The 46,104-nt window shown below is 73.8% G+C and carries 42 protein-coding genes; 21 read left to right on the top strand and 21 right to left on the bottom strand.

Annotation, left to right across the window (positions count from 1 at the left end):
- Positions 1-77: 77 nt before the first annotated feature.
- Both ACFW5B_RS30855 and ACFW5B_RS30850 read right to left on the bottom strand, forming a co-directional pair.
- Positions 78-839 (bottom strand): maleylpyruvate isomerase family mycothiol-dependent enzyme, encoded by a 762-nt coding sequence (locus ACFW5B_RS30855; protein ID WP_386446816.1) that lies wholly within the window; start codon positions 837-839, stop codon positions 78-80.
- A 109-nt stretch (positions 840-948) separates the two neighbouring features.
- Positions 949-2,178 (bottom strand): MFS transporter, encoded by a 1,230-nt coding sequence (locus ACFW5B_RS30850; RefSeq protein ID WP_386446814.1) that lies wholly within the window; start codon positions 2,176-2,178, stop codon positions 949-951.
- 17 nt (positions 2,179-2,195) lie between these two features.
- Here ACFW5B_RS30850 and ACFW5B_RS30845 point away from each other — a divergent pair, with 17 nt between their 5' ends.
- Complete coding sequence (locus ACFW5B_RS30845) at positions 2,196-3,416, top strand: ROK family protein (RefSeq protein WP_386446811.1); 1,221 nt, start codon at positions 2,196-2,198, stop codon at positions 3,414-3,416.
- Positions 3,417-3,770: 354 nt separating this feature from the next.
- Positions 3,771-4,154, top strand: a complete 384-nt coding sequence (locus ACFW5B_RS30840) for a PPOX class F420-dependent oxidoreductase (protein WP_386446808.1) — start codon at positions 3,771-3,773, stop codon at positions 4,152-4,154.
- A 40-nt stretch (positions 4,155-4,194) separates the two neighbouring features.
- On the opposite strand, the gene ACFW5B_RS30835 is transcribed toward ACFW5B_RS30840, so the two are convergent.
- The 3 genes from ACFW5B_RS30835 to ACFW5B_RS30825 are packed head-to-tail and all read right to left on the bottom strand — an operon-like array spanning position 4,195 to position 6,368.
- On the bottom strand, positions 4,195-5,154 hold the full coding sequence (locus ACFW5B_RS30835) for a phosphotriesterase (protein WP_386446805.1): 960 nt from the start codon (positions 5,152-5,154) through the stop codon (positions 4,195-4,197).
- Complete coding sequence (locus ACFW5B_RS30830; protein WP_386446802.1) at positions 5,151-5,735, bottom strand: DUF4865 family protein; 585 nt, start codon at positions 5,733-5,735, stop codon at positions 5,151-5,153. The genes ACFW5B_RS30835 and ACFW5B_RS30830 overlap by 4 nt, the downstream gene beginning before the upstream one ends.
- A 30-nt stretch (positions 5,736-5,765) precedes the next feature.
- Positions 5,766-6,368, bottom strand: a complete 603-nt coding sequence (locus tag ACFW5B_RS30825) for a TetR/AcrR family transcriptional regulator (RefSeq protein ID WP_386446799.1) — start codon at positions 6,366-6,368, stop codon at positions 5,766-5,768.
- A 249-nt stretch (positions 6,369-6,617) separates the two neighbouring features.
- Here ACFW5B_RS30825 and ACFW5B_RS30820 point away from each other — a divergent pair, with 249 nt between their 5' ends.
- Positions 6,618-6,923: an SHOCT domain-containing protein gene (locus tag ACFW5B_RS30820; protein WP_386446796.1), complete on the top strand. Its 306-nt coding sequence runs from the start codon at positions 6,618-6,620 to the stop codon at positions 6,921-6,923.
- Between the two features lie 48 nt (positions 6,924-6,971).
- Here ACFW5B_RS30820 and ACFW5B_RS30815 read toward each other — a convergent pair whose 3' ends face one another.
- Together ACFW5B_RS30815 and ACFW5B_RS30810 are read right to left on the bottom strand one after the other, a co-directional pair.
- Positions 6,972-7,478 (bottom strand): ATP-binding protein, encoded by a 507-nt coding sequence (locus ACFW5B_RS30815; RefSeq protein WP_386446793.1) that lies wholly within the window; start codon positions 7,476-7,478, stop codon positions 6,972-6,974.
- 175 nt (positions 7,479-7,653) lie between these two features.
- Positions 7,654-7,941, bottom strand: coding sequence for a hypothetical protein (locus ACFW5B_RS30810; protein ID WP_386446791.1), 288 nt, complete (start codon positions 7,939-7,941; stop codon positions 7,654-7,656).
- A 241-nt stretch (positions 7,942-8,182) separates the two neighbouring features.
- Between ACFW5B_RS30810 and ACFW5B_RS30805 the strand changes: the two genes are divergently transcribed.
- A complete protein-coding gene (locus tag ACFW5B_RS30805; protein WP_386446788.1) occupies positions 8,183-9,340 on the top strand; it encodes a PLP-dependent cysteine synthase family protein in 1,158 nt (385 codons plus the stop codon).
- A gap of 139 nt (positions 9,341-9,479) precedes the next feature.
- Here ACFW5B_RS30805 and ACFW5B_RS30800 read toward each other — a convergent pair whose 3' ends face one another.
- Both ACFW5B_RS30800 and ACFW5B_RS30795 read right to left on the bottom strand, forming a co-directional pair.
- Complete coding sequence (locus tag ACFW5B_RS30800) at positions 9,480-9,953, bottom strand: SRPBCC family protein (RefSeq protein ID WP_386446785.1); 474 nt, start codon at positions 9,951-9,953, stop codon at positions 9,480-9,482.
- Between the two features lie 63 nt (positions 9,954-10,016).
- Complete coding sequence (locus ACFW5B_RS30795; RefSeq protein WP_386446783.1) at positions 10,017-10,862, bottom strand: DeoR/GlpR family DNA-binding transcription regulator; 846 nt, start codon at positions 10,860-10,862, stop codon at positions 10,017-10,019.
- A gap of 515 nt (positions 10,863-11,377) precedes the next feature.
- On the opposite strand from ACFW5B_RS30795, the gene ACFW5B_RS30790 reads away from it, so the two are divergent.
- Positions 11,378-13,810, top strand: coding sequence for a hypothetical protein (locus tag ACFW5B_RS30790; RefSeq protein WP_386446780.1), 2,433 nt, complete (start codon positions 11,378-11,380; stop codon positions 13,808-13,810).
- On the opposite strand, the gene ACFW5B_RS30785 is transcribed toward ACFW5B_RS30790, so the two are convergent.
- From ACFW5B_RS30785 to ACFW5B_RS30760, 6 genes are all read right to left on the bottom strand, one after another.
- Complete coding sequence (locus ACFW5B_RS30785) at positions 13,780-16,221, bottom strand: right-handed parallel beta-helix repeat-containing protein (protein WP_386446777.1); 2,442 nt, start codon at positions 16,219-16,221, stop codon at positions 13,780-13,782. The genes ACFW5B_RS30790 and ACFW5B_RS30785 overlap by 31 nt on opposite strands.
- A 168-nt stretch (positions 16,222-16,389) precedes the next feature.
- The gene (locus ACFW5B_RS30780; RefSeq protein WP_386446774.1) at positions 16,390-16,983 is read right to left on the bottom strand and encodes a hypothetical protein; all 594 of its coding nucleotides are present in this window, start codon (positions 16,981-16,983) and stop codon (positions 16,390-16,392) included.
- 173 nt (positions 16,984-17,156) lie between these two features.
- Positions 17,157-17,588 carry an ATP-binding protein gene (locus ACFW5B_RS30775; RefSeq protein WP_386446772.1) on the bottom strand — a complete coding sequence of 144 codons (432 nt, stop codon included), beginning with the start codon at positions 17,586-17,588 and terminating at the stop codon, positions 17,157-17,159.
- A complete protein-coding gene (locus ACFW5B_RS30770) occupies positions 17,582-18,472 on the bottom strand; it encodes an MEDS domain-containing protein (RefSeq protein WP_386446770.1) in 891 nt (296 codons plus the stop codon). The genes ACFW5B_RS30775 and ACFW5B_RS30770 overlap by 7 nt, the downstream gene beginning before the upstream one ends.
- 119 nt (positions 18,473-18,591) lie before the next feature.
- Positions 18,592-19,413, bottom strand: coding sequence for an MOSC domain-containing protein (locus ACFW5B_RS30765; RefSeq protein WP_386446767.1), 822 nt, complete (start codon positions 19,411-19,413; stop codon positions 18,592-18,594).
- A gap of 48 nt (positions 19,414-19,461) precedes the next feature.
- On the bottom strand, positions 19,462-19,917 hold the full coding sequence (locus ACFW5B_RS30760; RefSeq protein ID WP_386446764.1) for a DUF6643 family protein: 456 nt from the start codon (positions 19,915-19,917) through the stop codon (positions 19,462-19,464).
- Between the two features lie 243 nt (positions 19,918-20,160).
- Here ACFW5B_RS30760 and ACFW5B_RS30755 point away from each other — a divergent pair, with 243 nt between their 5' ends.
- Complete coding sequence (locus tag ACFW5B_RS30755) at positions 20,161-21,591, top strand: TerD family protein (protein WP_386446761.1); 1,431 nt, start codon at positions 20,161-20,163, stop codon at positions 21,589-21,591.
- A gap of 18 nt (positions 21,592-21,609) precedes the next feature.
- Here ACFW5B_RS30755 and ACFW5B_RS30750 read toward each other — a convergent pair whose 3' ends face one another.
- The gene (locus ACFW5B_RS30750; protein WP_386446822.1) at positions 21,610-22,758 is read right to left on the bottom strand and encodes a glycosyltransferase; all 1,149 of its coding nucleotides are present in this window, start codon (positions 22,756-22,758) and stop codon (positions 21,610-21,612) included.
- Positions 22,759-22,938: 180 nt separating this feature from the next.
- On the opposite strand from ACFW5B_RS30750, the gene ACFW5B_RS30745 reads away from it, so the two are divergent.
- The 3 genes from ACFW5B_RS30745 to ACFW5B_RS30735 all read left to right on the top strand — a co-directional run bounded on the left by ACFW5B_RS30745 (position 22,939) and on the right by ACFW5B_RS30735 (position 25,079).
- Entirely contained in the window at positions 22,939-23,787 is an 849-nt protein-coding gene (locus ACFW5B_RS30745; RefSeq protein WP_386446758.1) for a glutamate racemase, read from the top strand.
- Positions 23,788-23,881: 94 nt separating this feature from the next.
- Positions 23,882-24,499, top strand: a complete 618-nt coding sequence (locus tag ACFW5B_RS30740; RefSeq protein ID WP_386446755.1) for a hypothetical protein — start codon at positions 23,882-23,884, stop codon at positions 24,497-24,499.
- A gap of 76 nt (positions 24,500-24,575) precedes the next feature.
- The gene (locus ACFW5B_RS30735; protein ID WP_386446752.1) at positions 24,576-25,079 is read left to right on the top strand and encodes an NUDIX domain-containing protein; all 504 of its coding nucleotides are present in this window, start codon (positions 24,576-24,578) and stop codon (positions 25,077-25,079) included.
- 27 nt (positions 25,080-25,106) lie between these two features.
- Here the strand turns inward: ACFW5B_RS30735 and ACFW5B_RS30730 are convergent, their stop codons facing one another.
- Complete coding sequence (locus ACFW5B_RS30730) at positions 25,107-25,661, bottom strand: hypothetical protein (RefSeq protein ID WP_386446749.1); 555 nt, start codon at positions 25,659-25,661, stop codon at positions 25,107-25,109.
- 286 nt (positions 25,662-25,947) lie between these two features.
- Between ACFW5B_RS30730 and ACFW5B_RS30725 the strand changes: the two genes are divergently transcribed.
- Positions 25,948-26,142 (top strand): CsbD family protein, encoded by a 195-nt coding sequence (locus ACFW5B_RS30725; RefSeq protein ID WP_386446746.1) that lies wholly within the window; start codon positions 25,948-25,950, stop codon positions 26,140-26,142.
- Positions 26,143-26,842: 700 nt separating this feature from the next.
- Here the strand turns inward: ACFW5B_RS30725 and ACFW5B_RS30720 are convergent.
- Complete coding sequence (locus ACFW5B_RS30720) at positions 26,843-27,166, bottom strand: hypothetical protein (protein WP_386446743.1); 324 nt, start codon at positions 27,164-27,166, stop codon at positions 26,843-26,845.
- Here ACFW5B_RS30720 and ACFW5B_RS30715 point away from each other — a divergent pair.
- The gene (locus ACFW5B_RS30715; protein ID WP_386446740.1) at positions 27,165-27,713 is read left to right on the top strand and encodes a GNAT family N-acetyltransferase; all 549 of its coding nucleotides are present in this window, start codon (positions 27,165-27,167) and stop codon (positions 27,711-27,713) included. The two genes, ACFW5B_RS30720 and ACFW5B_RS30715, sit on opposite strands and share 2 nt — an antisense overlap.
- Before the next feature lie 283 nt (positions 27,714-27,996).
- Positions 27,997-30,000, top strand: a complete 2,004-nt coding sequence (locus ACFW5B_RS30710) for a PE-PGRS family protein (protein WP_386446738.1) — start codon at positions 27,997-27,999, stop codon at positions 29,998-30,000.
- A gap of 181 nt (positions 30,001-30,181) precedes the next feature.
- Here the strand turns inward: ACFW5B_RS30710 and ACFW5B_RS30705 are convergent, their stop codons facing one another.
- Positions 30,182-30,946: a YqjF family protein gene (locus tag ACFW5B_RS30705; protein WP_386446736.1), complete on the bottom strand. Its 765-nt coding sequence runs from the start codon at positions 30,944-30,946 to the stop codon at positions 30,182-30,184.
- Positions 30,947-31,479: 533 nt separating this feature from the next.
- Between ACFW5B_RS30705 and ACFW5B_RS30700 the strand changes: the two genes are divergently transcribed.
- A complete protein-coding gene (locus tag ACFW5B_RS30700) occupies positions 31,480-31,650 on the top strand; it encodes a hypothetical protein (RefSeq protein WP_386446733.1) in 171 nt (56 codons plus the stop codon).
- Between the two features lie 166 nt (positions 31,651-31,816).
- Entirely contained in the window at positions 31,817-34,741 is a 2,925-nt protein-coding gene (locus ACFW5B_RS30695; RefSeq protein WP_386446731.1) for an AAA family ATPase, read from the top strand.
- 14 nt (positions 34,742-34,755) lie between these two features.
- Here ACFW5B_RS30695 and ACFW5B_RS30690 read toward each other — a convergent pair whose 3' ends face one another.
- Complete coding sequence (locus ACFW5B_RS30690) at positions 34,756-35,211, bottom strand: GNAT family N-acetyltransferase (protein ID WP_386446819.1); 456 nt, start codon at positions 35,209-35,211, stop codon at positions 34,756-34,758.
- 316 nt (positions 35,212-35,527) lie between these two features.
- Between ACFW5B_RS30690 and ACFW5B_RS30685 the strand changes: the two genes are divergently transcribed.
- Positions 35,528-36,328, top strand: a complete 801-nt coding sequence (locus ACFW5B_RS30685; protein ID WP_386446729.1) for a S1 family peptidase — start codon at positions 35,528-35,530, stop codon at positions 36,326-36,328.
- A gap of 24 nt (positions 36,329-36,352) precedes the next feature.
- A complete protein-coding gene (locus ACFW5B_RS30680) occupies positions 36,353-37,165 on the top strand; it encodes a S1 family peptidase (protein ID WP_386446726.1) in 813 nt (270 codons plus the stop codon).
- Positions 37,166-37,504: 339 nt separating this feature from the next.
- Here the strand turns inward: ACFW5B_RS30680 and ACFW5B_RS30675 are convergent, their stop codons facing one another.
- Entirely contained in the window at positions 37,505-38,221 is a 717-nt protein-coding gene (locus tag ACFW5B_RS30675) for a DUF4232 domain-containing protein (protein WP_386446724.1), read from the bottom strand.
- Positions 38,222-38,514: 293 nt separating this feature from the next.
- Here ACFW5B_RS30675 and ACFW5B_RS30670 point away from each other — a divergent pair, with 293 nt between their 5' ends.
- The 5 genes from ACFW5B_RS30670 (at position 38,515) to ACFW5B_RS30650 (ending at position 46,009) form a co-directional block, all read left to right on the top strand.
- Positions 38,515-41,709 carry an AAA family ATPase gene (locus ACFW5B_RS30670; protein ID WP_386446721.1) on the top strand — a complete coding sequence of 1,065 codons (3,195 nt, stop codon included), beginning with the start codon at positions 38,515-38,517 and terminating at the stop codon, positions 41,707-41,709.
- Positions 41,710-41,861: 152 nt separating this feature from the next.
- Entirely contained in the window at positions 41,862-42,779 is a 918-nt protein-coding gene (locus tag ACFW5B_RS30665; protein ID WP_386446718.1) for an MBL fold metallo-hydrolase, read from the top strand.
- Between the two features lie 7 nt (positions 42,780-42,786).
- Positions 42,787-44,256 (top strand): carboxylesterase/lipase family protein, encoded by a 1,470-nt coding sequence (locus ACFW5B_RS30660; protein ID WP_386446716.1) that lies wholly within the window; start codon positions 42,787-42,789, stop codon positions 44,254-44,256.
- A 215-nt stretch (positions 44,257-44,471) separates the two neighbouring features.
- Positions 44,472-45,296, top strand: coding sequence for a hypothetical protein (locus ACFW5B_RS30655; RefSeq protein ID WP_386446713.1), 825 nt, complete (start codon positions 44,472-44,474; stop codon positions 45,294-45,296).
- 20 nt (positions 45,297-45,316) lie between these two features.
- A complete protein-coding gene (locus ACFW5B_RS30650) occupies positions 45,317-46,009 on the top strand; it encodes a class F sortase (protein ID WP_386446710.1) in 693 nt (230 codons plus the stop codon).
- The last annotated feature ends 95 nt before the right edge of the window (positions 46,010-46,104 follow it).

The raw sequence follows: 46,104 nt of genomic DNA, 5'->3' as shown, positions 1-46,104 counted from the left end.
GCCGGGCGGGGGGGGGCGGGGGGGGGGGTGGGGGGCCGCCGGGGCCCCCCCCCCACCCCCGCCCACCGGAGGCATCCTCAGATGGCGGACCGCTCCTGCCACAGCCGGGCGAGCGCCTCATCTCCGGTGATGCTCATCGCGTCCCACGGCAGGCGGTTCCACAGCGCGAGGTACAGCTCCTCGGCCGGGCCCTCGACCGTGCAGTCGGCCGGCTGTCCGGCCTCCGGCCCGTCGGTGTCCGGGGCGGTGCGCACGGTCTGCGGCGGGGCGTCGGAGAGCCGTACGGTCCAGTCGGCGCCGCGCGCGTTCGTCGCCCGCAGCCGCAGCGTCCGGGGGGTGTCCGTACGGACCCGGCTGCGGTCGCGGGAGTGAAAGCCCGTCAGGAGTTCGTCGATCCCGTCGGCGGCGAACGCGGACGGGAGAGGGGTGAGGGACGCGCCGGCCGCCTGCTGTGCGTCCGCGCGGTGCACCGAGGTCTCGTGTGCCTGGCGGCGGGCCCAGAACGCGAGGGGGGACGCCGCGGGCAGGAACGTCCAGGCGGCCAGGTCCTGCGGCGCGGAGTGCAGCGCCAGGACGAGCTGGTGGTGGCCCTCGCGCAGCCAGGGCACGAGTTCGTCGTCGGCCAGCTCCGGGGCCTCCGCGGGACGGCCGGGCTGCTGGGTGCCCTGGGTCACGTACTCCGTCGCCCAGCGGTGCACCCGTCCGACGTGGGTGACCAGGTCCCGCATCTGCCAGTCGGGACAGGCCGGAATGCGGGCCTCCGGCCCCGCCTCCTCGGCGGCGTCGGCGAGCAGGCCCCCATCCAGTCGCAGTGTTTCGACGAACTCAGTGATCTCCATGCCCCCGAGTGTGCCAGCCGGTACCGACAGCGAATCTCTGCGGGTCGGACGGTGTCCGTACGGCCTGCGGTGGTGGCTGCCGGTACCGGGGCCGGGCCGTGCCGGTGTGTCAGGAGCGTCCGGAATGCGCCCCGCGGGTGGCGTAGCCGATACCCGCCGCGAGCGCGGCGAGCAGGGCGACCGTGGTGAGTGCGACGGGCAGCCCGAGCGCCTCGGCGAGGAAGCCGATGGCGGGCGGGCCGAGCAGCATGCCGCCGTAGCCGACCGTGGAGGCCACCGCGACGCCGTCCGGGCCGCCGGTCTCGCCGGCCCGTGCCAGGGCGATGGGGAAGATGTTGGCGAGCCCCAGGCCGGCGACGGCGAAGCCGGCGCAGGCCGCCCAGGCCGTGGGGGCGAGCGCGCCGAGCAGCATGCCCGCGGTCGCGGTCGTCCCGCCCGCGACCAGTGCGCGGGCCGCTCCGAAGCGCTGCACGAACGCCGTTCCGGACAGCCGTCCCACGGTCATCGCCAGCGCGAACACCGCATATCCGGCGGCGGCCGTGGCGGGTCCGGCGCCGAGGTCCTGGGAGAGGTGCAGCGCGCCCCAGTCGGCCATTGCCCCCTCGCCGTACGCGGTGCACAGGGCGATCAGCCCGAAGACCAGCACCAGCCGGCGGGCCCGGCCTGTACGGGCGCCTCCCGGGCGGCTCTTCTCCGGGGCGGACAGCCGCTCGGGGAACTCCGGCAGTGGCTCCCCGCACAGCGCGCGCCCCGCAACCCCCGTCACCATCAGCCCGATGACGGCGAGCAACAGCAGATGGACGGTGGCCGACAGGCTGCCCGCGAGCAGTCCGCCGAGTCCCGCGCCGAGCATGCCGCCCAGGCTGAAGGCGGCGTGGAAGCCCGGCATCACGGGGCGCCGCAGGGCGCCGATGAGCGCGACCGCTGCGCTGTTCATGGCGACGTTGAGCGAGCCGTACGCGGCGCCGAAGACCAGCAGGACGAGTCCCAGCGAGGTCGCGGAGTGGGTGAGGGGCGGCAGCACGATGCTCAGCGAGAGGGCGGCCCCGGCGGCGACCGTCACGGCGGGGCTGCCGAACCGCCGGCACAGCCGCCCGGCGATCATCATGAAGGCGACCGCCCCGGCCGACACGCCGAGCAGGGCCAGCCCGAGGGCGCCCGCTCCGGCGCCGGTCTGCGCCTTGATCGCAGGGATGCGGACGACCCATCCGGCGAAGAGGAAGCCGTCGATGGCGAAGAATGCGGTGAGCGCGACGCGGAGGCGGGTCAGGCGGGGACCGGCGGGGACGGCGCCCTCGTCCCGGGTCATGGCCTCCCGTATTTTGTTTAGTAGCGGCACAAAGCCAGAATAGGGGTGTGACCCAGACTCGGACAACCAGGTTGGAGCGGGGCCGGGGCGCCCTCGGTCCCGCACTGGAGCTCGTACACACCGGCCGCGCGCCCACCCGCGCCGTCCTGACCTCGGAACTCGGCGTGACCCGCGCGACCGCGGGCGCGGTGGCCGCCGAGCTCGAAGCGCTCGGACTGATCACCGTGGACTCCCGGCCGACCGCCTCGGCAGGCTCCCAAGGGCGCCCCTCCCACCGGCTGTTCGTCGCCGAGCGCGGACCGGTGGTGCTCGCCGCGCAGATCCACGCGGACGGGTTCCGGGTCGCGCTGGTCGGTCTCGGGGGCCGCATCGTGGCGACGACGTACGGCTGCGGCACCATCCCCGCCGACCCGGCCCATGTGCTCGCCGATGTCGTCGCGGCCGGTGCGGAGCTGCTGCGCGAGACCGGCCGGCGCTGCCTCGGCGCCGGCCTCGCGGTGCCCTCCGCGGTCGCCGAACCGGACGGCGAGGCCCTCAACCCGCTGCACCTCGCCTGGCCTTCGGGCGCTCCCGTACGCGCCCTCTTCCTGCGCTCGCTCGCCGAGGCGGGCATCCCGGGAGTCACCGAGCAGATCGGCTTCAGCGGCAACGACGTCAACCTCATGGCGCTCGCCGAACACCGGCACGGGGCCGGCCGGGGCGCCCGCGACCTGCTCTGTGTGGCCTCCGGTCACCGGGGCGTGGGCGGCGCGCTGGTGCTCGACGGGCGGCTGCACAGCGGCAGTTCGGGTCTGGCGCTGGAGGTCGGGCATCTGACGGTCAACCCCGAGGGGGCGCCCTGCCACTGCGGCAGCCGCGGCTGCCTGGACGTCGAGGCGGACCCGCTCGCCTTCCTCGTCGCCGCGGGCCGCGACCCCGGCCCCGAGGTCTCCCTGCTCCAGCAGGCCGCCGACCTGCTGCGGGACGAGTACGCCGATCCGGGCGTCCGTGCCGCGGCCGATCTCCTCATCGACCGCCTCGGGCTCGGCATCGCCGGACTCGTCAACATCCTCAACCCGGACCGCATCGTCCTCGGCGGGCTGCACCGCTCCCTGCTGGAGGCCGACCCGGAGCGGTTGCGCGCGGTGGTCGCCGACCGCAGCCTGTGGGGCCGCAGCGGCGGGGTGCCGATCCTGCCCTGCGGCCTCGACTACAACAGCCTGGTCGGCGCGGCCGAGCTGGCCTGGCAGCCGGTGCTGGACGATCCGTTGGTCGTGGTTGGCAGGTAAGGGGCGGGCGGATCACGAACGCTCCGCGGGTGGCCCTCACCCTCGGAGCGTTCCTGTGCGCAGTCCCAAGTGCCGTACAGGGGATACCCCGTCGGGGGGGCGCGGGCGGTTCTCCGGGGGCGAGGGCCTGCGCTCGGCGTGGGCCGCGTATCCGCCGGCCGGCGGAGGGTGGTGCACGCACCGCCGGTCCGGCCGGGCCCGGGGCGCACCGCACCACCGCGCCGACGCACTCCGCTGCCGCGGCCACCACGGCGAGCCGCAGGCGATGGCCGGCTGGGACTCTCCTCCCGCGTCGAGCCGGCCGCCGCCGACATCCGGCGGCAGGCGTAGCGGCCGGGTCCGTAGGCTGCGGGCATGATTCCCGAAGCCGTCGCGCGCAGCCCGTACGTCAGCCTGGTCACCTACCGCAGGAACGGGACGCCGGTGGCCACCCCCGTATGGGCGGTGGCCGAAGGGGCCGAACTCCTGGTGTGGACACGGGACGACAGCTGGAAGGTGAAGCGGCTGCGCCACGACACCCGGGTGACCGTCACCCCGTGCGATGTGCGCGGCCGGATCGCCGGGGACGCCCGGACCGTCGAGGGCACCGGCCGGCTCCTGGACGACGCCGCCGGGCTCGGGCGGGTGCGCAGGGCGATGGCGCGCAAATACGGGCTGCGGTTCCGGCTGATGGACGTCGTCGGCGCACTGGTCCGCGGCGGCAAGCGGCCGCATGTGGGGATCTCGGTGACCCTGTAGCCCCGCCGGGCGGGCCGCTACGGGCGCACACCCGGCCCGTTCACCGGCTTCCGTGCGGCGCCCGCGCCCAGCCGGCGGCGAAGGCGCGCGCCGGGTTCGCCGTCAGGAAGCGGGTCACCAGGTCCGCGCCCAGGGTGCGGGCCAGCCGCTCCCGGTGGCGGCGCAGCAGATACGGCATGCCGGGGCCGCCGTTGACCGACCGGGCGCCGGCCGTGGTGGTGTCGCCGCCCAGCAGAATCCGGTCACCGAAGCCCGCGGCGGCGAGCGCGGCCAGCGCCTCGGGCAGCCGCCAGTCGGTCGCGTGATGGGCCCGCGAGGGGCCGTCGAAGGCCAGATACGCCCCGGCCTCGGCGGCCGTCCGGTGCCCGACCAGGTCGGGCGAGCGGTTGAGATGGCCCAGGATCACCCGGTCCGGCGGGACCGCCAACTCCCCGCACAGCAGGTCGAGTACGTCCATCGCCCCGGTGCCCAGCTCCAGATGGACGCCGATGGCGGCCCCGGTCGCCCGCTGGGCCTCGGCGGCGGCCGCCATGGCGTGCCGGGCGTGCCGGTCCAGCCCGTGGAAGCCGCCGGCGACCTTGATCATCCCGGCCCGGGGGCCGGTGCCGCCGATCCCTTCGGTCAGCTCGGCGACGAACAGCCCGGCAAGGTCCGGGCGGACCCGCGCCAGCAGCTCAGGGGAGTAGTGCGCCGCCTGGTGCAGCCCGGTGGCCGCGACGATCCGTACGCCCGACTCCCGTGCCAGCCGCGGAAGTTCGGCGGCGCGGCGGCCCATGCCGTACGGCGTCCATTGGATCACCGCGGCACCGCCGGCCGCCCGGAAGGCGCTCAGCTCGGCGGCCGCCGCCCCGGCGTCGTCCAGCTCCTGCCCCAGGAGTTGGGGGCTGCGGAGGAAGAGATGGTCATGGGCGTCGCAGACGCCGAGACCGGCGGGCGGGATGTCGCCGAGGACGGTACGGATGGCGGGGGCGACGGGCGCGTCCGCGGGAGCCGGGCTCACCACAGGCGCCCGGTGCCCAGCCGGCCGGTGCCCGGTGCGGACAGATGCAGCACCCGGTAACGGTCGCCCGCGGAGCGCGGGGCGTCGTCCGCCCAGAGGGTGAAGTGGACCAGCTCCCAGCGCCGCGGGTCGAGGGCCAGCGCCGTGGTGTGCACCCCGTCCGTGGTGGCCAGCTCCTCGTGCCCGGCGACCGCCCGCTCGGTCAGGGCGGCGGCGTCGGCGTCCTCGGTGAGGGGCGCGGTCCGCCGGGTGAAGGCGCGGGGGAGTGCGCCGGCGGCCGGGCCGGGGCGGTGGAACAGCCCCTGCCAGTGCTGGACGGCCGGCCGCCCGAAGTCGCGGACCACACCACGGAATCCGTCCCCGAGGAGGAAACGGTTCATGGCCCCCGGATCGGCCCAGAGATAGAACGGCGCGTACTGGTTGACCGGTGCGCCGTCGACCCCGCGCTCCCGTATTCCGTACGCCTTCAGGCCGAGCCCTTCGTAGTCGTCCAGGAGGGGCCCCTTGGTCCGGACGCGGTCCCGGATGATCTCCATGTCGTAGTCGGCGGGCAGGGTGACGGCGTACTGCATGGCATGCATGACGGCTCCGTACGGGTGCGGGGGAGGGGCTCAGCCGGTGGTGCGGGCGGCGGGCGTGCGCTGGGCGGCCAGCAGGGTCAGCACGCCCTGTACGGCGGCGTCGAAGGGGGCGGCGTCATCGGCAGCGCGGGCCAGGACGTAGCCGCCCTGGACGACGGCAGCGACGGCCGCGGCGCCGGCCGCCGGGTCCAGCGCGGCGGACAGCTCCCCGCGGCGCCGCCCTTCGGCGAGCACCTCGGCGATCCGGCCCCGGAGCCAGCCGAACAGCTCGTCCAGCGGCTGCCGCAGCTCCGGGCTGTGCACCACGTCGCGGTCCTGGGTCATCCGGCCGATCGGGCAGCCGCGCAGCACCTGCCGCTCGCGTCGCAGATACGCCGCGATGCGGTCGTAGGCCGTACCCGGGCCGCCCAGGCACTCCTCCGCGGACCGCCTCAGGTCCTCCGCGGTGCGCCGGATCGCCGCCAGGGCGAGCGCGGACTTCCCGCTGAAGTGGTGGTACATGCTGCCCTGGCCGACGCCCGCGCGCTCCAGGATCGCCTTGGGGCTGGTGCCGACATAGCCCCGTTCCCACAGCAGCTCCTGGGTGCTCCGGATGAGCCGTTCCCGGGTGTCCGGTGGGTTCTGAGTGCTCATGACGGCACTGTACATACTAGTAGTTACAGTGATCAAGAGCGGGCGGGCGGCCGACGCGCACCGTGCGCCCAAGGCGGCCGGGAGCAGCCGCCGGCGCCCCGCCTGCTTCCCGTGTCGTACGGGCGGAGCCGCCGGCGGTACGACGACCGGCGGGCCCCGGAGGGCGAGTCTCGAAGGAGACCGGACGCACCCGGTCGGCCCGGCCCGCAAGGCACCGGGACACCTCTGCCCCATGAGGAGCTGATCGCGATGTTCGAGCTCGCCGACCCCTGGTCCGGCGGTGGCCCCGGCCCCTGGATCCTGTTCGTCCCCGTCCTCTGGGCGGTGGTCATCCTCGGCGTGGTGACGCTGCTGCGCCGTACGGTCCGGCGCCACGGCGGGCCCGGCCGGCTGTTCCGCGGCCCGCAGTACCCCGCCCGCGCCGACACGCCCTCACCCCTCACCGTGCTCGGCCGGCGCTTCGCCGCGGGCGAGATCGACGAGGAGGAGTACTGGCGCCGGCTCTCCGTCCTGGAGGAGCACTTCGCCAAAGACCCCAAGGAGGGTGCCGCATGACCGCCGCCGGCCCGGACCGCCACGCCGTCCGGGCCGGCCGCGGGACCGTCAGCCGACCCCGGCGCTCCGGACCCGGATGTGGGAGCCCGCCGCCGTATGGATGTCCTCCAGCGGCAGGGGCTCCCCGTACCCGCGGACCGTACGGGCCTCCTCGGGCGCCGGGGTCAGGGCCGGAAGGGTGAACCACACGACCTTGCCGCCGCCGTCCGGGCGCACCCCCCAGCTCTCGCTGAGCGCCGCGATCAGCGCCAGGCCCCGGCCGCAGGTCTCCCAGCCGTCGGCGACCCGCAGCCGGGGCAACCGGGGGTCCTCGTCATGCACCGAGACGGTCAACTGATCCAGCAGAACGCACAGTTCCACGGTGCACTGCTTGCTGGGGCGGGCGTGCCGGTGCACATTCGCGAGGAGTTCGGTCACCCCGAGCGCCGCCGGGTCTATCAGGGCGTCGAGACGCCAGTACCGCAGCTGCGCGGAGACAATTCTGCGCACATGCCCGATGCGAGCCGGAACGGCTTGGAGCTCCACCGTGCAGTGCCTGCTGGGCTGCCTGATCACGACCGCGACTCCCTGGTGAGGCCGGGCGCCCCTCGTGCCGGGCAGGGGCGAAGATCGGATCCAGCGATGCCGACTGCACCACAGCGTCACCGCTGGTGAACCCTCAGTGATACGAAACCAGGGTCGGCCAGCCGGCGTGCTCCCGCAACCGCACCCCCGCGGCCGGAGCGGGCCGTCAGGGGTGCTGCGGGCGGGCCGCCTCCAGGGCCTTGAAGAAGAGTTCCGGGGCGCCGAGGGTGAGCGAATAGCGGTGCCCGTTGAGCGTGGCGAGCGCCCGGTCCCGCGCTGCGAACAGCGGTTTGTGTGCCTGCACCGCCTGCAGCGGGGCGCTGTCGATCTCCCTGCCGTAACTGGTCAGCAGCACCAGTCTGCCGTCGCTGATCACAACCTGGCCGGCGCGGGTCAGGGACCGCAGCCACCGTTCGATCCGTACGCCGGTCGCGTTGAACTCAGGCTCCGCCATGCCGGCACCTCCTCGGTAGACGGGCAGCTGCCCTCCACCGCCCCTTGGGGGAAGTTTGCCGGTATCGGGCCCTCGCGCACCAGTGGCCCGGCGCGTGGTGCGCACAACACCCCTGCCCCACGGTCGCCTTGGGGTATCCCAAAGTGATGTTTATGCAGGTGAGAAGGGTGCGGAGGATGGCTATAGTCGGAATCGGCCCGCTGTTTTCCGCGGGCGTTCCGAACCCCGGAGGAGCGCGCCGGTGAGCACCGCACAGCAGCCGCAGAGCCGGTCCGGCCAGGAGGTCGCGGCCGAGGGCCCGATACCGACCGTCGATGTCGACCGCTCGGATCCGGACTACCGAAGCTGGCTCAAAGAAGCCGTCCGCAAGGTCCAGGCGGACGCCAACCGCACCGCCGACACCCACCTGCTGCGCTTCCCGCTGCCCGAGGCGTGGGGCATCGACCTCTACCTCAAGGACGAGTCGACGCACCCCACCGGCAGCCTCAAGCACCGGCTGGCCCGCTCGCTGTTCCTCTATGGGCTGTGCAACGGCTGGATCCGTCCCGGCAAGCCCGTCATCGAGTCCTCCAGCGGCTCCACGGCCGTCTCCGAGGCGTACTTCGCCTCCCTCATCGGGGTGCCGTTCATCGCGGTGATGCCGGCCACCACCAGCCCGGAGAAGACCCGGCTGATCGAGTTCCACGGCGGCACCTGCCATCTGGTGCAGGACCCGCGGACCGTCTACGAGGTCTCCGCCCGGCTCGCCGCCGAGTCCGGCGGGCACTACATGGACCAGTTCACCTACGCGGAACGCGCCACCGACTGGCGCGGCAACAACAACATCGCCGAGTCGATCTATCAGCAGCTGCGGCTCGAGCGCTATCCCGAGCCCGCCTGGATCGTGGCGACCGCGGGCACCGGCGGCACCTCCGCGACCATCGCCCGCTATGTCCACTACATGCAGTACGACACCCGCATCTGCGTCCCCGACCCGGAGAACTCCTGCTTCTTCGACGGCTGGCGCACCGGCGACACCGAGACCGACTGCGCCACCGCCTCGCGGATCGAGGGCATCGGGCGGCCGCGGATGGAGCCGAGCTTCGTGCCCGGCGCGATCGACCGGATGATGAAGGTCCCGGACGCGGCCAGCATCGCGGCCGTACGCGCCCTGGAGACCGCGATAGGGCGCAAGGCGGGCGGCTCGACCGGAACCGGGCTGTGGAGCGCCCTGAAGATCGTCGCCGAGATGGTCGCCGAGGGCCGTACGGGTTCCGTCGTCACCCTGCTGTGCGACCCCGGCGACCGCTACCTCGACAAGTACTACTCGGACGCCTGGCTGGCCTCCCAGGGGCTGGACATCACGCCCTACGCGCGCACCCTCGACGCGTTTCTCACCACCGGCTCCTGGCCGGCCTGAACCCTCCGGGCGCGCGCGGGGGGCGCGCTCGGAGTCAAGCGGTGAGATGGCCCAGGGCCGGACTTCGGGGTCGGGCTCAGGGCCGGGCTCAGGGCCGGGCGCCCGGGCCGGGCCCAGGGCCCGGGCGCAGGGGAGGGGCTCAGGGGCGGGTGAGCCTGCGGTCCAAGGCCCGTACGGACTGCCGGAAGGCGCGGTCCAGGCCGGGTCTCGCCGGCGTCAGCAGAAGGCGGAACGGTGCCGGACCGTCCGCCGCGAACGTCCACCGCAGCCGGGTGCCGCCGCCCGCCGGCGTCAGCCGCCAGTCCTCCAACAGGGCCCGCAGACCAGGGGCGTTGGTGGTGTCGACGCGGTAGGCGTAGTGGGCGACGGGCTCGGCCGCCATGACCGTCTCGGTGAAGTGGGTGCCGCCGGTGAGCCGCACCTCCCTGCCCGCGCCGCCCCGCGTCGCCGCCGAGCGCGCCACGCCCGTGAACCAGCGTGACCAGCCGGCCACATCGTCCGCCAGCGCCGCATACACCGCCTCCGGCGGGGCGGTGGCCTCCGCGGTGAAAACCAGCCGCACCGGGGCGGACTCGGCGAAGTCGAGCTCGACGGGGCGGAGTCGGCGTGCCATGGGACGAGCACCCCCTACGGGACGGTCGGCGGGCCTGCGCCGGCCACCATAGCTGACGTCTCGTCAGATGTCTGTGTCGTCCGGCTGCTCGCCCGCCACCACCAGCTCCGGCGGCAGCTCCGCGAACTCCGCGCGCGCCCCCGCCGGCAGCCCGGCATCCGTCACCAGCACATCCACCTGGTCCAGCGTCGCGAACGAACTCAGGCCGACCGTGCCCCACTTGGTGTGGTCGGCGACCACCACCACCCGACGGGCGGACCGTACGAAATGCCGGTTGGTCTCCGCCTCCGCCAGATTGGGCGTCGACAGCCCCGCCTCGACCGATATGCCGTGCACCCCGAGGAAGAGCACGTCGAAGTGCAGCGACCGGATCGCGGCGTCCGCCACCGGGCCCACCAGGGTGTCCGACGGCGTACGCACCCCGCCCGTCAGCACCACCGTCGCGGCGCCGGCGCGCGGTCCCGCGCCGCCGCTGGCCGCCGCCCGCTGCGCGGTGTAGAACACATCGGCCACCCGCACCGAATTCGTCACCACGGTCAGATCCGGCACCTCCAGCAGCTGCTGGGCCAGCGCGAACGCGGTCGTGCCGCCCGCCAGCGCGATCGCGCTGCCCGGCGCCGCCATCTCGGCCGCCGCCTTGGCGATGTCCTCCTTGGCGCTCAGCTCCAGCGCCGACTTCGCCTCGAAACCGGGCTCGTGCGCACTCGGTTCGCTGACCGGCACCGCGCCGCCGTGCACCTTCTCCACCATGCCCTGCCGGGCCAGCGCGTCCAGATCGCGACGGACCGTCATGTCCGACACCTTCAGCCGCCGGGTCAGCTCATTGACCCGCACCCCGCCCCGCCGTCTCACTTCGTCGAGAATCAGGGCCCGCCGCTGCTCCGCGAGGAGATTCTGGTTGTCGCTCACCCCGGCCCGTCCCTTCCGCCCGGCTCGCTGTGGTCGGGTCGTACGCACCGGCGCGCCGCCGGCGATCACTGATGCCTTCATCCTCGCACGAGGGGCTGACAGTGACGGCGTTGTCGGGTGAGGCGGTTCGGTGCGGGTGGGGTGGGGTGCTCTCGCCGCCCTGCCGGCTGCTCCCCCGCCCCTCCCCCTCCTCCCCCTTCGGGGGAGGGGGCGGGGGTGGGTTCGGGGGTGGGGGGGACGCGCGGACGCGCACGCGACACCCCCGCCCCCACGACGCACCCCCGCCCCCCCCACGACGTATCCCCGCCCCGCGAGATATCAGCCGCCCTCACCCACGCATCCCCCCCCGCCCCTCCCCCCCCGGCACCCGTCGCCCCCCGGCGCCCGCCGCCCCCCACCCCGGCCAAATCCCCCACCAGAACCCCACCCCCCAAGGTGCTGGATGCGTCAGCGAGGGGAAGAGACAATCTGGGGCGTCGCGCCGCACGGCGCCGCACGGACTACGGGGGAATTCAGTGGAGACCGCGGACCCGACACCGCACGCCCGCTCAACGGACCGTGACAGCACGGCAGATGGGCCAGCGGACGCCGCGCCACCGGACGCCGCACCCCAGCTCTCCCTGGAGCTGCTGGTGCACGGTGTCGGCGGCACCACCGCACCGGAGATGCTCGGTGACCCACGCGTCCAGCTGATCACCGGCGACGACACCGCCGCCTGTTACCGCCGCACCGACGACGCGGACGCCGAGCAACGGCCCGACGACTACCGCGGCGAACCGGTCCGCGAGGCGTACTGCTGGTCCAACCTCACCTCGGGCAACGGCGCCCGCGCCCTGTGGCTGCTGCTGGTGCCCTTCATGGTCGCCAACCTCGCCCACTGGATGCGCCCGGCCGCCCCGTCCGAGCACCCGGCCCAGCGGGTCTACGACCTGCTCGTCCGCATCCTCGCGCTCACCCTGACCGTCCTGCTCGCCGCCGCGTCCTGTGAGGTCGCCCTCGACCTCACCGCCTGGCAGTGCGCCGGTACCACCGCCTGCGCCGCCGACAAGTCCTGGATGGGCTTCCTCAGCCCGGACAACTCCGGCTGGTGGAGCGCCCCGGGCCGCCGCCTCGCCCTCGCGTCCATGGTGCCGCTGCTCGTCATCGGCTTCCTGTGGTGGCTCTCCCGTCGTACGTGGAGCGCCTACGAATCCGCCTCACCGCCGCCGCGGCTGCCCGGCACCTCCCGCGGCACCCCGGTCGCCGAACGCACCGCGCTCAGCCGTGAGGGCTTCTGGTACGGCCGCCGGCTGGTCGCCAGGCTGCGCGCCGCGCACACCACGGCCGGTGTACTGACCATCGCCGCCGTCCTCCTCGCCGCCGCCGCGAAGACCGATGAGCGCGGCGGCGGCGACAGTGTCCTCGCGGTCACCGGCCGGGCCCTGACCGCCCTGGTCATCGTGCTCGCGGCGGTCACCCTGGTGGTGGTCTGGCGCACCGCCCGCAGTGAGGACGCACCGGACCTGGCCTCGGACCGCCTGGTCGTACGGGCGCTGCCGTACGCCGCCCTGGGTGCGCTGGTGCTGACCGCGGTGCACTCCGGCTGGGCGCGCCCCGGTGCGTACAGCCGGGGTCCGCTGCCCGGCGCCGGCGCGTTCGGCGGGATCGCCGTCTTCCAGGGCGGGCTGGTGCTGGCGCTGGCGGTGACGGCCTGGGTCCTGCAGCGCGCCGCCCGCGACGACGCCCGTACCGCGCTGCGCGGTATGGGCGGGCCCGCGGTCGCGCTGCTGGCCTGCGCGGTCGGCGGGGTGCTGTCCGGGGGTGTGGCCCAGCGCTTCGCGGACTGGCTGGACGGCGGTGCCACCCCGGGCCAGGCGCACGCCCCCATCCCCGGGCCGCCGGTCCTGCTGTCCTGGCAGGCCTCGGTCATCCCGGCGCTGCTGGTCGTCGTCGCCGTGGTCGCGGTGCTCGCGGCGATCCGGATGGTGATCGTCCGCAACCGCGTGGCCAAGGACGTCCCCGGGCTCTACGACCCGCGGGAGCGTCCCGACGCGGGCCGGACGAAGCGCATCGCCGCCACCATCGCCGGTGCCGGACTCACCGATTCCGCGCCCGTCCTGATCGCGGCCACCTCCGCCGTCACCCTCGTCCTCGGGGCCGGCGCGGTGATCGGCGCCTGGCACACCGGCCTGGCGCCGGGCCGCGCCACCGAGAACGCGGCACCCGTCGTGCACGCCGCCGCCGAGACCGCGGAGTCCCTGGGGTCCTGGCTGATGGGCGCCGGCGTCATACTGCTGATCACCATGGGCCGGCGGGCCTACCGCGACCACTCCGCCCGCCGCACCATCGGCATCCTCTGGGACGTCGGCACCTTCTGGCCGCGCGCCGCCCACCCCTTCGCACCGCCCTGCTACGCCGAGCGCGCCGTCCCCGACCTCACCTGGCGGATGGCCACCTGGACCGAGCGGTTCGACGGCCGGCTGGTGCTCTCCGGGCACTCCCAGGGCAGTGTGCTGGCCGCCGCCGCGGTCTGGCAGCTGGACCTGGTCACCCGCAGCCGCGTCGCCCTGCTGACGTACGGCAGTCCGCTGGAGCGGCTCTACGGGCGCTGGTTCCCGGCCTTCTTCGGGCCTCCCGCGCTGACCGGGCTGCACCGCGAGATGGATGACTGGCGCAATCTGTGGCGCTTCACCGACCCCATCGGCGGCCCGATCCGGCTCACCTGCGAGGACGGCCGGCGGATCGACCAGGGGCCGCTGCGCGACCCGCTCGCCTTCGGCCGCACCCTCCAGAACCCGCTGCCCGCGCAGATCCTCGGCCACGGCGACTACCAGGCCGACCCGGTCTTCGACACGGTCCGCGCCGAACTCATCGCCCGGCTCGGCCCGGACCTGCCGTGCCAGCGGCCCGCCGACAGCGCCCCCAAGGGCCGTCAGGATCAGGGGAGTTCGGGGAGATCGTCCGCGTAGAGGAGGGTCAGGTCGGCGGTGCTCGGGTCGGTCAGCTGCGCCACCCGGCCCGCGTGCCGCTCGACCATCGCCTCGAACGTCTGCCGTGCGGTACGCCCGTTGCCGAAGGAGGGTCCCTTGGGCAGCGCGGTGAAGTACTTCAGCAGCGCCTCGCCGGCCCCCTCGGTGAGGTGGTACTCATGCTCCTCGCCCTGCTGCTCGACGATCCGCAGCAGCTCCTCGGGCGCGTAGTCGCCGAAGGTGATGGTCCGTGAGAAACGGGACGCCACACCGGGGTTGACCGCCAGGAAGCGTTCCATCTCCGCGGTGTAGCCCGCCACGATCACCACCACCGCCTCCCGGTGGTCCTCCATCAGCTTCACGAGGGTGTCGATGGCCTCCTTGCCGAAGTCCCGGCCGGAGTCCTCGGGGGAGAGGGCGTACGCCTCGTCGATGAACAGCACCCCGCCGCGCGCCCGGTCGAACGCCTCCTGGGTACGGATCGCGGTGGACCCGATGTGCTCGCCCACCAGGTCCACCCGGGACACCTCGACCAGATGCCCGCGCTCCAACACCCCGAGGGACGCCAGGATTTCGCCGTAGAGCCGGGCCACGGTCGTCTTGCCGGTGCCGGGGGAGCCGGTGAAGACCAGATGGCGGCGGACCGAGGCGGCCTTCAGCCCCGCCTCCTGCCGCCGGCGCCCCACCTCGATCATGTTGATCAGACTGCGCACCTCACGCTTGACGCTCTCCAGCCCCACGAGGGTGTCCAGTTCGCCCAGCACCTCGTCGGAGGGCCGGCCGCTGACCGCGGGCTCCGCGGCCGCCGGGTCCGGGGCGGCCTGCGGCGTGCCCTGCGCCGGGACGCCGCCCAGCAGCCCGGCCGTCCGGGTCATCTGCTGCACCGCGGGCGCCGGCGCCGGGCCGCCCGCCGCTTCCGGCACGGTCCGGCTCTCGTCGCTGGTGCAGTCCTCGACCGTCGGCCCGTCGCCCTGCCCGGCCCCGCCCTCGGCGAACTCGTAGCCGCCGCGCGCACACCGCTCCGTACGGCAGCGCGTCAGCGTCGTACGGCAGCCGTCGATCACATGGAAGCCGAAGCCCGCACTCCCGGTGACCCGGCAGCGCTGGAAGGTGCCACGGCCTTCCGCGGAGACATAGAACCCGGCCTCGGTCGGCGAACTGACCGTGCAGCCCTCGATGGTGGGGTCCGCGCCCTTGGTGACGATCACCCCGGTCTGCGCCCCGTCGATGGTGCAGTTGGCGAGTGTGCCGCCGCTGCCGTGGTCGCGGAACCAGGCGCCCGTCGCGGCCTCCCGGATTCGGCAGTCGTCCAGCTGCACGGTGGCCCCGTCGCTCACCGACACCGCGGTGTTGCGGACCTGCGCGATATCGCAGTCGACGACATCGGCGCGGGAGCCCCGGTCGAGGACGAACAGCGCGTCCGGGACGTCGTGCACCCGGGTCGTGTCCAGTACGGCGGTGGCGCCGTCGCTCACCCACACCGCAGGGTAGTCGCCCGTACTGTCATGGATCTCGCACTGGTTGGCGTCCACCCGGGTGCCCGGGTCCCAGACGGACAGCCCGTTGCGCCCGAAGTGCCGCACCGTGCTGCGGGTCAGCGTCAGCACCGAACGGGACCGCAGGTCGACGGCGTTCTCCGGGATGTCGTGGATGTCGCAGTCGGCGAGGGTGAGGACCGCGTCGGTGTCCAGGGTGACACCGTCGGCGGAGGTGCGGTGGACCGTGCAGTCGGTGAAGTGACCGGTGGCCCGCGACGCGACCTGGATGCCCGCGCCCTTGATCTCGTACAGCTCGCAGCCCACCGCCTCGACCGCGCTGCCCTCGCCGTGCAGCGACAGCCCGGCGCCCGAGGTGTGGTGGACCCGGCAGTTCTCCAGCCGGGGGTGGGCCCCGCCGCGCACCGCCACGCCGGCCTGCCCGGCGGCCATCACCTCGCACTCCTCGAAGACGCCGCCGGCGCCGTCCAGGACGCTGATGCCCACCCCGCCCGCGTTGTCGACCGTGCAGCGGCGCACCGTGGGGCGGGCGCCGCCGCGGACCTCGATACCGGACGCGGACCGGGTCACCACCCGCAGACCGGCCAGCTCCGGGGCGCCGTCCTCCACCAGCAGCGCGGGCGCCGCCGAATCCGTCGCCTCCAGATGCAGATCGTGGACGGTGGCCGAGGCACGTACGGTCAGCGCGACACCGTCGGTGGGGGCGATCCGCACCGAACCGCGCGACCCGTCCGCGCCGCGCAGCGTCACCGCGCGCACCAGCACCAGATTCTCGCGGTAGGTACCGGCCGGGACGGTCAGCACATCGCCGTCCCCGGCGGCCTCCAGGGCGGCGGCGAGCGAGCTGTACTCCCCTGTGCGGCGTCGCCAACGCGACGTTCCGGAGTGCGTCACCTGGACCGAGCCCTGTGCCATGGCGGTGTCGTGTCCCCACTTCGTGCGGCGGTTGTCGGCCCGGCACCCATCCGTCCGCGGATGTCCGTATTCCGGTCTGCGAGGCCCCAGCCGAGAGGCTGGCGCCACCACCGTAGCGCGCCCGGCGGGCGGGAGTTGACACGGTCAGCCGCCTTGCGGGAAGGCCGCTCAACTGCCCGCGTCGGCCCGGCCCCAGTCCTGCCCCGCGCGCTTCCACTCCTGGTCCCAGCGGCGGAAGCGACGCACCATCAGCCGCCAGACGATCATCCGCCGGGCGCCCTCGATCATCATGCCGACCCCGGCCGTGGTGCCCAGCCCGGCCAGCACCGCATGGGTGCCCGCCGTGCCGGTGTCCATCGGCCGCGGCACCACCCGGCCCCGGTCGTCCGTCCAGATCCGGAACCGCTCACCGGTCTCCACCGGACGGGGCGCGGCGAGCTGCCCCAAATGCGCGCTGCCGTCCCAGGCCGTCCAGCGGGCGAGGACCCGGCGGTGCGCATCGCGCTGCGAGGAGGTCTCCGGATCGGGGTCGAGCGGGGCCCGCGAGAGCAGCCGGTCGACCGTGACCCACACCAGATGCCGCTGCTGGTGCTGGCTGCGCACGGTCTCCAGCAGTTCGCCCTGCGCGGCCCGCCCGGTGAGCCAGCCCGCGGAGGTCGCCCCGAAGACGATCAGGAGGGCGGCGACCAGCGCCACCCAGGCCTCGATCCGATCGGTCCGGCGCCGCAGCGGATTGTGCCGCCAGCGCCATACGCCTCTCATCGCTCGCATCGTTGCCCCCTCTCCGTGTCCGTGAATACCGCATCAGGGGTGGTCCACGCGAGAGTTCTGCGAAGAGAGAGCAACATCACCGCGTACAAAGGGCAACTTACGGACGTACGGAACGGGTCCCCGGCCCGCTCGCCGAAGGCCCGCCGGACCCGGCTCCTGCCTGGTCAGCGCACCCGGACCGCCAGCGTCACCTCGGCGCCCGGCGCGCCCGTCCCCGGGTCCCCGCCGGTGACCGCGAACCGGTCCGCAACCAGGCGCGCCAGCCACAGCCCGCGCCCCTTGGTCGCGCCGTCCAGGCCGGGCAGCAGCTCGGGGATCACCTCCTCGCTGAATCCGGGGCCCGCGTCGCTGATCCGGCACTCCAGCTCATCGCCCACCCGCTGGAGCAGCAGCCGCCCCGAGCCGCCCGCATGCTCCACGGCGTTGCCCGCGATCTCGTCCACCGCCAGCACGAATTCGCCGCGCCGCGGCTCGCACAGGCCCTCCCGGGCGGCGCACTCCTCGACCAGCAGTCGCAGTTGCGGCAGCAGCCGGGCGGTGAAGCGCCGTTGCAGCAGCCGACGGCCGGACCCCTCCGCCGGACCGGAGTTCACCACGCGCGCACCACCTCCGTCAGTATCAGCCGGGGCACCGTCCCGGCGCCCAGCCGTCGTAGCGTCCGGCACTGCCCGCGGTCGCAGCGCACCTCGATCAGCTCGTGCGCCGCGGCACGGCCGGCCAGCGTGAGCAGGGTGACGGCGCAGCCGACCGACAGGAAGTGCAGCCGGGTCAGATCGACGGTGAGCCGCCGGGCCGGTGCGGTCTGCGTCAGCGCGATCTCCAGCGCTCTGCCGACCTCCGGCCGGTGCGCGGCGTCCGCCTCGCCGATGAGGCACAGCGACCCGTCCCGGCCGCGGGTCGACCGCAGACTGCCCAGCCGCTCCAGGAGCGTGCAGGGATGGGCCCGTTCCATCGCGGTGAGCATGGAGCGGTCGAAGCGGCGGCGGTCGTAGGCACAGATCTCGGTGTACGGGCGGCCGGTGAAGAGCGCCTGGGCGCCGGTCTCACGGGCGGCCACCGCCGCCACGTCCGTGCCGAGCGCCCGCACCCAGCCCATGTCGATGAAGGCCCGCAGCCCCGTATGGCCCTCGGTGACGGCCCGGTCCGTCTCGGCGTGCAGCCGGCCCATCTGGCGGGCGGCGGTGAATGCGTGGTCCGGCGCGATCACTTCGCGCATGCTGGTCACCACCAACTGGCCGCGCTCGCGGGCCTGGACGGTGCTGCGACTGGGGAAGTCGATCCTGGCCAGCACCTCGTCCGCCGGCACCCCGGGGCAGGGCAGCAGCAGGACCTTCTCGCCGCGGGCCAGCCCGAGCCGTACGAACGCCGTGACGACCTCCCAGCGCACCTCGTCGTCGCCGTAGCTCACAAAGGCGTGGTCCCCGGGCCGCAGCCGCTGGACAGGGAGGAGACGGTCGTTTCCGGTGTCCCTCGCAGCCATCGGCACGCAGCTCTCCGTCTTCCGCCGGCCCCGCCGGGCGCACCTCGGACAGGTGGTCACCGGGCCGCGGCGGCCCGCCGGCCGTCGGGAAGCCGCACGGCACGGGGCGCGCCGGCCCGTCAGGCGAGTATCTCGAACGGGTCGCCGATCCGGATCGTGCCGGCCCCACGAGGGATCAGATTCTGGCCGAAGACCAGCCGGTCACCGAAGCGGCGATGGCGGGCGAGGGTGCGCAGCGGCTCCTTGCCGCGCTCGGCGGTGCGCTGGTCGGTGGTCGTGACCACGCAGCGTGCGCTGGGCTTGACCACGTCGAAGTCCACCTTGCCGATGCGCACCCGGCGCCAGTCGTCCTCCGCCCAGGGGGCGGTGCCGTCCACGACCACATTGGGCCGGAAACGGTCCATCGGCAGCGGCCCCTCGTCGGCGTGGTCGCCCTGCGCGATGAGCGAGTTGAGGGCGTTCAGCGACGCGGTGGTGGTCAGCAGCAGCGGAAAGCCGTCGGCGAAGCTGACCGTGTCACCGGGCGCGGAGTACGCCGGGTCGACGGGCCGGCGGGTGTCCGGGGTGTCGAGATGCACCAGCCGGCACTCGACGCCCAGATACCCGCGGAACCACGCGGCCGCCTCCGGGCCGGCGGGCACCGCCTCGACCTCGTCCGCCCAGACCCCGACCGGAACCGTCTCCCCGGACCCGGGCACCGCGACCGTCAGCGGCTCCCTCCCGGGCGCGGTCAGCCCGAGGGAACCGCCCGGCAGCCACTCGGCGCGCGCCAACGCCAGCGCCGGCTGCTGCCGTTGGGTCAGCTGCCTGCCCTCGGCGTCCACGAGCAGCCAGCGTCGGTCCCCGGCGAGCCCCCACGGCTCCACGACCGCTTCGCCGGGACCGGTCCCCGCAAGGGACTTGACCGGGTAGAGATGGATCGACCGGAGCGCAGGCTTCATACCTGCCATCCTGCCAGCCGCCCCGACCGGTTGACCGATCGCCCCGGTTCAGTAGCCCCGCGGGTACTGGCGGCTGTACGGGTCGTCGTAGGGCGCGGCGGGGCGCGGCGCGACCGGAGCGGCCGGGCGCATCGCCTCGTACCCCGTGCCCATGGGCGGGCGCTGGGGCTGCTGCTGTTGCGGGGACGGATAGCCGCCGCGGGTGCCCGCCTGCTGCGGGATGTACGGCGCCGGGGTCTGCTGGAGCGGGGCGACCGGCTGCGCGGCCGCTCCCGGGTAGCCCTGCGCCGGCGACGGCTGGGAGGGCGCGGGCGGGAGTGCCGGCAGCGCCGAGGGCAGCGCCGGCAGATACGACGAGCCCGTGTCGTACGGGGAGGGGTTCACCCGGATCGGAGCGATCTGCGGCGTACCGCGCTCGGCGACGAGGCTGTCGTAGATCGGCGTGTCGGGGAAGGAGGGCGAAGCGTAGTAGCCGCCGCCGTAGGTAGAGCGGGGGGAGGTCATGCCTCATAAGTTAAGCCCACGATGTGCCGATTGGGGAGTCTGGAATGAGGGTTGTTTCAGGTGTTCGGAGTGGCCATGGCGCACCAATGTGAGCGAACGTGCGGAAATCGGTCGCGATCGCCCGTAGGAATCCTGTAAAGACCTCGCTTCTCGCAGGTGAACAAGGGGCGTTCGGGATCGCGGGGGCGAAGTAGGTTGGGGGTGCCACCGACGGCACCCGGCGGACGAGAGGAAGGCGCGGCGATGTCGATGCTCAAGGGCGGCAATGTTCCGGTCCCGGCCCCGGCGGTCCGGGTCGAGCTGGGCTGGCGGCCGGCCCCGGGGACACCGGACGTGGACGCCTCGGCCCTGCTGCTGGTGTCCGGAAAGGTCCGCGACGACGGGGACTTCGTCTTCTACAACCAGCCCGCGCACGCCTCCGGCGCCGTACGCCACGAAGGCAAGCACCCGGCCGGCACCGCGCTGACCGACCACCTCGCCGTCGATCTGGCCGCCGTCGAACCCGCCGTCGACACCGTGGTGCTGGCCGCCTCCGCCGACGGCGGCAGCTTCGGCGGCGTCCCGGGGCTGCACATCCGGGTGCTGGACGCCGCGAGCGGCGCCGAACTCGCCCGCTTCGACAGCCAGGACGCCGGCCCCGAGACCGCCTTCGTCCTCGGCGAGCTCTACCGGCGCCAGGGCGGCTGGAAGTTCCGTGCGGTGGGGCAGGGGTACGACACCGGGCTCGCGGGGCTGGCCACCGACTTCGGCATCAGCGTCGAGGAACCGGCGGCACCGCAGCCCACGGCACCCGCCGCGCACGCCCCGGCCGTGCCGGCCCCCGCCGTGCCCGCTCCGGCGCCCGCCGCGCCCCCGGCCATGGCGCCCGCGCCCCCGATGGCGCCGCCGCCCCCGGCTCCCGCGCCGCCCATGGCGCCGCCCCCGGTGCCGCCCGCGCCCCCGCTGCCGACGGGGCCGGCGGCATCCGTCCCGCCCCCGGCACCCGCCCCCGCGCCCCCGCCCGTGCGGCTGACGAAGGTCACCCTCACGAAGGCCGCCCCGGCCGTCTCCCTGACGAAGCAGGGCGGCACCTCCGGCGCGATGCGGGTGAACCTCAACTGGAGCGGCGGCTCCGCGGGCAAGCGGCTGGGCAAGAAGCTGGGCCGCAAGGCGATGGAGGCCATGGGGGCCCGCGGCGCGCTGCTGCCGTCGTCCGGGGAGGTCGACCTCGACCTGTGCGCGCTCTACCAACTCACCGACGGCGCCGCCGGAGTGGTCCATCCGCTGGGCAACAACTTCGGCGCCCTGCACGCCCCGCCGTACATCCAGCTCGACGGCGACGACCGCACCGGCGCCGTCGCGACCGGCGAGAACATGACCATCAGCCTCGACCACCAGGACCGCATCAAGCGCATCCTGATCTTCGTCACCGTCTACGCCGGCGCCCGCAGCTTCGAGGGGCTGAGCGCGACCGTCACCCTCCAGCCCCAGTACGGTGCCCCCGTCGACTTCACCCTGGACGCCTGCACGGTGCCCTCCAACGTCTGCGCGCTGGCCCTGATCACCAACACCGGCAGCGAACTCGTCGTCCAGCGCGAGGCCCGCTATCTCGTCCCCGCGCCCGGCGTCAGCCCGCAGCGCACCGTCGACCAGGCCTACGGCTGGGGCCTGGACTGGTCACCCGCCCGGAAGTGACGGCACCACCGGGGGCGCTCAGGGCGCCGGATACGTCCGGCCCTTCCACGCCGCCCCGCGCCCCCGGCAGTGCTGCACCGCCGAGTCCACCGTCATCAGCAGATAGAGCAGCGCGGTGCACGGCAGCAGCGGCGCCGTCCACAGCGGCTGCCCGTAGTAGCGCAGCATCGGCAGATACGTCCCGCACATCACCGCCCAGGCCGCGCCGCCGGTCGCCGCGAGCACCGGACCGCCGCCGGCCAGCCCTGCCGCCAGCGCAGCGGGCGGCACCAGATACACCACCGTGAGACCGAGCACCGTACCGAGCAGCAGGAGTGGCTGGTGCCGCAGTTGGGCGTACGCGCTGCGCGAGACCATCCGCCACAGGTCGGCCGCCCGCGGATACGGCCGCACACTGTCCACCCGGTCCGCCAGCCCCAGCCAGATCCGCCCGCCGCCGCGCTTGACCGCCCGCGCCAGCGTGACATCGTCGATCACCGCATGCCGGACCGCGTCCGGGATGCCCGCCCGCTCCGCGGCCTCCCGCCGCAGCAGCACACAGCCGCCGGCCGCGGCCGCGGTCCGCGCCCCGGGCCGGTTGACCCGGCGGAAGGGGTAGAGCTGGCCGAAGAAGTAGACGAACGCCGGCACGATCAGCCGCTCCCAGTGCGTCACCGCCCGCAGCCGCGCCATCTGCGAGACCAGGTCCAGGTCCGCCGACCGCGCCGCCGCCACCAACTCCCGCAGACTGTCCGGTTCATGTGCGATGTCCGCGTCGGTCAGCAGCAGATACTCCGGTGCGACGCGCTCCCGCGCCAGCGCCATGCCGTGCCGTACGGCCCACAGTTTCCCGGTCCACGCCGGCTCCGGCTCACCGGGCGAGGACACCGTCAGCGGCAGCCCGCCCCGGGCGGCGGCCAGCCGCCGGGCCAGCGCGCCGGTCCCGTCCGTACTGCCGTCGTCGACCAGGAACACCTCCGCCCGGCCCGGGTATTTCTGCCCGAGCAGCGACGGCAGGCTGTCCGGCAGCACCGCGGCCTCGTCCCGCGCCGGGACCACCACGCCGACCGACGGCCAACGCTCCGGATCCCGCCGGGCCGGCAGCCGTACGTCGGTCCGCCAGAAGAAGCCCTGGCACAGCAGCAGCCACACCCAGGCCAGCAGGGACCCGGCACCGATCCACTCCATCGCTCCCACGGCCGCAGTCTGCCCCACCGCACCCGGCGCACAGCGGCCATCGCGACGGTGTCGGAAGGGGAGGGGAAGGAGGGGTGAACGGGGGGAGGGGCCGGGAGTGCCGCCTCCGGAGGCACTCGCCCGTTGCGCCCGGTATGACAACCCGGACGGGCGGCTGAGTAAAGTGTCCGGGTGAAGATCGCGCTGATGGACTCCGGGACCGGGCTGCTCGCGGCGGCCGCCGCCATGCGGCGACTGCGGCCGGACGCCGATCTGGTCCTCTCCTCCGACCCCGACGGGATGCCCTGGGGCCCCCGTACCCCCGACGATGTCACCGCCCGTGCGCTGGCCGTGGCCCGCTCGGCCGCCGCGCACCGCCCCGACGCCCTGATCGTCGCCTGCAACACCGCGTCCGTGCACGCGCTGCCCGCCCTCCGCGCCGAACTGGAACCGCAGATCCCGGTCATCGGTACCGTCCCGGCGATCAAGCCCGCCGCGGCCGGCGGCGGCCCCGTCGCCATCTGGGCGACCCCTGCCACCACCGGCAGCCCCTACCAGCGGGATCTGATCGAGCGGTTCGGGCGCGGGGCGGAGGTCACCGGCGTGCCCTGCCCGGGGCTGGCCGACGCGGTCCAGTTCGCCGACGAGGCCGCGATCGACGCCGCCATCGCGGTCGCCGCCGAGCGCACCCCGCGGGACGTACGGACCGTGGTCCTCGGCTGCACCCACTACGAGCTGGTCGCCGAACGCATCCGGGCCGCCCTGGAGCAGCCCGGCGCCCCCGCGCTGGTCCTGCACGGCTCCGCCGAGGCGGTCGCCGCCCAGGCGCTGCGCCGCATCGGCGCCGAGCCCGCCCCGGCCGCCGCCGCGACCGGTGCCCTGAGCGTGATCCTCAGCGGCCGCCCCGCCGGACTGCCGGCCGCGGCGCTCGCCTACGCCGAGGGCCGGCTGCTCGCCCGGAGCCGTACGGACCTCCCGCCGGGCGACGAGATGCCGGCCGTCCCCGCGGTCGACGGGGCGGCCGCGGCGGCTCGTCGCTGACGTCTTCCACGGCGTCGCCGGTAGCGCAACCCGGGCCGGAATGGGGCCTTCCGGCGTACTGCCATGGTGTGCAAAGACGCGTACGCTGCGTTCCATGAGGGACCACCCCCACGAGGGGGCAGCAGCCCCCGGTAACCACGGCAGCACCGACAGGGACGGCATCGGGGCACGCTCCGGCAGCGGCTCCCACGCCGAGATCCCCGAGGTCTGGCACGGCAGCGCCACCAATCGCATCCAGTGGCTGCTGGCCGCGATCGGTGCGGCCTGTCTGGCGCTGGGCATCCTGCTCGCCGTCGAGAGCAACTGGACCTCGGGGCGCGCACCGCTGGTGATGTCGGTGGTCGGCTGTGTCGCGGCCGGTCTGCTGGTGCTCTTCGGCACGCTCGCCTTCGTCCATGTCGCGGTGCGCGTCGACAAGGAGTGCCTGGAGGTGCGGTGCGGCCATATAGGGGTACCGCGCCGCCGCATTCCGCTCGACAGCGTCGTCGGCGCCGATTTCGCCGCCCAGGTCACTCCCCGCCACTGGGGCGGCTGGGGCTACCGCTGGCGCCCCGAGCAGGGCACGGCCGTGGTCGTCCGCCGGGGCGAGGGTGTGATTCTCCAGCTGGGCGACGGGATGACCTTCACCGTCACCGTCGATGACGCCGAGGGCGCCGTCCGGGCGATCCGGGGCCGGCTCCGGCCGCGGGAAGGATCCCCGGCCGGCACCTGAGCGCCGCGCCGGCGGGTGCGCCCGGCCGCGCCCGCCGGGCCGGGGCGGACCGGGGATGTCCCGTAGGGTCGGGACCATGGCAACCCCCGACTTCATCCGTGACCTCCGGCACTCCATCGGCCGACAGCTCCTCTGGCTGCCCGGGGTGAGCGCGGTCGTCTTCGACGACCAGGGCCGTGTGCTGCTGGGCAAGAGGGTCGACACCGGTGGCTGGTCGGTGATCGGGGGCATCCCCGAGCCCGGTGAGCAGCCCGCCGAGACCGCGGTGCGGGAGGTCTACGAGGAGACCGCCGTACGGGTCGTCCCCGAGGGCGTCGTCCTCGTCGAGACCATGCCGCCGACCCACTACCCCAACGGCGATGTCTGCCAGTTCATGGATGTGACGCTGCGCTGCCGGGCGGTCGGTGGTGAGGCGCGGGTCAATGACGACGAGTCGCTGGACGTGGGCTGGTTCGCCGTGGACGCCCTGCCGGAGCTCAAGGAGTATGCGCTGACCCGGATCAAGCGGGCGCTGGAGGCCGGGCCGACCTGGTTCCAGGGCATGGACGAGGAGCTGCCGGGCCGGTCTCCCGAGGCCTGATCCCCTCGGCAGTTGCCGGGCGGCGGACTACAGCTCCTCCGTCGACGGCTCCTCCAGCGGGTCCGACGAGCCGTCCGGAAGCGGCGGCAGCTCCGACTCGTCCGGGGCGCCGGGCTCGTCGGAGGGCCCAGGGACGGTGTTCCCGCCGGGCGGCTCCTCCGTGTGCATCTCCCGCTTGTCCTTGCCGCAGGTCGTGATCCAGGTGCCGGTGGGGCCGCTCTCGTACCGGCAGAGCCAGCCCCGTACGGAGAGCGTGGCCCGGTCGTCCCGGGCCTCCCGCGGCGCCCGCACGAAGAACTCCGACATCACCGAGCGGGCCTCCCCGCAGCCCACCGTGCCCCCGGCGCCGGGGTCGGCGAAGAGCGTGACGTCCCCTTCCGTGCCCAGCGCGTCGGGGAGTTCCCCGCAGTTCACCGGCTGGCCGGGGACGGTCGGGGAGCCGGAGCCCGGACCGCCGTCGGGCCTGCGGTCCGGTGTGGGGGAGGAGGTCGTGGCCGTCGTGCCCGGGCCGCCGTCCGCGCTCCCGCAGCCCGCGGCGGCCAGTGCGAACAGCACCGTCGGCACGGTCATGAGCCTCCGCATGTCGGCCTCCCTGGTGGCGGCGGTGCACAGACGGCACGCCGCGTCGTACGAGGCTAGGAGCCCGCGGGGCGCCGGGCGATCCGGGACGGCCGATCGGGTGACGCCGCACGGGGACATCAGCTCTCCTCAGCAGTGGCGGGCGATACCGGCACGTAACCGGGGGCGGGGGTCCGCTCCGTACCCGCCGGCGGCCCCTACCGATGGCCGCCTCCGGGTGCGCACCGTCGCGACCTGCGGCAACGTGGTGCCGAAGCGTCAACCTTCCCACCGGACACAGGAGTGCGACATGGGTGACAAAGGTGCCATGGACAAGATGAAGGGCAAGGCCAAGCAGAAGGCCGGCAAGCTGACGGGCGACGAGCGGATGAAGGGCGAGGGCCGCACCGACGAGGCCAAGGGCCGCGCCAAGGGCGCGATGAGCGACGCCAAGGAGAACCTCCGGGGAATGAAGGACTCCCTGAAGGGCAAGAACCGCCCCTGACGCCCGGCGGGGGCGTGGCGGACCCGCTGTCCCCGTCTCCCGGAGCGTCCCCGGGCCCGCCACGCCTCTGCCGTACGTCAAGGCTCTGCGGGCGACTGCGGGGGGCCGACGGCGTCCTGCCGTACATCAGGCCGCTCCGCCATCAGGCCGCTCCGGCATCAAGCCGCTCCGGCCTTCTCCGGCCCTCCGGACGGCGTGGCCGATGACGCCCCGCCGTCCGGAGCGGCCGCGTGTCCCCGGTCCGCCGCCGCGTCCCCGTCCACCGCGGCGAGATCCCGGCTGGGGGTCTCCCGACGGTGGTCCCGATGAGACTCGCGGCGACGATGCGCCTGAGGTTGGCGAGCGGCGGGGGAGCGGTCTTAGGGGAGGACATCGGCACCACTTCCTGACGAGGGTTCCTGACGAGGTTTCCTGACGGGGGACGGGGACGTCGCGCGTCGCCACACCGTAGGAACGTGCAGGTCAGAGGTGTATGTGGTGGGACGCCATACTTCCCGGCGCTGACGTACGCGTGCCAACCATGGGGGACCATTCCCACGACCGGGACTCTTCCCGCCAACCCAGTAAGCCCGCGGTCACGAAGCCTTGAGGGCTTCGTTTGCGGCTGGTGGCAGGGTTCTTGCCGCCCGCTGATCAAGCGGCTTCTGCCGCCCGCCGCCGTCGGGATGGTCTCCGGGCCCGCCCGGAGACCGGGGCCCGCTCAGAAGTCGTAGCAGACGTAAGCGCCGCTGGGCTCGCGGGCGATCCGGTTCGAGTCCCAGCAGTGGAGCATCGGTCCAACGCGGTACAGCGCGGCGCCACCGGCCAGCAGGACAAGAACGGCGAGTACGGCGGTCACGGTCCGCATGGTTGTCGTCCGCCGTACGAGCCACCAAGCCCCGGCGACGGCAACCGCCCCCAGTCCCAGCATGACGGCTGCCATCGGGGCGGTGTTGTTCTGGATGCCGGCGAAGCTGTCCGGGTGCGAGGCCTGTCGGTCGTCCGAGCCTCCTGTCCGGCGGGTGCGCGATAGCTTGCCCGCCATGACTGACTCAGGATCCGTCGCCTGGCCGCCTGCCCCGATCAAGACCGAGCGGCTCGTGCTCCGCGAGCCGGAGGCCCGGGACCGTGCGGCGTTCATCGAGCTGTTCACTTCGCCGGAAGTGGGCGCCTATGTAGGCGGCCCGCGACCGCGTGATGAATTGGAGCGCACGTTGCCTGAGACGCCTGAGAGGCGCCCCGGCCTCTTCGTCGTCGAGCTGGCCGGAGCGATGATCGGCACCATCGAGCTCAACCGGCGTGACGCGGAGCATCAAAGTCGTGTCCGCCCCGATGCCGGGGCGGCCGAGCTCGGCTACTTGTTCCTGCCGGAGGCATGGGGACGCGGGTACGCCGCCGAGGCGAGCGCGGCGGCGCTCGGCTGGTTCGCCCACGCGCTGCCCGGCGAGCCGGTGGTGCTCTGCACCCAGACCGCCAACGACCGCTCGATGCGCCTCGCGGCGAAGCTGGGGTTCACCGAGGTGCAACGGTTCGAGGAGTGGGGCGCCGAACAGTGGATGGGCGTGTGGTCCCCGGTCCCGCCGCCCGCTTGAGTTCGTGCCCGGCAGCAGCACGAAGGATCCACGAGGCCGCCGATCGGTTCGGTCGTCGGCCTGGGCGCGCTCGGGGTCAGTCCCCGTGCGAGGCGGGCGACGTCTTGCTGAGCGGTAGCCGGTGGAACGGCATCGATCGGCTCCCGTCCGGGCCTCTGCAACGGGGGCTGCTCTCGTGTTCTCCCCAGCGATCCTGGCCGCCGCCGGACGACCGGACGCCCAAGCCGTACACCGCACCGGCCCGTGAAGAAACCAGCAACCGGCTCGGGCAGGATGGACTCTCATGACGGGCGGGAGAGACGAACTCGTAGAGCTGCTGCGGTGCGCCGGGCTGGAAGTCATGGGGGAGTGGCGGACCGAGGAGGTACTTCCGCCCCGAGCCGCATGGCGTCCCATCGGCGCGGGCGGAACCGCTCCGGCCGTGCGCGTGGGCGGAGACCGGCCCGACCTGGTCGCCGAACTCAACGCACAATGGCACCGGTTCGCGTCCGGAAGCGGAATCCTCCGAGGGGACGGCGTCTTCCTCATCGACGTCGCCGGCCGCTGGACCGGCTGCCTGCCCAGGCGCTGGACGCGGGTGCGGCTCACCGGCCGGTGGGACCTCGCCGGAGTGCTCGGCGAGCGGTCCGGACATCCCGGTTTCGTCACCGTGTCGATGGACGGGGACACACTGCTGGGGATGACCTGTGAGGGGGACGAGGTCTGGCTCACCGCCATCGACCACGTCCGACAGCGGCAGGAGACAGCCGCACAGGCGGCGGCCCGGGAGACCCCGCAGGAACGGGCAGCCGCCTGGGCATCGTTGCTTCAGGGGCCAGAGCCTTCGGAGAGGCTGCGCGAGGCGTGGGCACACGGCCTGGCACTCAACCCCAGGACCCCCGATGAGCTGTGCGCCCGCCTCTTGGGCCGGTCGCATTTCCTGCTGTGGCGCCGGCTGCCGACCGCGGTCATCGAGGCGGCCATGATCCACCCGGACTGGAAGGTGAGGCAGCTGCTCGCCGAGGCCCAGCCGAATATCACCCCTGAGCAGTGGACCCGCCTGATCCTGAACGAAGAAGGATCCGGGCGCCGGTGGATGCTCACCATGATCGCGGCAGACCGACGCGCCGAGCTCACCGACGCGGCATACCAGCAGCTCGCTGCCGACGCTTCGCCCCGGGTCCGCGCAGAAACCGCTCACCTCTCCGGACTGCCCGTTGCCGTACTCACCGCCCTGGCCGCCGACGCCGAACCGTCCGTACGAACCGAGGCCTGCCACCGGGCTTGGCCCCACCTGGGAACTCAGGCCCGGCGCAACCTCCTCGACGACCCCTGCGGCAAGGTCCGCACCGAGGCGCTGCTCCGTCACCACCAGGAGCACCCGATGACCCAGTCGGTCTTCGACACCGCGGAACTCAAAGACCGTGCCGTACGGACATGCCTTCTGGACCGCGGCCTGGCCGAACGCCTGGCCCGCCACAGCGATCGCGCCCTACGCAGCTCCCTGGCGGGCAACCCGCATCTGGACCCGGACCTGGTCCGCACCCTCGCACAGGACCCCGACGACGCAGTCCGTTCCGCGGTGGCCACACGCTCCGACCTCACCGAGGAACAACGGGCGGGCATCCGCATCGATTTCGACCCAGACGGCCGCTACCACCCGCTCAACTGGGTCACGGCACTGCACGAGGACCCCGACGCCATGCGCCGCCTGGCCGCCTCCTCCCACCCTCTCGTTCGCAGAAGCGTCGCCCGCGCCAGACACCTCCCGCCGGATGTGGTCGGCCTCCTTGCCCACGACGAGGACCGTGTCGTACAGCTCTTCCTCGCGGAATCCTGCGAGGACGCGCCCGCTGACATGCTGCTGCGCGTGTGGCAGTGGTGGACCGGAAGCCTCACCACCCCCGATCGCCCCCGCGGCCACCCGCACTTCCCCCGCCGCGGCCTGCTCCGCCACGCCGGCGATCCGAACCCGCGCATGCGCCAACTGGCGCTGGACGACCCGGAGTCGACTGCCGAACTGGTCGAGTTGCTCAGCCGGGACGGCAACGAAGAAGTACGGCACCGCGCCGCGAGGGACTCACGGCTGACACCCGCGTCGGCGGTGCGGCTGCTCGACGACCCGCACGAGCGAGTGCGCCGCGCGGCCGCCGGCCACCCCCGCTTGCCCGCGCGAGTACTGGTCCGGCTTCTGCGGGACACCGACACCGCAGAAACCGCGGCCCGACACCCGACACTGCCCGTTCCCGTCATGGAACAACTGCTCCAGTGGCTCCAGTCTCCCGCCGGCGCCACCCCGGGGCGATGAGCCGATGACGGACGGACTCCGGGCGTTCGGCCCGCCGTCCGGCGACGGCGTGCCTCGTCCTCGATCTGCTGGAGGGCGAGCGCAGATGCCGACGGCGGCTCGGACCTGAACGAGGGCGGCGCGGATCGGCACCTGAGCGCGCCATGCTCCGGCTGACGTCCGGCCGCCGCCCTGCACGGGCTCAGGGCGTGGGCAGGCCGCCGGGGCGGGCAGGGCGGCCGAAGCGAACCGGCACGCCGGGGGAGTACAGCACGCTCACCGGCGGCCCGCCCGGCGACGGCAGCCCGGCGGCGGTCACCAACTCATCCTCACAGTGCAGGAGTTCGGCGCGGTGCAGTGGCCAGCGCGGGTGGATGTTGGGCATGTACACCGGTCGGCCGAAGAAGGCGTTGTGCATGCCCCAGCGGGCGGTCAGGAAGTGTTCGAGGGCGGTTGGCTCCTCGATCCGCTCGCCGATGCGCACCGCGATCCGACAGCGCGCCCCGCGCGGCCCCGGCCAGCGTCGGCTGCTGGTGTAGCTGATGGTGTCCGCGTCACGGTGGATCGCCATCTTGGCCCACACGTAGGGCAGCCGGAAGGTGCTGCGGGCGACGGCCACCGGCAGCAGCCGCGAGGCCTCCAGCGAGCGGAACACCACGCCGCGCCGGCCGTGCCGGTCCACCGAGTAGAGGCGCACGTTGGTCTCCGGAAAGGTGCCGAGGTACGGGACACCCGGCAACCCGAACCAGCCCACCCGGTGCATCCGGAACGCCACCAGTCCGACGTAGGTGAGCCCGTCGTGGGTGTCCGGCACGGCCCCGGCCGGCAGCAAGGGCGCCACGTCCGCAGGGTCGGCGGCCCAGTGCAGGAACGACAGGTCGAGCCAGGACTGGGTGAGCAGCGTGTACGGAACCTCGCGTACCGGCTCGGGTGTTATCGGCTCCGCGGGGGTGGGGGAGAGCGGCATCGCGTCAGCTTCGCACATATTTACGGCGATTGGCCGGCCCAGGCGCTCCTTGTCTTCCTCGTTTCCTCGATTTCCTCACGCCCTGGCCCGCCCGCTGTGTGGACCTCGCTCGGGGACCTTCTCCACGGCGTCCGCATGGGCGGTCTCACGTCGGCGCGCGCATCTGCTCGGCGAGGACGGCGGGAGCGATCGACTCGACGTGCGCTCGCACATCAGCCACCACGAGGTGCCGCCTTTCATCCAGGACGCCGGCCTGCGCTCTTACGGCCCGGACCGCCTGGTCGACATCCCGTCCCGTCAACTCCGTTGCAGTGCAGACCGGTTCCAGTCATCGATTTCTCCTGAGCGGCCACTTCGGGGGCTGATGTGGGAACGGCATGGTTGTCGGTGTTTGTGGTGGATTGGTAACGGTGCGGGGCTGGGGGCAACGAGTGGGTCGAAGGCCTCGTCCGGGTGAACAGCGAGGCGCACCAGGCACCTTCGTCAAGGGGGTGGGTCTCACCATGTGGGCGAGATCCACGGGAGGGAAGTCCATGACCAGGACGAAGAAGACCGGGATGAAGGCGCGGGGCGGCCGCGTGGCCGTGATCGGTGCGCTGGGTCTGGCTTCAGTGGCTCTGGCCGCCGGGCCGGCGTTCGCCAAGGCCGTCGGCCCCGTCTCATCCGGCCGGGCGGTGTGGTTCCCCGCCGCCGGGATCCTATGACCTTCGGTGGACCGGAGGTCATCCGTCGTAGGTCTGTATGCCGTTCAGTGGGGCGGGATGCAACCGGGGGCTCGGGGCCGTCGTCTGGCAGAGCGAGAGAGGAAGCAGGGGCCAGATGAACGACGGTGGCAGGGGTGGCGGAGCCGTTCGGGGGGACGGTCCGCAGGTGACGGGCCTCGGTTCGCCGGGCCTCGGTTCGCCGGGCCTCGGTGTGGCCGGCCCTGGTGGGCCGGGCCGCGCGGGCCGGTCGGCGGTGGTCGGGCGTGAGGCCGAGTTGGCCGTCCTGGACGCGGTGGCGGCGGAGGCGCTGGCGGGGCGGACGCGGGTGGCGCAGTTGGTGGGGAACGCCGGTATGGGTAAGTCGGCGTTGCTGCATCACTGGCTGGACGGTGTCACGCGGTTCCGGGGCGTACGGGTGCGTTGCCGCCGACTGCAGCGGGACTTCGCGTTCGGTACGGTCCGGCGGCTGTTTCAGCCGCTCGTCGGCGCGGCCGGTGAGGAGGAGCGCCGGGTCCTGCTGGACGGAGTGGGGGAGTCGGTGCTGCGCATCCTCGACCCGGAGGGGCCGCGGGGCGGTGACTCCGGGACGTATGCCGACACCGCCGGCACGCTCGCCGGGCTGGACCGGCTCGTGTTCCGGCTGGCCCGGCGGGAGCCGCTGCTGCTGGCGGTCGACGACCTGCAGTGGATCGATCCGCCGTCGCTGCGGTGGCTGGCGCATCTGATCGACCGGGCGGATACCCGTCCCCTACTGGTGGCCGTCGCGACCCGTACGGGTGAGCGCCCGGCCCCCGGTGACCTGTACGACGCGCTCGTTCATCCCTCGGCCTGCCGCACCCTGGCACTGGAGCCCCTCGGGCCGGCGGACGTGGCGCTGCTGGTGGCGCGGGAATTCGGGGTGTCCCGGCCGGACCCGTCGTTCAGCGCCGCCTGTCATGCCGCCACCGAGGGGCACCCGCTCTTCCTGCGCGCCCTGTTGTGCGACGCGCGGCACGGGGGCGTACGGCCCACGGAAGAGGACCGGGAGAAGATCCGCACCTTCGGTCTGACCACGCTGCTGAGCGAGATCGGACACCGGCTGGGCCAGGGGTCCGCGGCCATGGCCGAGCTGGCGCGCGGGCTGGCCATCCTGGGGGACGGGATGCCGTGGCCGGTGCTCGCGGCGTACTGCGGCACCGGGGAGGCCGTGGTCCGCTCGGCGGCTGCGGAGCTGCACTCCCTGGGGCTGCTGGGTGCCGGGGACAGGGCGCGGTTTGTGCACCGGGTGGTCCGCGAAGCCGTCCTGGCGGCGTGGACGCCCCAGGAGGTCGGTGCGGCGCACGCGCGGGCGGCGCAGGTGCTGCACCTCAGCGGGCGCCCCGACGAGGAGGTCGCCGCGCATGTCATGGCCGGCGGGGCAGTGGCCGGGAACTGGCCGCCGGCGGTGCTGCGCCGGGCCGCGGGGGAGGCGCTGCACCGGGGCGCGGCAGAGACGGCCGTGACCTATCTGCGGCACGCCGTCTTCCAGCCGGCCACAACGGAGGAGCGCGCCCAGGTGCTCCTGCAACTGGCCGTCGCCGCCGGCCACTACGACCCGGGGCTCGCCGTCTCGTATGCCATGGCCGCCCTGGAACACCTCACCGACGACGCCGACCGTTCCCGGGCGGTGGGGGTGCTCGCCTGCGCCCACTTGCTGGCTCCGGGTGGCCGGGCCGAGGGGCCTGACCTGGACCGGCTGACCGCGGAGCTGACCGCCCGCACGGGCGCCGCCCGCGCCGACCGCGAGTCCTCGCTGCGCATACGGGCGCTGGTCGAGTGGCTGGCGTGCGAGCGGCCCACGGCCCGTACGGCGCAGGCCGCCCGCCGCGCCGCGCCGGTCGCCGAACCGGACCGCCACACGCCGGGGGAGCGGCAGCTGCTGGCCGTCCGCGCCTTCGCGGCCCTGCGGGCGGGCGAGCCGGCCGGCCGGGTCACCGAGCTGCTGGACCGGGCCCGGGTGAACCCGCAGGCGTTCTCCCACGACCTCTTCCCCCTGCACTACTTCGCCGCCCAGTCGCTGCTGTACTTGGACGGTCTGGACGCGGCCGACGACCTGTGCGGCCGGCTGCTGGAGGGGACCCGGGACCAGGGCATGGAACCGCTGGTCACCCTCCTGCTGCTCTACCGGGCCGCGGTCACGCTGCGCCGGGGGCACGTGGTCCGGGCCGCCGCGGTGGCCCGGACCGTGTCCGAGCGGGGCCTCGCGGCGGGTGAACTCCCCTACCGCACCACGCTGGACACCATCAGGATCGACGCCTTCCTGCAGATGGGCGACCTCGAAGGCGCCGAGCGCCTCGCGGCCGGCGCCTCCGCCGCGGAACCGCCCGAGCCCTCGTGGGAGTGGCCGCGGTTCCTGATGAGCTTGGCGGCACTGCGCTCGGCTCAAGGGGACCACCGCGGTGGGCTGATGCTCCTGCGCGAGAGCGGGCTGCACTTCAAGGCGGCCGGCATCGTCAGTCCCGCACTCGGCCCCTGGCGCTCGCGCGCCGCCGCGGCCGCCCTCCATCTGGGGCACGGGCGTGACGCGTACGCGCTCGCCGAACAGGAGCTGGTCCTCGCGCGGGAGGGCGGGATACCCCGGGCCGTCGGGGTGGCCCTGCACGCCGCCGGGCAAGTCACCCAGGGGGCGCGGGGTCTGACCCTCATGGCCGAGGCGGTGAGCGTCCTGGAGCACACCCCCGCCGAACTGGAACTGGCGCGGGCCCTGCACACCTATGGGTCCGCGCTACTACGGCGTGACGACAAGCCCGGCGCCCGTACGGCGCTGCGCCGCGGGCTGGACATCGCGGTCAGATGCGGCGCCGCGGCCCCGGCGCGCACCCTCCAGCAGCGGCTCCACGAGGCCGGCGGCCGGGTCGGCAGCCGGGGAGCGGGCGGCTCGCCCCTGACGGCCGGCGAGGAACGCATCGCCCTGCTGGCCGCCGAAGGATGGAGCAACAAGCGGATCGCCGAGCATCTCGTCGTCTCCCTGCGCACCGTGGAGACCCATCTGACCGGCGCTTACCGAAAGCTGCGCATCGGCGGGCGGCATGAATTGCGCGACGCGCTGAGGGCGCCGGCCGGCCGGGGGTGATCGGGCCGGGTCCCTCAGAGCGCCTTCGTCATGAACACGCTGTTGGGATCGGGCCGGTAGTCGGCGAAGGGCGCGCAGTAGTCGAACCCGAACTTCTCGTAGAGCTTTCTGGCGGGCAGGAAGAAATCGGCCGCGCCGGTCTCCAGGCTCAGCCGGGTGAAGCCGAGGGCTTGGGCCTCCGTGAGGATGTGCCCCAGTAATTGGGAGGCGACCCCGCCGCGCGTGCGCGCCGGCGCGGTGCGCATCGACTTCAACTCGGCGTGGGAGGCATCGAGTCGGGCGATCGCGCCGCAGCCCACGACCGCGTCGCCCTCCATCGCCGACCAGAAGGTGACCTCGGGACGGCGGAGTCCTTCGAGGCCGAGAGCGTGCTTGCTTTCCACGGGCGTGATGGACCGCATCTGCTGCACGTGATCGGCGAGAAACTGCACGATCTGCGGGCCGGACAGGTTGTCCACGGCGATTCTCATCTTGCTCACTCAAACCTTCCGGCTTCGGAGATCACATATGTCATGCCACCCTAAGGCGCCGCCGGTGGGAGTCGGACGTGGGGAGCACGGCAGCCAAGCCGCGGACGCGCCGTCAGCCGGAAGGTGCAGGGGATGCAGGGGAGCGTGGCCTGGTTCGCGAGAGCCGTCCGCCAGCTCTCCTGCCCCGGCCCACCCCCCTGTCAAGAGCCCCAGGTTCTTGCCCGGCCATATGCGGGCGGTCGCGCGGGGCAGGCAACCATGCCGCGGTTCGCGGCCTCTCCACAGGCGACTTTGTTCGATCGCCAATGGAGGACTGATGGGCAAAGCGAGAGCAGGCCGCGGCACCTCGGTGGGCGCGGTGGTGGCCGGGGTGACGCTGGTGATGTCCGCCGTGCCGCCTGCTGCCGCGGTCGTCGGGGGAGACCGGGCCGAGATCACGAAGTATCCCTGGACCGTGGCTCTGACGTCGGAGGACGTGAAGGAGCCGCAGTGCGCGGGCACACTGGTCGCGCCGCGCAAGGTGCTGACCGCGTCCCACTGTGTCAGCCCGGCCACCGTCGACGGCGTGCGCGTGGTGGGCGGCCGGGAAGACCTACGGGATACCCGTAAGGGCACCGTGCGCAAGGTGTCGAAGCTGTGGATCCACCCCAAGGCGGTCACCGAGGGGAACGGCGCGACGTACGCGCACGACCTCGCCGTCCTCACCCTCAACGCCCCCATGCCGTACCGCACTCTGCCGCTCGCCACCCCGGCGCAGCAGAAGCTGTACGAGGCGGGCACGCCCAACAGAGTCCTGGGCTGGGGCTCCACCACGGGGCGCGAGGACGACACCCGGGTGCCGCCGCTGCAGACCGCGCTGATGCCCAACCGGGGCGACGCACAGTGCGTCACGGCGTACGGCACCCGCAGGTACCAGAAGTCGTACACGATGTGCCTCGGCTACCGGACGGGCGGAGTCAGCGCCTGCAACGGGGACAGCGGGGGACCGGTCGTGGTGAAGGGGCGGCTCGTCGGCGTCATCAGCGGGGGCGGTAGCTGCACCAGTCGCCTCTACCCGGGCGTCGCCGTCAAGACGGCGTCTTACTACGCGCTGCTCCAGAGCCGGATCGCCGGATAGCCGGCGGGAGGGAGATTCCGGACGATGACGATGACTCGACTCACGTATCCACGGTGGCCGGCCCTGGTGTGTCTCCTGGTGCTCGTCGGCGCCGGGCTCGCCGTGCTGCCGGCGCACCCCGCCCAGGCCGTCGTCGGCGGGCGGAAGACCAGCACGGCCGCGGCACCCTGGGCCGTCACCCTCAACCTGTGGCGGCAAACCGACAGTTATCCGCGCTCGGGGCAGTTTTGCGGCGGCACCCTGGTCCGGCCGACGAAGGTGGTCACCGCGGCCCATTGCGTCGTGGACGAGGCCGCCACCGACCTGGGGGTGGTCGCGGGCCGTACCGATCTGCGCCGCCACGAGGGCACGCTGCGCAAGGTGACCAAGGCCTGGATCCATCCGCGCTTCGGCCGCCATCTGGAGAACGACGTCGCCGTCCTCACGCTCGACAAGCCGATGCCGTCGCGGTACACTCCGCTGCCCGTGGCCACCGCCGCCGATCGCGGTCTGTACCGCCCCGGCACCGGCGCGCGGGTGTACGGCTGGGGCCTGCTGGACTACGAGGACCACCAGGCGAACGTGCTCCGCGCGGCCAACCTGCGGGTCCTCCCCGACCGCACCTGCCAACGGCTCAACCCCGGTGGCGACTTCGACCCCAGGATGCACGTCTGTGCCAATGATTCCGTCAGCGGCGCCCACCACGCCCAAGGTGACAGCGGCGGCCCGCTGGTCGCCGGCGGCAAGCTGACCGGGATCGTCAGCTGGCTGGCCAACAGCAACGCGACCACCCCCACGCCCGGCGTCTACACCCGGGTCGCGGCCTACTCCCGCGAGATCGGCCGGCAGCTCCGGTGACGGATGAACCCTGAGCGGGGCGGCCACCGACCGGCCGCCCCGCCCGGCCCGGTCCTCCGCCCGGCCCGGACGCCGACAGTGGTCGCGGACGGGGCGGAGGAACGGGAGACGGAGGCGTCAGGAGCCGATCGGCCAGGGAGCAACGGTGACTCGACGGCCTCACTCGACGGCCTCACTCAACGGCGTGACCCAGTGACGTGATCCAGCCACGCGCATCGACGACGCGCATCAACGACGGATCAATGGCTGATCAATGGTGCTGATCAGGACGCCTCTCAGTACGTCAGCGCGGCAGTGCGGCAGTGCATCTCCTGGTACGGCTCTCGGTACGTCGTTACGTCAGTACGTCAGCGCGTCCGACGCCGAGGTCTGCCAGTAGGTGACGGCGGCGTTGTCGTCCTTGTGCGTGCCTGCGGGGAGCGTGAGCTTGGCCGGGGCGCCCTCCGAACCGGAGCCGTTCCGCGGTGCGAAGTGCACCGAGAGGTTCCGGGCGGGGCGGCCGTGGGAGCCTTCGCCGTCCGCGCTGCTGAGCAGGATCGAGGCGTAGGCGGAGCTGCCCGGGGCGACGCTCACGACGGCCTGCGGCTTGCTGTCCTCCATGATCCGGGTCACCGACTGGTCGTCGTCGAAGCCCAGGAGGGGCGCGGAGTAGGCGTTGCAGGCGCGCGATCCGGTGTTGGTGATCTTGAGGAGCAGGTGGTTGACGGGCCGCCTGACCTTGGTGACCACGGCCTTGATGCTCGCTCCCGTACAGGCATCCGACGAGCCGTTGGCGGCGCCGCTGTCCGTCCCGGAGCCGCCGGTCTTGCCGGAGCCGCCGGTCTTGCCGGTGGCACCGTTCTTGCCGCCGGAGGTGGCCTCCCCGCCGCCGGAACGCTCTCCCTTGCCGGAGGTGCCGGCCTCGCCGCCCGTCCCGCCCGAGGCGCCGGCACCCGAACCCGCCGCGGACGGCGCGCCGGACACCGCCTCGGCGTCACCGTCGCAGGCGGTCAGGGACAGGCCCGCGAGGACGACGGCGACGGCGGCGGCTGCGGTTCGGGACCGGATGGTGCGCATGGTGAGGGGACTTCTCCTCGCGAGTGGTTTCAGCGGCGAGTGATCAGAGTGATCACCACCGTGGCACAGATGATCAGCACGGCGATGGCGACAACATCGCTGGTGCACCAGCGGGTTCGCATGGTGTCTCCCGTCTCGGTGGTGCTGCGTCCCAGCGTGCGGGGTGTGCGCCCGGGTGCCAACAGATCCGGGACAATGAGAGAAGCCGGAACGCTGGAACGGCCGTTGACCTGGGGGAATGACCTCTCCCTGGAATGCCGTCCTGGAACGGCGGACCGAGACAGGGGAGCAGGGTGGGGACGGAAACCGAGGAGTTCGCGGGGCTGCTGCGCCGGCTGAAGGAGCGCTCGGGGCGCAGCTACGGTGCGCTCGCGGGGCAGGTGCACATGAGCGTGTCCACGCTGCACCGGTACTGCAACGGCGAGGCCGTGCCGACCGAGTTCGCGCCCGCCGACCGTCTCGCCCGGCGGTGCGGGGCGGCGCCGGACGAGCTGGTGGAACTGCACCGGCGGTGGATCGTCGCCGACGCGGCCCGCAGGCGAAGCCGGACGACGTCAGCCGCCGTTGCCCGGTCCGTCCCGGCCGTCGTCACCCCGTCCATCCCATCCGCCGCAATCGCCTCGTCGGCCGCCATCGTCCCGTCCGCCTCCTCCGCCCAGTCCGCCGACCGGATACCGGCCCTCGGCACGGCCCCCGCCCCGTCCCCCGCCACACACTCCGCCCCACGCGCCCCGGCTCCCATCGGCGAGCCGACGCTCCTGGCCACCGCATCGGCGGCCACCGGCGCGCTCGTCGGTCGTGACACCGAGGTGGCGCACACGGAGGCGTTGCTGCGCGGGACGGCCGGTGACGATCCGGTGCTGATCGTCACCGGCGACCCGGGGGCGGGCAAGACCGCTCTGCTCGACCTGGCGCTGGACACGGCCCGCGCAGCCGGGATGCGGGTGCTGCGGGCGGAAGGAGCGGTGCCCGAGGCGGAGCTCGCCTTCTCCGGGCTGCACCAGCTGCTGAGCCCCGTCCTGGCGGAGGCGGAGGAGCTGCCCGGCGGGCAACGGGCCGCCCTGCTGGCCGCCTTCGGGATGGCCACAGCGGACACGGAACGGGATCCGCTGCTGATCGGGCTGGCGGCCGGTACCCTGCTGGGCCGTGTCGCGGCTCGACGGCGGCTGCTGGTCGTGGTCGACGACGCGCAGTGGATGGACGCGGACTCCCTGCGGACCCTGGGATTCGTGGCCCGGCGGCTGTCCGGCCCACAGGTGGTGCTGCTGGTCGCTGCCCGTGACACCACCCGGCTCAACGGACTCGCCCGGGGCCGCCGCACCCTGGAACTCGGCCCGCTCGCCCCTGTCGCGGCCGGCCGACTGCTCGACCGGCAGCACCGCCCGCCCACCGGACCCGCCCGCCGGCAGATCCTCGACCAGTCCGCGGGCAACCCCCTGGCCCTGATCGAATTCGCCGCGGCCCACACCGCCGGACGGGCCGCGCCGCCGCTCAGCGGTGAACCGCTGCCGCCCACCGAACGGTTGGCCCGGTCCTTCGCCGACCGGTGGCGGCAGCTGCCCGGAGCGACCCGGCAGGCGCTGCTGCTCGCCGCCGCCGACACCACCGCGGTCACCCACCACGACCCCGAGGTGTGGCGGCCGGCCGAGGACGCCGGGCTGGTCCGGCTCCAGTCGGGCGCGGTCCGCTTCCACCATCCGCTGGTCCGCTCCGCGCTCTACCACGCCGCCGCACCCGAGCAGCGGCGACAGGCCCATCTGACCGCCGCCGCGGCGCTGGCCGACGCCCCCGACCGGCAGTCCTGGCACCGTGCGGCGGCGTCGCCCGGCCCCGACGAGGACGTCGCCGCCGCCCTGGAGCGCACCGCCGACCGGACCTGGGAGCGCGGCGGCTACGCCGAGGCGGCCACCGCATGGAGCCGCGCGGCCGAACTCAGCCCCGTCCCGGACGAGGGCGCCCGCCGCTTCGTACGCGCCGCGCAGTCGGCACTCATCGCCGGGCAGCCGTCCTGGGCCGAGCAGCTGACCGACCGGGCCCTCGGCCGCACCGACGACCCGTCCCTGCGCACCCTCGCCGCCCTCCGCGCCGGACAGGCGCTCGCGCTGACACCCCGGCGGACGGCCGCCGTCGCCGTCCTGCTGCGCACCGCCGAGGACTGCCTGACGACGGACCCCGCACTCGCCCGGGAGGCGCTCGCCACCGTGGCCCTGGTCGCCTACTACACCGGCGATCCCGCCCAGCAGCGGGCCGTCCGGCAGTTGTTGCCGCACGCCGGCGGCGAACGCGGCAAGGACCTCGTCCGGCTCTGGACCCAGGCGGTGGCCGACCCCTCGTCGGACCGGGAAGGGCTCCTGGCGGACCTGCACGCCCTGTTGGAGGCGGACCATCCCCCCGGTGCGCTGACCGCGCTGGGCACGGTCGCCTGGCTGCTCGACGAGACCGCCGTGGCCCGCACGCTGTTCCACCGCGCCGCCCACCGCCCGGCCGGGCCGCCCCTCCCCGCCGCACTGCGCTGTGCGTCCGGCTGGGCCGCCCTGGACCACGGCGACTGGGAGCAGGCCCGCGAGGTCGCCGACGCCTCCGCGCGCGGGGCGGCCGACTCCGGCCTCGCCCACACCGCGGCCGCCGCACTGACCCTGCATGCCGGTCTGCTCGCGCGGCAAGGACGGACGGCGGAGGCACGGGCGGCCGCCCAGGAGGCGCTGACCTCCGTCACACCGCACGAGAGCGGGTCGGTCGTGGTCCACGCCAGGTGGGCACTGGGCCTGGCGGCCCTCGCCGAGGGCGCCCACGAAACGGCCTACGGCCACCTCCGCCTGCTGTTCACCCCCGACGGCGAGGCGGTGCACTACCACGTCTCGCCGGCCGGCCTGGCCGACCTGGCGGTGGCCGCCGCCCGCACCGGCCGCCTCGACCAGGGCGCGCTGGTCCTCCAGCGGATCGCGGACCGCATGGAACACGGCTCGCCACGGCAGCGGATGCTGCTGTCACACGCCAGGGCGCTGCTGGCCGGCCCCGGCGCCGCCGAAGCGCACTTCACCGCGGCGCTGGCACAACCGGGCGCGGAACACCGGCCGTTCGCGCACGCCCGTACGCTGCTGGACCACGGTGCCTGGCTGCGCCGAAGGCGGCGCCCCGGCGAGGCCCGGCCCCCGCTGACCGCCGCACTGGAGATCTTCCAACGGCTCGGCGCCCGGCCCTGGGCCGACCGCACCACGTCCGAACTGCGCGCGGCCGGCGTCCGGCAGACCGTCCGCCCGGCGCATGCCCTGGCGGCCCTCACCGATCAGCAACGGCAGATCGTCCGTCTCGCGGCGCGCGGGCTGACCAACCGGGAAATCGGCGAGCGTCTCGCCCTGTCCCCTCGGACCGTCGGCTCCCACCTCTACCGTTCCTTTCCCCCGCTCGGTGTCACCACCCGCGCCCAACTCCGTGATGCCTTGGGCGAGTTCGGGACGCCCGGGGCGACGCCGCCGGACCGTGCCTGACGGCCGCCCTTCCCCCGGCCGAGCCGACTGCCGTCCCTCCACCCCACAGAAGTGCAGTCATCCGTCCGATGCGGCGGCCCCCTGCGCGGCTCCAGAATGGCCGCAGGCAGACACCGGCGCCCGGCGCGCCCGTGGGGAGAAAGGCAGTTCCCGTGGAATCGATGGTTCTGGGTGATGTGGAGATCACCCGCGTGGTGGAGAAGGAGTGGCGCACGAGGCCGCCTCACGAGATGTTTCCGGACCTCGCGCCCGAATTCTGGGAACGCAACAGAGCATGGCTGGCACCGGAGTTCTGGGACGCCGACGACGGCCGGCTGGTCAGCAGTGCGCACACCTGGGTGCTGCGCAGCGAAGGCAGGGTCGTACTGATCGACACCGGCATCGGCAACGACAAGCAGCGGCCCGGCCTTCCCCCGTTCGATCGGCAGAGCAGCGACTTCCTCGGCGCGCTCGCACGGGCGGGCGTCGCGCCGGAGGACGTCGATATCGTGGTCAACACCCATCTGCACGCCGACCACGTCGGCTGGAACACCCGGCTCGACGAGGGCGAGTGGGTACCCACTTTCCCGAACGCCACCTATCTGCTGCCCGAGCCGGATCACCACTTCTGGAACCCCACCCACGACCTCCCGCGCCGCTTGGGCGCCGCCAACCAGAACGTCTTCGAGGACAGCGTCGAACCCATCGACCGGGCCGGCCGGTCCGTCCTGTGGCGGGACGGATACACCCTCGACGCCCACCTCCGTCTGGAACCCGCACCCGGACACACCCCGGGCTCCGCGGTGGTCGTGCTGGAGTCGGGCGCGGACCGCGCGGTGTTCACCGGCGATCTGCTGCACAGCCCGGCACAGGCCGTCGAGCCGGACTGCAACAGCTGCTTCTGCGAGGACCCGGGGCAGGCACGGGCCTCCCGCCGGCGGGTGCTCCAGTGGGCCGCCGACCACACCGCCCTGGTGCTGCCCGCCCATGTCGGCGGGGCCGCCGGCTTCGAGGTCGCCTCCCGGGGGAGCGGCTTCGCGATCACCCGCTGGGCGGATTCGCACCGCAGCCGCCCCAAGACGAAGGAGTAGCGGCCGGATGCACCGCCACGTACAGGTGAAGACCTCCGCGGGCACGGTCCTGGGAAGGCAGGACGGTGGGGTGAGCGTCTTCCGGAACATTCCCTATGCGGCCCCTCCGGTCGGGGCCGGGCGGTTCGCGGCGCCCGCGCCTCCGGTGCCGTGGACCGGTGTACGGGATGCCGGTGCGCCCGGCCCCACCGCCCCCGCGGCGGCACGAGGGGGCTTCGGTCCCCTGGACATGTCGGCTCTGCTCGGCACCCAGGAGAGCACCGGAGCGGACTACCTCACCGTCAACGTGTGGACCCCGAGCCCGCACCGGGGCCGGCTGCCGGTGCTGGTGTTCGTACACGGCGGGGGATTCCTCAACGGGTCCGGCGGGGCGGCGCTCTACGACGGCGGCGGGTTCGCGCGCGACGGGGTCGTGCTGGTGACGCTGAACTACCGCCTGGGCGCCGCGGGTTGGCTGGACGTACCAGGAGCGCCGGCGAACCGTGGGCTGCTGGATGTGATCGCGGCGCTCGGCTGGGTGCGGGAGAACATCTCCGGTTTCGGCGGGGACCCGGACGACGTGACCGTGTGCGGCCAGTCGGCCGGGGCGATGATCGTTGCCGCGCTGCTGGCCGCCCCGCCGGCCGCGGGGCTCTTCCGGCGCGCGATCAGCCAGAGCGGCAGCGGCCGGTGCGCGTTCGCTCCGGAGCAGGCCGGGCGGGTCACCCGTGCGCTGGCGGCGAGCCTCGGAATCGCCCCCGTCGCCGACGCGTTCGCCGAGATCCCTGACGAGCGCCTGGTCTCCGCAGTGGCCGGACTCGGGCCGGTCGATGTCGCCGGCGACGGGCACTACGACACGTCCCTGGGCAGCAGCCCGTTCAAGCCGGTCATCGACGGCGCCGTGCTGCACCAGCAGCCGGTGTCCGCGGTGGCCGGCGGCAGCGGCAGCGCCGTGGACCTGCTCATCGGCACCAACGCCGAGGAGGCCAATCTGTACACCGTGCCGACCGGACGGGCCGCGCGGCTCACCGAGGCGGAGGTGGCGGCCGCCGCGGCCCGCCGCCACCCGGACCCGGCGGCCCTGGTCGCCGCGCAGCGTGCCCGGCGGCCCGAGGCTTCCCCGGGTGAGCTGCTGGCCGGGCTCGTCACCGACGCCTTCACCGAGAGCAGCCGGCAGCTCGCGGACGCCCATGCCGCGTGGCCCGGCGCCGGCACCTACGCCTATCTGTTCCGCTGGCGGTCCACCGCGTTCGGCGGCTCCCTCGGCGCGTGCCACTGCGTCGAGCTGCCCTTCGTCTTCGACCGGACCGGCCTGCCGGGACTCCGCGGCCCCCAGGCACTGCTCGGGGACGGGGAACTGCCGCCGGACCTGGCGCCGGACATGCACCGGGCCTGGGTCCGCTTCGCCACGTCCGGCGATCCGGGCTGGCGCCGGTACCGGACCGGGGACCGGGCCGTCCTGGCCATCGACGGGCGCGGGATGCGGTCGTACGTCTGAGGTGGGCATCCGGCGGGATGCGGGGGAGCGGGCGGGCGGCGCCGGCGCGGTGGCGGGGGCCTGGCGGGAGGCCGTCGGAAAATTTTTCCATCCGCCACCCATCCGCGGTCGTTGCCGCTCCGAATCAGGTCCGACACCTCGCCGAGGTGTTGCTGTCGAACCCGGACGACGTGCGGTCCCCCACCTGAGCGGAGGCCGCCGGAAAAGGAACGATCGTGATAGCCAAGCGCACCCGCCACCTCGCCGCAGTCGTCGCTCTGCCCGCCGCCCTGGCCCTCACCGCAGGCGCCTCGTCCCAGGCCGTCGCCCAGGGCACCGGAGCGTTCCAGATCAACCTGGCGCAGCTGAACAACTCCGGTTCCAAGGGCACGGCGATGCTCAGCCTCCAGGGCAACCGGCTGACCGTGAAGATCGAGTCCGAGGGGCTCGTCCCCGGACAGCCCTCCGCCCAGCACCTCCACGGCTCCACCGACGGTCATGACTTCCACTGCCCGGACGCCGGCGACGACACCAACGGCGACGGCGTCCTCAACAACACCGAAGCCACGGTCGATTACGGCGACATCAACATCTCGCTCACCACCAAGGGGCCCACGGACATGAAGAGCGGTCTCGCCGTCGACCGCATGCCGGTGGCCAACGCGCAGGGCAGGCTCCACTACGAGCGCACCCTCGCGGTCTCCCCGGACGTGGTCGACCACATCAAGGACCTGCACATCGTGCAGCACGGCATCGACCGCAACGACAACCAGAAGTACGACTTCCAGGGGGCCGGCAAGAGCGAACTCGACCCGAAGCTCCCCCAGGAGGCCACCGCGCCGACCAACTGCGGTGAGGTGAAGGGCGCCGCGGTGGGTTCCATTCCCGTCGGCGGCGTCGAGACCGGTACCGGGCCGGTCGGGGAGAACGGGGTTCCGGGCGCGGTGCTGGGCGCCGGCGGGGGCGCCCTCGCGGCGGCGGCCGGTGCGCTGGTCTTCACACGGCGGCGGAAGGCCGGGCTCGCGGCGGGACGGGCCGGGGACAACGGGGCCGCCGCGTGAGCCGCCGGAGCCAGAACACCGTGAGCACCGCACACCGCCGGAGCGAGCACACCATGGACACCGTACGCCGCCGTGGCCGCCGCGCCACCGGATACGCCCTCGCCGCGGCTCTGTCGGCGGCCCTTCTCGCCGGGTGCGGAGGACAGGACGCGCCGCCGCCCCGGTCGCTGCCCGCGGAACAGCCGCCGGCCGGCGGCGGGCAGGCCTCCGACGACCAGGCGACCGGCGGCGGTTCCGGCAGCCAGGCCGCGGCCAGCATGCCGAAGTCCGTACCGCAACGGCTCTCCATCCCGTCGCTCCAGGTCTCCTCCACGCTGGAGACCCTGGGGCAGCACAAGAACGGGACCATGGAGACGCCGCGGGACCCCGACAAGGCGGGCTGGTACCGGCCGGGGCCGACGCCCGGCTCCCAGGGGCCGGCGGTGATCGCCGGTCATGTCTCCTGGAACGGCAAGCCGTCGGTGTTCCACAAGCTGTCGTCGATGAAGCGCGGAGACACCATCGAGGTGTCCCGGCAGGACGGGAAGACCGCGAAATTCACCGTCGACCGCATCGCCCAGTACCCGAAGAACAAGTTCCCCACGGTCGAGGTGTACAAGAACCTCGACCATCCGGGACTCCGCCTGATCACCTGCGGCGGTGACTACGACCAGGGCAAGCACTACTACCCCGACAACGTGGTGGTGTTCGCCAGCCTCACGGGCAGCGCCTAGCCCGGACCCGCAGACCCGGCCGGGGGGGGGGGGGGGGGGGGGGGGGGCCCGGCCCCCCCCCCCCCCCCCCCCCCCCCCCCCCAAAAAAAAAAAAA

It is taken from the genome of Streptomyces sp. NPDC058773, from assembly GCF_042746015.1.
Lineage (GTDB): Bacteria > Actinomycetota > Actinomycetes > Streptomycetales > Streptomycetaceae > Streptomyces.
The sequence above is the reverse complement of the archived record's forward strand: the minus strand, read 5'-3'. Positions and strand labels throughout refer to the sequence as shown.

Bases quoted from the DNA above. Each gene is read 5' to 3' on its own strand.
- ACFW5B_RS30855 (WP_386446816.1), bottom strand. From the start codon at position 839: ATGGAGATCACTGAGTTCGTCGAAACACTGCGACTGGATGGGGGCCTG.
- ACFW5B_RS30840 (WP_386446808.1), top strand. From the start codon at position 3,771: ATGATTCCCGAAGCCGTCGCGCGCAGCCCGTACGTCAGCCTGGTCACC.
- ACFW5B_RS30830 (WP_386446802.1), bottom strand. From the start codon at position 5,735: ATGCATGCCATGCAGTACGCCGTCACCCTGCCCGCCGACTACGACATG.
- ACFW5B_RS30825 (WP_386446799.1), bottom strand. From the start codon at position 6,368: ATGAGCACTCAGAACCCACCGGACACCCGGGAACGGCTCATCCGGAGC.
- ACFW5B_RS30820 (WP_386446796.1), top strand. From the start codon at position 6,618: ATGTTCGAGCTCGCCGACCCCTGGTCCGGCGGTGGCCCCGGCCCCTGG.
- ACFW5B_RS30810 (WP_386446791.1), bottom strand. From the start codon at position 7,941: ATGGCGGAGCCTGAGTTCAACGCGACCGGCGTACGGATCGAACGGTGG.
- ACFW5B_RS30800 (WP_386446785.1), bottom strand. From the start codon at position 9,953: ATGGCACGCCGACTCCGCCCCGTCGAGCTCGACTTCGCCGAGTCCGCC.
- ACFW5B_RS30785 (WP_386446777.1), bottom strand. From the start codon at position 16,221: ATGGCACAGGGCTCGGTCCAGGTGACGCACTCCGGAACGTCGCGTTGG.
- ACFW5B_RS30780 (WP_386446774.1), bottom strand. From the start codon at position 16,983: ATGAGAGGCGTATGGCGCTGGCGGCACAATCCGCTGCGGCGCCGGACC.
- ACFW5B_RS30770 (WP_386446770.1), bottom strand. From the start codon at position 18,472: ATGGCTGCGAGGGACACCGGAAACGACCGTCTCCTCCCTGTCCAGCGG.
- ACFW5B_RS30765 (WP_386446767.1), bottom strand. From the start codon at position 19,413: ATGAAGCCTGCGCTCCGGTCGATCCATCTCTACCCGGTCAAGTCCCTT.
- ACFW5B_RS30760 (WP_386446764.1), bottom strand. From the start codon at position 19,917: ATGACCTCCCCCCGCTCTACCTACGGCGGCGGCTACTACGCTTCGCCC.
- ACFW5B_RS30755 (WP_386446761.1), top strand. From the start codon at position 20,161: ATGTCGATGCTCAAGGGCGGCAATGTTCCGGTCCCGGCCCCGGCGGTC.
- ACFW5B_RS30750 (WP_386446822.1), bottom strand. From the start codon at position 22,758: ATGGAGTGGATCGGTGCCGGGTCCCTGCTGGCCTGGGTGTGGCTGCTG.
- ACFW5B_RS30740 (WP_386446755.1), top strand. From the start codon at position 23,882: ATGAGGGACCACCCCCACGAGGGGGCAGCAGCCCCCGGTAACCACGGC.
- ACFW5B_RS30735 (WP_386446752.1), top strand. From the start codon at position 24,576: ATGGCAACCCCCGACTTCATCCGTGACCTCCGGCACTCCATCGGCCGA.
- ACFW5B_RS30730 (WP_386446749.1), bottom strand. From the start codon at position 25,661: ATGCGGAGGCTCATGACCGTGCCGACGGTGCTGTTCGCACTGGCCGCC.
- ACFW5B_RS30725 (WP_386446746.1), top strand. From the start codon at position 25,948: ATGGGTGACAAAGGTGCCATGGACAAGATGAAGGGCAAGGCCAAGCAG.
- ACFW5B_RS30715 (WP_386446740.1), top strand. From the start codon at position 27,165: ATGACTGACTCAGGATCCGTCGCCTGGCCGCCTGCCCCGATCAAGACC.
- ACFW5B_RS30720 (WP_386446743.1), bottom strand. From the start codon at position 27,166: ATGGCGGGCAAGCTATCGCGCACCCGCCGGACAGGAGGCTCGGACGAC.
- ACFW5B_RS30710 (WP_386446738.1), top strand. From the start codon at position 27,997: ATGACGGGCGGGAGAGACGAACTCGTAGAGCTGCTGCGGTGCGCCGGG.
- ACFW5B_RS30705 (WP_386446736.1), bottom strand. From the start codon at position 30,946: ATGCCGCTCTCCCCCACCCCCGCGGAGCCGATAACACCCGAGCCGGTA.
- ACFW5B_RS30700 (WP_386446733.1), top strand. From the start codon at position 31,480: ATGACCAGGACGAAGAAGACCGGGATGAAGGCGCGGGGCGGCCGCGTG.
- ACFW5B_RS30690 (WP_386446819.1), bottom strand. From the start codon at position 35,211: ATGAGAATCGCCGTGGACAACCTGTCCGGCCCGCAGATCGTGCAGTTT.
- ACFW5B_RS30685 (WP_386446729.1), top strand. From the start codon at position 35,528: ATGGGCAAAGCGAGAGCAGGCCGCGGCACCTCGGTGGGCGCGGTGGTG.
- ACFW5B_RS30680 (WP_386446726.1), top strand. From the start codon at position 36,353: ATGACGATGACTCGACTCACGTATCCACGGTGGCCGGCCCTGGTGTGT.
- ACFW5B_RS30675 (WP_386446724.1), bottom strand. From the start codon at position 38,221: ATGCGCACCATCCGGTCCCGAACCGCAGCCGCCGCCGTCGCCGTCGTC.
- ACFW5B_RS30660 (WP_386446716.1), top strand. From the start codon at position 42,787: ATGCACCGCCACGTACAGGTGAAGACCTCCGCGGGCACGGTCCTGGGA.